General features: G+C 62.0%; 50 protein-coding genes (1 of these 50 running past the window's edge). 25 read left to right on the top strand and 25 right to left on the bottom strand.

The window, feature by feature from the left end; genetic code table 11:
- Positions 1–1,688, bottom strand: the 5' portion of a protein-coding gene (locus ACI2JX_RS24205; RefSeq protein ID WP_404691148.1) for an aminopeptidase P family protein. It extends 121 nt beyond the left edge of the window; the window shows 1,688 of its 1,809 coding nt (coding positions 1–1,688); the start codon lies at positions 1,686–1,688; its stop codon lies off the left edge, out of view.
- Positions 1,689–1,860: 172 nt separating this feature from the next.
- Between ACI2JX_RS24205 and ACI2JX_RS24200 the strand changes: the two genes are divergently transcribed.
- Both ACI2JX_RS24200 and ACI2JX_RS24195 read left to right on the top strand, forming a co-directional pair.
- On the top strand, positions 1,861–2,973 hold the full coding sequence (locus ACI2JX_RS24200; RefSeq protein WP_404691147.1) for a DUF3182 family protein: 1,113 nt from the start codon (positions 1,861–1,863) through the stop codon (positions 2,971–2,973).
- A complete protein-coding gene (locus tag ACI2JX_RS24195) occupies positions 2,957–3,727 on the top strand; it encodes an alpha/beta hydrolase family protein (RefSeq protein ID WP_404691146.1) in 771 nt (256 codons plus the stop codon). The genes ACI2JX_RS24200 and ACI2JX_RS24195 overlap by 17 nt, the downstream gene beginning before the upstream one ends.
- Here ACI2JX_RS24195 and ACI2JX_RS24190 read toward each other — a convergent pair.
- Complete coding sequence (locus ACI2JX_RS24190; RefSeq protein ID WP_264234908.1) at positions 3,706–4,086, bottom strand: antibiotic biosynthesis monooxygenase; 381 nt, start codon at positions 4,084–4,086, stop codon at positions 3,706–3,708. The two genes, ACI2JX_RS24195 and ACI2JX_RS24190, sit on opposite strands and share 22 nt — an antisense overlap.
- A gap of 86 nt (positions 4,087–4,172) precedes the next feature.
- Here ACI2JX_RS24190 and soxR point away from each other — a divergent pair, with 86 nt between their 5' ends.
- Both soxR and ACI2JX_RS24180 read left to right on the top strand, forming a co-directional pair.
- Positions 4,173–4,643 carry a redox-sensitive transcriptional activator SoxR gene (soxR, locus tag ACI2JX_RS24185; protein ID WP_264234909.1) on the top strand — a complete coding sequence of 157 codons (471 nt, stop codon included), beginning with the start codon at positions 4,173–4,175 and terminating at the stop codon, positions 4,641–4,643.
- A 33-nt stretch (positions 4,644–4,676) separates the two neighbouring features.
- Complete coding sequence (locus ACI2JX_RS24180; protein ID WP_264234910.1) at positions 4,677–5,234, top strand: cysteine hydrolase family protein; 558 nt, start codon at positions 4,677–4,679, stop codon at positions 5,232–5,234.
- A 3-nt stretch (positions 5,235–5,237) separates the two neighbouring features.
- Here the strand turns inward: ACI2JX_RS24180 and ACI2JX_RS24175 are convergent, their stop codons facing one another.
- Complete coding sequence (locus ACI2JX_RS24175; RefSeq protein WP_368972437.1) at positions 5,238–5,801, bottom strand: helix-turn-helix domain-containing protein; 564 nt, start codon at positions 5,799–5,801, stop codon at positions 5,238–5,240.
- A gap of 83 nt (positions 5,802–5,884) precedes the next feature.
- On the opposite strand from ACI2JX_RS24175, the gene ACI2JX_RS24170 reads away from it, so the two are divergent.
- The 7 genes from ACI2JX_RS24170 (at position 5,885) to ACI2JX_RS24140 (ending at position 13,063) form a co-directional block, all read left to right on the top strand.
- A complete protein-coding gene (locus ACI2JX_RS24170) occupies positions 5,885–6,844 on the top strand; it encodes a DMT family transporter (protein ID WP_264234912.1) in 960 nt (319 codons plus the stop codon).
- 149 nt (positions 6,845–6,993) lie between these two features.
- Complete coding sequence (locus tag ACI2JX_RS24165) at positions 6,994–9,924, top strand: monovalent cation/H+ antiporter subunit A (RefSeq protein WP_404691145.1); 2,931 nt, start codon at positions 6,994–6,996, stop codon at positions 9,922–9,924.
- Entirely contained in the window at positions 9,924–10,268 is a 345-nt protein-coding gene (locus tag ACI2JX_RS24160) for a Na+/H+ antiporter subunit C (RefSeq protein ID WP_186555774.1), read from the top strand. Before ACI2JX_RS24165 ends, ACI2JX_RS24160 begins: the two co-directional genes overlap by 1 nt.
- Complete coding sequence (locus ACI2JX_RS24155) at positions 10,265–11,941, top strand: monovalent cation/H+ antiporter subunit D (RefSeq protein ID WP_264234913.1); 1,677 nt, start codon at positions 10,265–10,267, stop codon at positions 11,939–11,941. Before ACI2JX_RS24160 ends, ACI2JX_RS24155 begins: the two co-directional genes overlap by 4 nt.
- The gene (locus ACI2JX_RS24150; protein WP_264234914.1) at positions 11,938–12,426 is read left to right on the top strand and encodes a Na+/H+ antiporter subunit E; all 489 of its coding nucleotides are present in this window, start codon (positions 11,938–11,940) and stop codon (positions 12,424–12,426) included. Before ACI2JX_RS24155 ends, ACI2JX_RS24150 begins: the two co-directional genes overlap by 4 nt.
- Positions 12,423–12,701: a K+/H+ antiporter subunit F gene (locus ACI2JX_RS24145; protein ID WP_186555771.1), complete on the top strand. Its 279-nt coding sequence runs from the start codon at positions 12,423–12,425 to the stop codon at positions 12,699–12,701. Before ACI2JX_RS24150 ends, ACI2JX_RS24145 begins: the two co-directional genes overlap by 4 nt.
- Positions 12,698–13,063 (top strand): Na+/H+ antiporter subunit G, encoded by a 366-nt coding sequence (locus ACI2JX_RS24140; RefSeq protein ID WP_264234915.1) that lies wholly within the window; start codon positions 12,698–12,700, stop codon positions 13,061–13,063. Before ACI2JX_RS24145 ends, ACI2JX_RS24140 begins: the two co-directional genes overlap by 4 nt.
- A gap of 22 nt (positions 13,064–13,085) precedes the next feature.
- Here the strand turns inward: ACI2JX_RS24140 and ACI2JX_RS24135 are convergent, their stop codons facing one another.
- Both ACI2JX_RS24135 and ACI2JX_RS24130 read right to left on the bottom strand, forming a co-directional pair.
- Positions 13,086–13,304: a hypothetical protein gene (locus ACI2JX_RS24135; RefSeq protein WP_404691144.1), complete on the bottom strand. Its 219-nt coding sequence runs from the start codon at positions 13,302–13,304 to the stop codon at positions 13,086–13,088.
- Complete coding sequence (locus tag ACI2JX_RS24130; protein WP_186555768.1) at positions 13,301–13,771, bottom strand: hypothetical protein; 471 nt, start codon at positions 13,769–13,771, stop codon at positions 13,301–13,303. Before ACI2JX_RS24130 ends, ACI2JX_RS24135 begins: the two co-directional genes overlap by 4 nt.
- Before the next feature lie 208 nt (positions 13,772–13,979).
- Here ACI2JX_RS24130 and ACI2JX_RS24125 point away from each other — a divergent pair, with 208 nt between their 5' ends.
- Positions 13,980–14,276: a hypothetical protein gene (locus tag ACI2JX_RS24125; protein ID WP_404691143.1), complete on the top strand. Its 297-nt coding sequence runs from the start codon at positions 13,980–13,982 to the stop codon at positions 14,274–14,276.
- 8 nt (positions 14,277–14,284) lie between these two features.
- On the opposite strand, the gene ACI2JX_RS24120 is transcribed toward ACI2JX_RS24125, so the two are convergent.
- From ACI2JX_RS24120 to ACI2JX_RS24090, 7 genes are all read right to left on the bottom strand, one after another.
- On the bottom strand, positions 14,285–14,479 hold the full coding sequence (locus ACI2JX_RS24120) for a hypothetical protein (RefSeq protein WP_264234917.1): 195 nt from the start codon (positions 14,477–14,479) through the stop codon (positions 14,285–14,287).
- A 118-nt stretch (positions 14,480–14,597) separates the two neighbouring features.
- Positions 14,598–15,824, bottom strand: a complete 1,227-nt coding sequence (locus tag ACI2JX_RS24115; RefSeq protein WP_404691149.1) for a methyl-accepting chemotaxis protein — start codon at positions 15,822–15,824, stop codon at positions 14,598–14,600.
- A 721-nt stretch (positions 15,825–16,545) separates the two neighbouring features.
- Positions 16,546–16,950: a TraR/DksA family transcriptional regulator gene (locus tag ACI2JX_RS24110; RefSeq protein WP_264234918.1), complete on the bottom strand. Its 405-nt coding sequence runs from the start codon at positions 16,948–16,950 to the stop codon at positions 16,546–16,548.
- A gap of 216 nt (positions 16,951–17,166) precedes the next feature.
- On the bottom strand, positions 17,167–18,831 hold the full coding sequence (locus tag ACI2JX_RS24105) for a NahK/ErcS family hybrid sensor histidine kinase/response regulator (RefSeq protein WP_264234919.1): 1,665 nt from the start codon (positions 18,829–18,831) through the stop codon (positions 17,167–17,169).
- The gene (gene ercA / locus ACI2JX_RS24100; RefSeq protein ID WP_404691142.1) at positions 18,815–19,978 is read right to left on the bottom strand and encodes an alcohol dehydrogenase-like regulatory protein ErcA; all 1,164 of its coding nucleotides are present in this window, start codon (positions 19,976–19,978) and stop codon (positions 18,815–18,817) included. The genes ACI2JX_RS24105 and ercA overlap by 17 nt, the downstream gene beginning before the upstream one ends.
- 108 nt (positions 19,979–20,086) lie before the next feature.
- Positions 20,087–20,158 (bottom strand): pyrroloquinoline quinone precursor peptide PqqA, encoded by a 72-nt coding sequence (gene pqqA, locus ACI2JX_RS24095; protein ID WP_009394664.1) that lies wholly within the window; start codon positions 20,156–20,158, stop codon positions 20,087–20,089.
- A gap of 104 nt (positions 20,159–20,262) precedes the next feature.
- Positions 20,263–21,783, bottom strand: a complete 1,521-nt coding sequence (locus tag ACI2JX_RS24090) for an aldehyde dehydrogenase family protein (RefSeq protein WP_404691141.1) — start codon at positions 21,781–21,783, stop codon at positions 20,263–20,265.
- Positions 21,784–21,970: 187 nt separating this feature from the next.
- On the opposite strand from ACI2JX_RS24090, the gene ACI2JX_RS24085 reads away from it, so the two are divergent.
- The gene (locus ACI2JX_RS24085) at positions 21,971–26,521 is read left to right on the top strand and encodes a hypothetical protein (RefSeq protein ID WP_404691140.1); all 4,551 of its coding nucleotides are present in this window, start codon (positions 21,971–21,973) and stop codon (positions 26,519–26,521) included.
- An 89-nt stretch (positions 26,522–26,610) separates the two neighbouring features.
- On the opposite strand, the gene ACI2JX_RS24080 is transcribed toward ACI2JX_RS24085, so the two are convergent.
- The 8 genes from ACI2JX_RS24080 to ACI2JX_RS24045 all read right to left on the bottom strand — a co-directional run bounded on the left by ACI2JX_RS24080 (position 26,611) and on the right by ACI2JX_RS24045 (position 38,878).
- A complete protein-coding gene (locus tag ACI2JX_RS24080) occupies positions 26,611–27,384 on the bottom strand; it encodes an enoyl-CoA hydratase (RefSeq protein WP_404691139.1) in 774 nt (257 codons plus the stop codon).
- A 13-nt stretch (positions 27,385–27,397) separates the two neighbouring features.
- On the bottom strand, positions 27,398–28,525 hold the full coding sequence (locus ACI2JX_RS24075) for an acyl-CoA dehydrogenase (protein ID WP_404691138.1): 1,128 nt from the start codon (positions 28,523–28,525) through the stop codon (positions 27,398–27,400).
- Between the two features lie 8 nt (positions 28,526–28,533).
- Complete coding sequence (locus ACI2JX_RS24070; protein ID WP_404691137.1) at positions 28,534–29,727, bottom strand: acetyl-CoA C-acyltransferase; 1,194 nt, start codon at positions 29,725–29,727, stop codon at positions 28,534–28,536.
- Positions 29,728–29,739: 12 nt separating this feature from the next.
- Positions 29,740–30,507, bottom strand: coding sequence for an SDR family NAD(P)-dependent oxidoreductase (locus tag ACI2JX_RS24065; protein WP_404691136.1), 768 nt, complete (start codon positions 30,505–30,507; stop codon positions 29,740–29,742).
- Positions 30,508–30,520: 13 nt separating this feature from the next.
- On the bottom strand, positions 30,521–32,167 hold the full coding sequence (locus tag ACI2JX_RS24060) for an acyl-CoA synthetase (RefSeq protein WP_264234927.1): 1,647 nt from the start codon (positions 32,165–32,167) through the stop codon (positions 30,521–30,523).
- Positions 32,168–32,295: 128 nt separating this feature from the next.
- Complete coding sequence (locus tag ACI2JX_RS24055) at positions 32,296–36,843, bottom strand: NEL-type E3 ubiquitin ligase domain-containing protein (protein WP_404691135.1); 4,548 nt, start codon at positions 36,841–36,843, stop codon at positions 32,296–32,298.
- Positions 36,844–36,919: 76 nt separating this feature from the next.
- Positions 36,920–37,945: an AraC family transcriptional regulator gene (locus tag ACI2JX_RS24050; RefSeq protein ID WP_264235132.1), complete on the bottom strand. Its 1,026-nt coding sequence runs from the start codon at positions 37,943–37,945 to the stop codon at positions 36,920–36,922.
- A 69-nt stretch (positions 37,946–38,014) separates the two neighbouring features.
- Entirely contained in the window at positions 38,015–38,878 is an 864-nt protein-coding gene (locus ACI2JX_RS24045) for a LysR substrate-binding domain-containing protein (RefSeq protein WP_264234929.1), read from the bottom strand.
- Positions 38,879–39,011: 133 nt separating this feature from the next.
- Between ACI2JX_RS24045 and ACI2JX_RS24040 the strand changes: the two genes are divergently transcribed.
- Together ACI2JX_RS24040 and phnX are read left to right on the top strand one after the other, a co-directional pair.
- Positions 39,012–40,118, top strand: coding sequence for a 2-aminoethylphosphonate--pyruvate transaminase (locus ACI2JX_RS24040; RefSeq protein ID WP_404691134.1), 1,107 nt, complete (start codon positions 39,012–39,014; stop codon positions 40,116–40,118).
- A 31-nt stretch (positions 40,119–40,149) separates the two neighbouring features.
- Complete coding sequence (phnX, locus tag ACI2JX_RS24035) at positions 40,150–40,977, top strand: phosphonoacetaldehyde hydrolase (RefSeq protein ID WP_404691133.1); 828 nt, start codon at positions 40,150–40,152, stop codon at positions 40,975–40,977.
- A gap of 114 nt (positions 40,978–41,091) precedes the next feature.
- Here phnX and ACI2JX_RS24030 read toward each other — a convergent pair whose 3' ends face one another.
- Positions 41,092–41,652, bottom strand: coding sequence for an NADPH-dependent FMN reductase (locus tag ACI2JX_RS24030; protein WP_186555750.1), 561 nt, complete (start codon positions 41,650–41,652; stop codon positions 41,092–41,094).
- Between the two features lie 157 nt (positions 41,653–41,809).
- Here ACI2JX_RS24030 and ACI2JX_RS24025 point away from each other — a divergent pair, with 157 nt between their 5' ends.
- Positions 41,810–42,028, top strand: coding sequence for a hypothetical protein (locus ACI2JX_RS24025; protein WP_186555749.1), 219 nt, complete (start codon positions 41,810–41,812; stop codon positions 42,026–42,028).
- On the opposite strand, the gene ACI2JX_RS24020 is transcribed toward ACI2JX_RS24025, so the two are convergent.
- The 4 genes from ACI2JX_RS24020 to ACI2JX_RS24005 form a co-directional block, all read right to left on the bottom strand.
- A complete protein-coding gene (locus tag ACI2JX_RS24020) occupies positions 42,012–44,273 on the bottom strand; it encodes an Orn/Lys/Arg decarboxylase N-terminal domain-containing protein (protein ID WP_404691132.1) in 2,262 nt (753 codons plus the stop codon). The two genes, ACI2JX_RS24025 and ACI2JX_RS24020, sit on opposite strands and share 17 nt — an antisense overlap.
- A gap of 312 nt (positions 44,274–44,585) precedes the next feature.
- Positions 44,586–45,329: a DNA polymerase III subunit epsilon gene (dnaQ, locus tag ACI2JX_RS24015; protein ID WP_264234933.1), complete on the bottom strand. Its 744-nt coding sequence runs from the start codon at positions 45,327–45,329 to the stop codon at positions 44,586–44,588.
- Between the two features lie 52 nt (positions 45,330–45,381).
- The gene (rnhA, locus tag ACI2JX_RS24010; protein WP_186555747.1) at positions 45,382–45,828 is read right to left on the bottom strand and encodes a ribonuclease HI; all 447 of its coding nucleotides are present in this window, start codon (positions 45,826–45,828) and stop codon (positions 45,382–45,384) included.
- 23 nt (positions 45,829–45,851) lie between these two features.
- Complete coding sequence (locus tag ACI2JX_RS24005) at positions 45,852–46,631, bottom strand: class I SAM-dependent methyltransferase (RefSeq protein ID WP_264234935.1); 780 nt, start codon at positions 46,629–46,631, stop codon at positions 45,852–45,854.
- Between the two features lie 85 nt (positions 46,632–46,716).
- On the opposite strand from ACI2JX_RS24005, the gene gloB reads away from it, so the two are divergent.
- The 9 genes from gloB to ACI2JX_RS23960 form a co-directional block, all read left to right on the top strand.
- Positions 46,717–47,496, top strand: a complete 780-nt coding sequence (gene gloB, locus ACI2JX_RS24000; protein WP_404691131.1) for a hydroxyacylglutathione hydrolase — start codon at positions 46,717–46,719, stop codon at positions 47,494–47,496.
- A gap of 100 nt (positions 47,497–47,596) precedes the next feature.
- The gene (locus ACI2JX_RS23995; protein WP_404691130.1) at positions 47,597–49,024 is read left to right on the top strand and encodes a transglycosylase SLT domain-containing protein; all 1,428 of its coding nucleotides are present in this window, start codon (positions 47,597–47,599) and stop codon (positions 49,022–49,024) included.
- 147 nt (positions 49,025–49,171) lie between these two features.
- Complete coding sequence (locus ACI2JX_RS23990) at positions 49,172–51,001, top strand: extracellular solute-binding protein (RefSeq protein ID WP_404691129.1); 1,830 nt, start codon at positions 49,172–49,174, stop codon at positions 50,999–51,001.
- Positions 50,998–52,848: an extracellular solute-binding protein gene (locus ACI2JX_RS23985; RefSeq protein WP_404691128.1), complete on the top strand. Its 1,851-nt coding sequence runs from the start codon at positions 50,998–51,000 to the stop codon at positions 52,846–52,848. The genes ACI2JX_RS23990 and ACI2JX_RS23985 overlap by 4 nt, the downstream gene beginning before the upstream one ends.
- A gap of 1 nt (position 52,849) precedes the next feature.
- Positions 52,850–53,923, top strand: coding sequence for a microcin C ABC transporter permease YejB (locus ACI2JX_RS23980; protein WP_186555742.1), 1,074 nt, complete (start codon positions 52,850–52,852; stop codon positions 53,921–53,923).
- 1 nt (position 53,924) lies between these two features.
- On the top strand, positions 53,925–54,944 hold the full coding sequence (locus tag ACI2JX_RS23975; RefSeq protein ID WP_186555741.1) for an ABC transporter permease: 1,020 nt from the start codon (positions 53,925–53,927) through the stop codon (positions 54,942–54,944).
- A 1-nt stretch (position 54,945) separates the two neighbouring features.
- Entirely contained in the window at positions 54,946–56,562 is a 1,617-nt protein-coding gene (locus tag ACI2JX_RS23970; protein WP_264234940.1) for an ABC transporter ATP-binding protein, read from the top strand.
- Positions 56,563–56,948: 386 nt separating this feature from the next.
- Positions 56,949–57,086 (top strand): hypothetical protein, encoded by a 138-nt coding sequence (locus ACI2JX_RS23965; protein ID WP_368973677.1) that lies wholly within the window; start codon positions 56,949–56,951, stop codon positions 57,084–57,086.
- A gap of 10 nt (positions 57,087–57,096) precedes the next feature.
- A partial coding sequence (locus tag ACI2JX_RS23960; protein WP_404691127.1) for a toxin VasX occupies positions 57,097–57,461 on the top strand: 365 nt, incomplete at its 3' end.

The following is a 57,461-nucleotide window of genomic DNA, read 5'->3' as shown; positions in this document are numbered from 1 at the left end:
ATCTCGGGCAGCAGGCAACGGCTATCGATTGGACACAGGGTCAAGGTTTCAAAGGCCAGGAAATCACCAAAGGCACTTTTGCCCACTTCGCGATTGACCACCAGGTTCTCGATCCGCACGCCCCACTCACCTGGCCGATAGGTCCCCGGCTCGATCGAGGTGATCATGCCCGCCTGCATAGCGGTTTGTGGCGTGGTCGCCGCCTGGTAGGCGATGACCTGCGGCCCCTCATGCACATTCATGAAATAGCCCACACCATGGCCAGTGCCATGACCGTAGTCGACCTGGTCAGCCCAAATCGGCGCGCGGGCTATGGCATCGAGCAGCGGCGAGAGGATGCCGCGCGGGAAGGTCGTTCGCGACAGCGCGATCATGCCCTTGAGCACCCGCGTACAATCCTGGCGCTGCTCAATAGTCGGACTGCCAATCGGCACCATCCGCGTAATGTCAGTGGTGCCCCCCAGATACTGGCCACCCGAATCGATCAGCAGCAAGCCATCACCTTCGATCAGCGCATGCGATTGCTCGGTGGCGCGGTAGTGCGGCATCGCCCCATTGCGATTGAACGCAGCGATGGTGGAGAAGCTCAATGAGACGAAGTCAGGTCGCCGGGCACGGGCGGCGGTCAGGCGCTCGTCGATGGTCAGTTCGGTAATGGGTTCCTTGCCCAGGGTCGCTTCGAACCAGGCGAAGAACTCGCACAGCGCAGCACCATCCTGCTCCATGGCCTTGCGGATATGCACCAGGTCCTGCTCGCCCTTGCGAGACTTGCTCAAGGTCGTCGGATTGACCCCTTCAAGCAATGACACCTGCGCATCGAGCTTATCCAGCAACCCGCAGGTAACTCGCGTCGGATCGACCAGCAGCCGGCTGCCCTTGCCGATAGCCGCCAGCGCCGCGCCGATCTGCTCATAGCCCAGCACTTCAATGCCGTCGACCGACAACACCTGACGCAGATGCGGATCAATCTTCTCCAGCCCGACGAACAACGTCGCCTGCTCCTGGCTGATCAAGGCGAAGGAGACGAACACCGGATTGTAGGAAACATCGCTACCGCGCAGGTTGAACAACCAGGCAATATCGTCAAGGGTGGCAATGAAGTGCCAGTGGGCGCCCTTATCCCGCATGGTCTGGCGCAGAGCCGCCAGCTTCTGCGCGCGATTGACCGTGGCATGCGGTGGCAAGTGCTGATAGACAGGATTGCCAGGCAGCGCCGGGCGATCCTCCCACACGTGCTCAAGCAGGTCCTTGTCGGTCTTGAGCTGCGCCCCTCGCGCTTGAAGGTTGTGCGCCAATTGGCGAGAAGCACTCAGCGCCAGTACCGCACCATCCACTGCCACGCAGCCTTGCTGCTTGATGTTTTCCCCTAGCCACTCCAACGCGCCAGGCCGGCCGGGCAGCATTTTCATCAGTTCGATACCACTGCCGGCGAGCTCGTTCTGCGCCTGCTCCCAATAGCGGCTGTCGACCCACAGCCCGGCGAAATCCGCCATTACTACCAGGGTCCCGACCGATCCATGAAAACCGGACAACCACTGGCGCCCTTGCCAATGGCCCGGCAGATATTCCGACAGATGCGGATCGGCAGAAGGCACCAGCAAGGCGTCCACCCCTTCCTTGGCCATGACCTCACGCAGGCGTGCGAGGCGCGCTGGCACGCTTTGCTGAATCGGGGACTGACTGTTCATGCGCACTCCTGCGATAACTTCTTCGACATTCAATGGCCTCGATAATGGAACAGCTGCCAGCTCGCCGCAATCGGCATGATGCCGTTATCACCGCCGCCGTCGATCAATCTTGCTGAACTTCGCCGCCGCTGCGGCTTCACATTTCATACACGCCCAGCGGACGAGATTGCCCATGCCCCGTTCTCCAGAACCGCACAGCGCCGTAGTACTGCTCGACACCCGCGAGCACACCCCTGAGCACGAGCACGCCACCCATTTGCAACTGGCCGCGCACCTGGCCAAGCTGCTGGGCATAGCCTGTGCACAGCCTGATCAGCCACCAACCGCAGCTGATCGCTACTACTACCTCCCTACCGAAACCCTGATCGATCCGCAGCGCTACCGCGGTATGGGTATCAACAGCGAGCAGGACCTGTTCGGCGGCATGGTCAGCCATCCTTATATAGCTACCAAGGCGATCTCCCATCCGTTGCCCGCCAATGGCAGCTTTCCACCGGGCTGGACCGACGCCTTCGCCCAGCAGGCCAGTGATGCGCTGCTCAAGGGTTACACCGTGTTCAGCAAGGACGACGCCCGGCGTGCGGCGCAGTTGCTGCTGCCTGAGGGGGCGGTGCGGATCAAGCCCGTGTTGGCAACCGCAGGTCGTGGCCAGGAAGTCATCGAACAGATCGATCAGCTGGAACCGTTATTGGCTGATATGGATGACCAGACACTGATCCTTTGCGGACTGGTCCTGGAGGAAAATCTCACTGATGTGCAAACCTTCAGCGTCGGCCAGGTGCGAGTGGCCGGCTTGACCTGCAGCTATCACGGCACCCAGCGCCTGACCCATGACCACCAAGGTATCGAGGTATACGGCGGATCGGATCTGCTGGTGGTACGGGGTGACTACCAGGCCCTGCTGCAATTGCCCCTGGAAGACCCGGTACGCTTGGCAGTCAATCAAGCCATGGCCTATGAAAAAGCCGCTGAGCAGCACTTCCCAGGCTTTCTTGCCTCGCGGCGCAATTACGACATCGCGCGCGGGCTGGATCCGCACAACCATATGCGCAGCGGTGTACTCGAACAATCCTGGCGACTAGGCGGCGCCAGCAGTGCCGAAGTGCTGGCCTTGCAGGCGTTCGCCGATGACCCGGCCCTGCAACGGGTGCACGCCTCGAGTCACGAAGTGTTCGGCACCACGACGCTGCCCGCAGACGCCACTCTCTTCTATCAGGGGAACGACAGTGAACTCGGACAATTCAGCAAATACGCACGGATCCGCGAGCATGGCCATTCAGAGTGAGACCGTCGAATTGCAGGTCCAAGGCGAAACCATCGCCGGAACCTTGGTCAGCCCTGGCAGCAAGATGCCAGGCATCCTGTTCGTCCACGGCTGGGGTGGCAGCCAGCAACGCGACCTGGCCCGGGCACGGCAGATCACAGGCTTAGGTTGCGTGTGCATGACCTTTGATTTGCGCGGCCATGAAAAAACCGAAAGCCAGCGCCTGACCGTCACCCGCGAGCAAAACCTGGATGACCTGTTGGCCGCCTATGATCGGCTGGTCAGTCATCCTGCAGTAGACCCTGGCGCAATTGCCATCATCGGCAGCAGTTACGGCGGCTACCTGGCGACCCTACTGACCTTGCAGCGGCCCGTGAAATGGCTGGCCATGCGCGTGCCGGCGCTGTACTGGGACGACGAGTTCAACATCCCCAAGCAGGCGCTCGACCGCCAGCGCCTGAGTGCCTACCGCCAACGCAGCCTCGGCCCGGCCGACAACCGTGCCCTGGCCGCCTGTGCGGAATTTGCCGGCGATGTGCTGTTGGTTGAGTCCGAGCAGGACGACTATGTCCCACACAGCACCTTGATGAGCTACCGCTCAGCATTCGTCAGCGCCCACTCCCTGACTCATCGCACTGTCGATGGCGCCGACCATGCGTTGTCCAGTGAGGAAAGCCAAAAGGCCTACAGCGCGATCCTCGCCGCGTGGATCAGCGAAATGGTCATCGGCGCGCGCCTGGACCGCTACCCGCATTACGCGCCCTGGTACGCCTGAGGTTCGCCGACTTCGCAGTGCAAGCCGCCATCGACGCCGCGCACCAGACTGCGCAAGGTCTGATAAGCCGCGAAATTCACCCCCTTGGCCTGATGCTGGCAGAGCAGGTCAAGGAACGGCTCCTCGACAAAGCACGCGGTGGCCGCAGCCCATTCATAACGCGATTGCCATTGCAGGTATTGCAGCACCCGGCTGCCATCGTCGCTGGCCTGGATACTCACGCCCAGCAGGCCTTCGCAGCGCGAGGCCAGCTGCTCACTGCGCAGCACCAACGCTTGAGCCAGTGCCGCTTGACGCGCCGCTGGCACTTCGTATTCGATCATCTGGGTGAACCACAGGGCATTAGGGTTTGCCGTCATGGGCTGTCTCCTTGTAGCGGATACTTGCAGCAATGATGGCCGGCAGGGTAAAACCTCCAGTTAACTCAAGGTCAAGGACTATTTTCATGCCGAGCAAATCGCCCAACAGCGAAGAACGCCTGCTCAGCGTCGGCCAGCTCGCCAGTCGTAGCGGAGTAGCGGTCACTGCCCTGCACTTCTACGAAACCAAAGGCTTGATCCATAGCACTCGTAATGCGGGCAATCAGCGCCGCTATCCACGGGCGATGCTGCGGCGGGTGGCGGTGATCAAGATGGCCCAGCGCTTGGGCATCCCGCTGGCCGACATCGCCCAGGCCTTGGCCAGCCTGCCACAAGACCACACCCCCAGCGCCGAAGACTGGCAGCGACTGTCTGCACGCTGGCGCCAAGACCTGACCCAGCGCATCGAAGCGTTGACCCTGCTGCGCGACCAGCTCGATGGCTGCATTGGTTGCGGCTGCATGTCACTCAAGGAGTGCCCGCTGCGCAATCACCATGATCGTATGGCCGAGGAAGGCCCCGGTCCTCACCTGCCGGTGGCAAACGACTACGCTTGACTGACATTCGCCAAGACCCCACAGGAGGCAGCAATGAGCAACCAGGCTTTGATCATCATCGATATCCAGAACGATTACTTCGCCGGGGGCAAATGGACCTTGGAAGGCGCCGATGCGGCAGCTGACAATGCCGCCCGGCTGCTGGCCGCCGCCCGCGAGCGCGGTGACCTGGTGGTGCATGTACGCCATGAGTTCGAATCTGCCGACGCACCGTTTTTCACTCCCGCATCGGAAGGGGCGCAGATTCATCACAAAGTGACCCCAGTCGAGGGCGAGCCGGTGGTACTCAAGCACCAGGTAAATGCTTTTCGCGATACCAACCTCAAGACCGTGTTGGATCAACATGGTATCGACAAACTGACCATTGTCGGCAGCATGAGCCACATGTGTATCGACGCCGCCACCCGCGCTGCGGCTGATTTCGGCTACCAAGTCTCAGTCGCCCACGATGCCTGCGCCACCCTGCCCCTGGACTTCACCGACCAGCAAGTGCCTGCGGCGCAGGTCCACGCAGCGGCGATGGCCGCCTTGGCATTTGCCTATGCTGAGGTCGAAAGCACCGACAAGCTGCTGGACAGCTATCAGCGCTAGACCTCAGATCACCACATTGCGCACGAAGCGCACAGGTAAGTCACCTTCGTTGCGGTAGGCATAGGTGCAGTCGCTGGGAAAGACATGGAAGTCACCCGCGCCAAGTACGTGGACCTGCCCTTCGATGATCAAGGTCAGACAGCCCTCGGCGACGTAGATCTGCTCGCTCCAGCCCTGGGCGTCGGCTTCGCTGGCGTAGCATTCGCCTGGGGCCAAGGTCCATTCCCACAGTTCGACCTCGCGCCGGGCCGGGCTGGTGCCGAGCAACACGGCTTTGCTACCGGCATGCTCGCCGGCCCAGGCCAACTCGTCGATTCGGCTTGGGTCGCGCTTGTCCGGGGCCTGGATCAAGGTGCTGAAGGCCACCCCAAGGGCTTCGGCGATCAGGTCCAAGGTGGTCAGGCTGACGTTCTTTTCACCCGCCTCGATAGCCACCAGCATCCGCCGACTGACCCCGGAACGCTCAGCCAAGGCGGCCTGGCTCAAGCTAGCGGCAGCGCGCAGTTGACGAACATTCTGACTGACATGCTGTAACACCGAGGCTCGGTGCGCAGAATTTTTGTGCACTATATTGCTCACTCATCTAGGTTGCGCAGTATACTGCCCACTTTGCGGCGATTGTGCGCCGCCTCCGCCGAGTGTGCAAGACCATGAGCCAAGCCCCCGACAGCCCAAAGACCTCCGTTTCCTTGCGCCTGAGTAAAGCCGAGTTGGTGCTGGTGTTCATCACCATGCTGTGGGGTGGCACCTTCCTGATCGTGCACAACGTCATGACCGTCAGCGGGCCGATGTTCTTCGTCGGCCTGCGTTTTGCTGCGGCCGCCTTGTTCGTTGGCCTGGTCTCGGCGCGCGCACTGTCAGGGCTGACCTTCACCGAGCTCAAGGCCGGGGTGCTGATCGGGGTGACAATCATGCTCGGCTACGGTTTGCAGACCATGGGCCTGCAGAGCATCAGCAGCAGTCAATCGGCGTTCATCACGGCCCTTTACGTGCCGTTCGTGCCGCTGCTGCAATGGCTGGTGCTGGGCCGTCGCCCTGGACTGATGCCAAGCATTGGCATCTGCCTGGCCTTTATCGGGCTGATGCTGCTCGCCGGCCCCACCGGTGGCAGCTTGCACTTTAGCGAAGGCGAACTGGTAACGCTGGTCAGCGCGGTAGCGATTGCCGGTGAAATCATCCTGATCAGTCGTTACGCCGGCCAAGTCGACGTGCGCCGGGTCACCGTGGTGCAACTGGCTACCGCCTCGGCCTTGTCGTTCCTGATGATCGTGCCAACCCAAGAACAACTGCCGGACTTCTCCTGGCTGTTGCTGAGCAGCGCGCTTGGCCTGGGCCTGATGAGCGCGATCATCCAGGTGGCCATGAACTGGGCACAGAAATCGGTTTCGCCCACCCGGGCGACCCTGATCTATGCAGGTGAGCCGGTCTGGGCTGGGGTAGTCGGACGCATTGCCGGCGAGCGGCTGCCAGGCGTTGCGCTGCTGGGTGGCCTGCTAATTGTGGTCGCGGTTATCGTCAGTGAGTTGAAAGTACGCCGTACGCGCGACACCGAGCAACAGCAAGCCGAAGACCTGCACCATGCTCAAGGCGAACGCGAAACAAGACAATAAAGCGGCAAACAGCAGCTATGCTTTGAAAAAAACTGTTATAAAAAAACAGCGTGTCACACCCCTTTTGTATGATTCTGCGACAGCTTGCGTGTTGGTGATCACCCTCCCGGCACGTATCATCCTTGGAAACTTCTCCAGATTAGGTCGCTATGTCATTGATAGTGCTATTGCTTCTGCCGTTCCTGGGCAGTTGCCTGGCAGCCGTCCTGCCGCACAATGCGCGAAATGCCGAGTCCATTCTCGCCGGGCTTGTGGCGTTGGTCGGCACCGTCCAGGTGGCACTGATGTACCCGCAAATCGCCAACGGCGGGGTTATTCGCGAAGAATTTCTCTGGTTGCCTAGCCTGGGCTTGAACCTGGTGCTGCGCATGGACGGCTTTGCCTGGCTGTTCTCGCTGTTGGTACTGGGCATCGGCACGCTGGTGTCACTGTACGCCCGCTACTACATGTCGCCGCAAGATCCGGTACCGCGTTTCTTCGCGTTTTTCCTGGCCTTCATGGGCGCAATGCTCGGCCTGGTGATCTCTGGCAATCTAATCCAGCTGGTGTTCTTCTGGGAGCTGACCAGCCTGTTCTCGTTCTTGCTTATCGGCTACTGGCACCACCGCGCCGACGCCCGCCGCGGCGCCTACATGGCGTTGATGGTCACCGGCGCGGGCGGGCTATGCCTGTTGGTGGGGGCCCTGCTGCTTGGCCATGTAGTCGGCAGCTATGACCTGGACAAGGTCCTCGCCTCCGGCGAGGCGGTACGGCAGCACGCCCTGTATCCGGTGTTGCTGCCGCTGATCCTGATTGGCGCGCTGAGCAAAAGTGCGCAGTTCCCCTTCCAGTTCTGGCTGCCACATGCTATGGCAGCACCCACCCCGGTATCGGCCTATCTGCACTCGGCCACCATGGTCAAGGCCGGGGTATTCCTATTGGCCCGGCTGTGGCCGACCCTGGCGGGTAGCGAAGAATGGTTCTGGATCGTCGGCGGCGCTGGGGCGATCACCCTGGTGCTGGGCGCCTTCGCCGCGATGTTTCAGAACGACCTCAAAGGTTTGCTGGCCTACTCGACCATCAGCCACCTGGGCCTGATTACCCTGCTATTGGGTTTGAACAGCCCACTGGCCGCAGTCGCCGCCGTGTTCCATATCCTCAACCACGCCACTTTCAAGGCGTCGCTGTTCATGGCGGCCGGGATCATCGACCACGAGAGCGGCACCCGTGACATTCGTCGCCTCAGCGGGCTGATCCGGCTGGTGCCGTACACCGCCACCCTGGCCATGGTCGCCAGCGCCTCGATGGCAGGCGTACCGCTGATGAACGGCTTCCTGTCCAAGGAAATGTTCTTCGCCGAAACCGTGTTCATCAGTTCCACCGCCTGGGTCGAGGCCGCCCTGCCGGTGATCGCCACCCTGGCCGGCACCTTCAGCGTCGCCTATGCGCTGCGCTTCACCGTCGATGTGTTTTTTGGCCCAACTGCGCAAGACCTGCCGCATACCCCGCACGAACCTCCGCGCTGGATGCGCGCGCCAGTCGAACTGCTGGTGCTGACATGCCTGGTGGTGGGCATCTTTCCCGCTCAATCGGTTGGCCCGCTGCTCGCTGCGGCGGCGTTGCCAGTGGTCGGCGGTACCTTGCCGGAATACAGCCTGGCGATCTGGCATGGCTGGAATGCACCGCTGATCATGAGCCTGATCGCCATGTGCGGCGGTGTGGTGCTCTACCTGCTACTGCGCAAGCAACTGCGTCGGGGCCGCTTCCCTTATCCGCCGCTGATCGAGCGCTTCAATGGCAAGCGTCTGTTCGAGCACGGTTTGGTGCGCCTGATGTTGCTGGCGCGCCGCGTTGAAGGGGTACTCACTACCCGCCGCCTGCAAAAACAACTGTTCATGCTGGTACTGGCGGCGTTTATCGCTGGCCTCATGCCAGTGCTGTATACCGGCCTAACCTGGGGTGATCGACCGAAAATCCCAGGCTCCGGGGTGTTCGTCGCGCTTTGGCTGATTGCCATTGCCTGCGCCATCGGCGCCGCCTGGCAAGCCAAGTACCACCGTCTGGCTGCGCTGATCATGGTCAGCGTCTGCGGCCTGATGACCTGCATCACCTTTGTCTGGTTCTCCGCACCTGACCTGGCCCTGACCCAACTGGCGGTTGAAGTGGTCACCACCGTGCTGATCCTGCTCGGCCTGCGCTGGCTACCGCGCCGGATCGAAGGGGTTTCGCCGCTTCCTGGCAGCCAGGAGCGCGCGCGCCTGCGGCGCCTGCGTGACTTGCTGCTGGCGGTGCTGGTGGGTGGTGGCATGGCGCTGCTGTCCTACGCCATGCTGACCCGGCCAACGCCCAACGATATTTCCTCGTTCTACCTCAGCCGCGCCCTGCCGCAAGGCGGCGGCACCAATGTGGTCAATGTGATGCTGGTGGACTTCCGCGGTTTCGACACCCTCGGCGAGATCACCGTACTGGTCGCCGTGGCCTTGACCGTATTCGCCCTGCTGCGCCGCTTCCGCCCGCCGAAAGAGAGCATGCAGTTGCCTGCCCAGCAACGCCAATTGGCGCCGGACGTGGTCACCGACCTGATCAACCCGCGGCATGCCACCGATACCGCCTTGGGCTTCATGATGGTCCCGGCTGCGCTGGTGCGCCTGCTGCTGCCAATCGCGCTGTTGGTGTCGATGTACCTGTTCATGCGCGGTCACAACCAACCGGGAGGCGGCTTCGTCGCCGGCCTGGTGATGTCGGTGGCGTTCATCCTGCAGTACATGGTCGCCGGCACCCAATGGGTCGAGGCGCAGATGAGCCTGCGACCGCTGCGCTGGATGGGCACCGGCCTGCTTTGCGCGACCCTGACCGGTGCCGGCGCGATGCTGCTGGGCTACCCGTTCCTGACCACCCATACCGCCCACCTGCACCTGCCGTTGCTGGGTGATGTGCACGTGGCCAGCGCGCTGTTCTTCGACATCGGCGTATACACCGTGGTGGTGGGTTCGACCCTGCTGATCCTGACCGCACTGGCGCACCAATCGGTCCGCGCCTATCGCCCCAGCAGCCCGCAGAGAACCAACCCACAGCAATCCAGCCAAGCAGGAGCCGCCTGATGGAAGAAGTCATAGCAGTAGCCATCGGTGTCCTGGCCGCCTCCGGCGTCTGGCTGATCCTGCGCCCACGGACCTATCAGGTGATCATGGGCCTGTGCCTGCTCTCCTATGGGGTCAACCTGTTCATCTTCAGCATGGGCAGCCTGTTCATCGGTAAGGAGCCGATCATCAAGGACGGCGTACCGCAAGACCTACTCAACTACACCGACCCGCTGCCCCAGGCGCTGGTGCTCACCGCGATCGTCATCAGCTTTGCCATGACTGCACTGTTCCTGGTAGTGCTGCTGGCCTCGCGCGGCCTGACCGGCACCGACCACGTCGATGGCCGGGAGCGTGACGAATGAGCTGGATGAATCAACTGATCATCGCGCCGATCCTGCTACCGCTGGTGACCGCCTCGCTAATGCTGCTGCTCGGTGAAAAACGCCGGCGCCTCAAGGGCCATCTGAACCTGCTGTCGAGCATCATTGGCCTGGCGATTGCCATCACCCTGCTCACCTGGGTGCGCACTCAAGGTCAGGCCGAATCGATCGGCGTGTACCTGCCCGGCAACTGGCCGGCGCCCTTTGGCATCGTACTGGTAGTCGATCATTTATCGGCGCTGATGCTGACCCTCACCGGCATCGTCGGAGTCAGCGCCCTGCTGTTCGCCCGCGCCCGTTGGGATGGCGCTGGGGCTAGCTTCCATGCGCTGTTCCAGATCCAGTTGATGGGCTTGTACGGGGCCTTCCTGACCGCCGACCTGTTCAACCTGTTCGTGTTCTTTGAAGTGTTGCTGGCGGCCTCTTACGGCTTGCTGCTGCACGGCTCGGGGCGCGCGCGGGTCAAGGCAGGGCTGCATTACATCGCGATCAACCTGTTCGCTTCCTCGCTGTTTCTGGTCGGCGCAGCCATGCTGTATGGGGTCACCGGCACGCTGAACATGGCCGACCTGGCGTTGAAGATCCCGCTGGTGCCGGAGGCTGACCGGGGCCTGCTGCATGCGGGCGCGGCGATCCTGGCGATGGCGTTCCTGGCCAAGGCCGGTATCTGGCCGCTGAACTTCTGGCTGGTGCCGGCCTATGCCTCGGCCAGCGCGCCGGTGGCGGCGCTGTTCGCGATCATGACCAAGGTTGGCCTGTACGCAGTGCTGCGCCTATGGACGTTGCTGTTTTCCGGCCAGGCCGGTGCTTCGGCGCACTTTGGTGGGCAATGGCTGATCTACGGCGGCCTGGCGACCCTGGCAGTGGCGGCAGTGTGCATTCTCGCTGCCCAGCGCCTGGAGCGCATGGCGGCACTGAGCATTCTGGTTTCGGCCGGCACGCTGATGGCCGCAGTGGGCTTTGGCCAGCCGATCCTCACCGGCAGCGCGCTGTTCTACTTGGTCAGCTCGACCCTGGCACTGTGCGCGCTGTTCTTGCTGGCCGAGCTGGTCGAACGTTCGCGCTCGGCCAATGAAGTACCGCTGGATGATGACGAAGGCATGCCTTCGCCGTTGGAGTCGCTACACCCGCCCAAGGGCATCAACCTGGACGACGAGCAGAAGGCGGTGATCGGCCAGATCATCCCCTGGACCATGGCCTTCCTCGGCTTGAGTTTCATTGCCTGCGCCTTGCTGATCATTGGCATGCCGCCGCTGTCTGGCTTTATTGGCAAGCTGGGCCTGATCAGCGCGCTGTTCAATCCGCTCGGCCTGGGCACCGCCCCCGAGCAGCCGTTGTCCGCCGCTGGCTGGACGCTGGTAACGCTGTTGATCCTGTCGGGCATGGCCTCGCTGATTGCCTTCGGCCGTGTCGGCATCCAGCGCTTCTGGAAGCCTGAAGAGCGCCCTTCGCCACTGCTGCGACGCTATGAGTGCCTGCCGATCGTGATCCTGCTCGGCTTGTGCATCATCTTGAGCTTCAGGGCCGAGCCACTGCTGCGTTACACCCAGGATACCGCCGCGAGCTTGCAAGCGCCTGATGCCTATATCGATGCGGTGATGGCTACCCGGCCGGTCCCAGGCCCTACCACCTTTGACGTACAGGTGCAGCCATGAGCCGAGTCTTCCCCGCACCGCTGCTGTCCGTTGCGCTATTCGTTCTGTGGTTGCTGCTGAACCTGTCACTGAGCCCTGGCAATCTGCTGCTGGGCGCTCTGCTGGGCATTCTTGCGCCGATCCTGATGGCGCCGCTGCGCCCTCAGCACGCACACGTGCACCGGCCGTGGGTGATCGCCAAGCTGATCGGCCGCGTAGGCCTGGATGTGATCATTTCGAACCTGCTCGTAGCGCGTAGCGTGCTGCGTGTCGGCAGCCGTCCGCCACGCTCGGCGTTCGTCCACATTCCCTTGGCCTTGCGCGATGCCCACGGCCTGGCGGCCTTATCGATGATCACCACGGTGGTGCCCGGTACCGTCTGGTCGGAGCTGGCGCTGGACCGCAGTGTCCTGCTGCTGCATGTGTTCGACCTGGACGACGAAGCGGACTTCATCGACCACTTCAAGCACACCTATGAACGCCCGCTGATGGAGATTTTCGAATGACAGGCCTGCTCGCCAACGCCATTCTCGCCAGCTTGTTCATCTTCGCCATCGCCATGGCCCTGGCGCTGGTCAGGTTGTTTCGCGGGCCGTCCGCCCAGGACCGAGTGCTGGCGCTGGACTACCTGTACATCTTGGCCATGCTGATGATGCTGGTGCTGGGCATTCGCTACGCCAGTGATACCTATTTCGAAGGCGCACTCCTGATCGCCCTGTTCGGCTTCGTCGGCTCCTTCGCCCTGGCCAAATTTCTCTTGCGCGGTGAGGTGATCGAATGACCGAAGCCCTTGAACTGCCATTTTGGCTAGAGCTGGTCACTGCCGCCCTGTTGCTGACCGCCAGCCTGTTCGCCCTGATCGGTGCCCTGGGGCTGGTGCGCATGAAAGACTACTTCCAACGCATGCACCCGCCTGCGCTGGCATCGACCATCGGCGCCTGGTGCGTTAGCCTGGCGTCGATTGTGTACTTCTCATGGGTCAAGCAGGGGCCGGTGCTGCATGCCTGGCTGATTCCAATCTTGCTGTCGATCACCGTGCCGGTGACCACACTGCTGCTCGCCAGAGCGGCCTTGTTTCGCAAGCGCATGTCGGGGGAATCGGTGCCAGAAGAAGTCAGCAGCGGCCGCGATCGCGGCAACTGAACTGGCCTCAGCTACGCACCCACTAGCCTGGATCCTGGCTCAGCCTCTCTAGCTCACGTCGCACCATCGCGGCATACGGTGCGGGGTTGAGCCGGTACAGCTCACCCGCCACCCAGCCTAACCAGGCACCGCCCAGCTCATCTTTGCGCGCCAACAGTTGCTCGGCTTGCGCCGTAGCGCGGGCTTGATGCTGACTGTGAAACTGCGCCCGTCCAGCAGGCGGCGGGCCTTCAGTGCTCACTCGCTGGCCTTGAACGTAGTGAGTTCGCCCTTGCGCCATTTGGCGACTTTGCCGGTCACCGCCTTGAGCATCTTGCCCAGGCCTTCCTGCACTTGCTGCTGCGCGGCGAACACCAGCATTACCCCGTGACCGTTGCGGAACACGATGCCATCACCTTCCGGGACCGAGACAAAGGCATAGTCGCCCTGGCCATAGACATTGAGCTTGATTTCACGAAAACGCAGTTCCAGCTTGCCACCCTCACGACTGGGCAGTACTGCCGCGCGAAAGTGATCACCAACCTTGAGTTCCAGCCGGGGCTTGTCATCGACCACCAGAGCGCTTTCAGTGTCGATCTCAGCCATGTACAGGCCTTCAGGACTTTGCTCGGTGACATAGACAAACCGCCCTTGGAACAGCTTGACCAACTTGGCCCGCAAATCACCCAAGGCAAACAATGCGTGGGTATCGAGTGTACTGACTGCCAATGAAGAGTTCCTCAAACCGGTTACATGCGCACCCCTTCGGAACCCCGGAGCGGCGCGGTCATTTCTAAACGATGCTTAAAAGATTATTAAAACCATGCACGATGGGTCTGTGAACATTGGCGATACGTCGCGCAGGAATTATTACTCCAGCTCGCCAGCCAAAGCGTCACAACCTGATAACGGCAGTTTTCCCCATTAGGGAAGCGTAATGTCTGACAACAGCAATGCCAAAAAAGATGCAATAGATAACAGCAGGCCCCCACAGAATGGGCCTCAGCATTCATCAGCGCATTACAAGGGACGAAATATGCACGAAAACACCGAAATCCGTCGAGAGGTGAAGGAAATTTCTTACCTCTATCGGGACAAAAAAGAGCCGCGTTTCGTGGTAATCCCGGCCGGTATCGCCTTCTTTCATGTTACCGAAAGCTCGACTGGGCGAGTCAAGGGCTTCAGACGGCGTCACCAGGATGCCTGTGAACTGGCTCGCCATCTTGAGCGATGAGGCAACCCTCAGGCTGCCTGCCCCTTGGCTAACTGAGCCATCCAGGCGGCCTGGCACTCGAGCGCTTCGCCGCGACTGGCGAACGCCGTACCACGCCGCTCGCCATTGACCAACACCACCCAACACACCCTGCGCCCCATGGCCTTGAAGGTAGCAGGCACCCCGGAGCCGATCATTACGGCAACATCGACTCGGCTATTCATAATCCCCTCCGGAATTTAATTAGCAACCTAACGATGTAGCTATGATACGCCCGCGCCGAGCTCAATTAAAGCGCTCGCCCGTACTGCTGTTTTGCGTCAACGGCAATAAACCCCGGGATCAATCGAGCCCAGGTTCGGGCCGATAACCCAAGCGCAGGCCACCCCAATGCCGGCCTTTGGCGAACACCGGTACCGACAGATCGTGCATCAGCTCACCAGTATCACGGCTGTAGGTCTGCAATAGCAGGCGCTGCTGATGGCTGCCGCAGCGTATGCCAGTGCGGTCATCGAACAGCCGTTTGCTGCGATTGTGCGCGGTGTCATGGGCCTCATCACCGGTCAGCGGCAGGCTGAACGCCGCATTGTGGGTGGGCACGTAACCTTCTGGGGTGCAGGCGATGGCATAGATCATGCCCTCGTGTTGGCTCAGCAGCGGCTCCTGGATGCCTGGCAGCACGCTGTCGGTGTATTGGTCAAAACGCGTGTTGAAACGCGGTGGGCGCATGCCAGGGATAGGCTGATAGCGGCGATCGAACAAATCTTCCAGGCTGATGACACCTTGTTCGATATCATGTTCGAAGCGCTCGCCGATCGCCTGTGCGCCCCGCATCGCCAGCTCGAAAATGCGCTGGTGATAGTCATCCAGGCCAACCTCGGCCAGGCGTTCGCTGAGCGCTTCGGCCTGGCTCTCCATCTGCACCGCGGCCTGGGCCAGGCGCTGGGTCTGCTGGTCGCTGAGCTCAAGGTCGGCGCGCACCTGCCCCACCGCTTGAAACAAGTTGTCCAGTTGCACTTGGTTGACTGCGGTACCCTCGGCGATCTCACCCACTTGGTGCTCCACCCTAGCGGCGAGCTGGGCAATCTGGGTCAGTTGCTCACCGGTATCTTCGACCTGCTCAAGGCCGCTACTCAGATCACCGGCCAAACTGCGGATCTGCTCGACCACCTGGGCGGTACGTGCCTGAATGTCAGCCACCATCTCTCCCACTTCGCCGGTAGCAGCCGCAGTACGCCCCGCCAGCCCGCGCACTTCGTCGGCGACGACCGCGAAGCCACGCCCATGCTCACCCGCACGAGCGGCCTCGATCGCGGCGTTGAGCGCCAGCAAGTTGGTCTGGCTGGCGATGGCCTGAATCACCAGGGTGACCCGGGCGATATCTTCGCTACGCTGATGCAGCGCTTCGATCAACTCGCGGCTGGCGGTTGCGCGGGTGCTGAGCTGATGCATGCGCTGGATCGAGTCGGCCAGTACCTCGCGACCCGCAGCGCTGCTGACATGCGCAGTACGTGCGGCGTCCAGGGCTTGCTGGCTGAGCTGGGCGGTGGCCTTCTCGGTGCCGATCATGATCTGCGCACTGTCGACGATTCGCGAGGCGGCGCCCAACTGCGACTGCAAGCGCGTGGCCAGCTGCTGTACCGAAAACGCCATGGCAGCGGCGGACAGCGCGTTATGCGTGGTATTGCGCGCCAAGCTCTGGGTCAGATCGTGGGGCATCGGTAATTGCTGTTCGGCGACATTGGCAGCCAATGGCTTGCGGCGCCAGAGCGGGACCCACAGCACCAACAACGCCAAGGGTAATGCCAGATAGAACGGCAGTTGAGCAAAGGCCATCGCGGCCAGCACAACGCCCAGCGCCAGGCCTTGCAACAGGGCGACGGTGACAGGGAATCGGCCAGGTGTCGGCTGGAGCGATTGGCTGGTGGGCAGAGATCCTTCTCGCATCATCTTCGGGGTCATCCGTGCGTCGTTATTATGCGGACATTAAACGCCACTATTAGGCCATTATCCATGGCTCTTTAGGAGGTAAGGGCTAGGGGTTGACGCAGGACAAGCTTATGGATGGCTCAGGATGCAGCGCTGCGCCGAAGATGGCGCCGCTAGCGCGGCGCTTCGCGGGCAAGCCCGCTCCTACCGAGACCGCGTGGTTTGGTGAGTCAGCGCAGTGCCTGTGGGAGCGGGCTTGCCCGCGCATGGGCCGGCAGCTACGACGCAAAGGCCATGGGCGGGCAAGAAAACGCAAAAAGCCCCAGGGATCGCTCCGTGGGGCCATGCGACAAACGCTGGATCAGATCTGGCGCTGGTGGCGGCCGATCTGCTCGTGGCGCTCTTGGGCTTCGATGCAGTACTTGGTGGTCGGGCTGATCAGCAAGCGCTGCAGGCCAATTGGCTCGCCGCTGTCTTCGCACCAGCCAAAGCTGTCGTCACCAATTCGGCCCAGGGCCATCTCCAGCTGCGGCAGCAAGCGCTGGTCGCGCTCGATGCCGTTGACCAGCCAGTGACGCTCTTCCTCGACCGATGCCACGTCAGCTGGGTCCGAAGGGGTATCCAGGCTTTCAATGGTAATGCGGCTCTGCTCGATGCGCTCGTGGGTATCTACCTTCATCGCTTGCAGCAGCTGGGCAAAGAACTCCAGCTGTTCAGCGTTCATGTAGTCATCGGCCGACATGGCCAGCAACTGTTCCTTGGTCATCGATTTCTCTATGAAAAAATGTGCATTTGGGCGATTCAAATGTCGCCCACGCCAGTGCGAGGGCAACGGAATTCTTCAAGCGCCAACCGGCACTCTTTTACAGGGGGCGGCAGTCTAAGGCGACACGTCGCACGGGGCAACAGGGATTGGGCCGCAATTGTCCGAAATGACGCGGAATCCGCCCATCGGCCAGATATCTCCTACTTATGGCCAGCCCTACCCTAACAATTGACTCAAGACCGCACGCAATTTGCCCGGTTTGACCGGTTTGTTCAGCAGGGGTGCCTTGAGCCGCTGCATGGCGCGCCGACTTTGCTCGCTGCGATCGGCGGTGATCATCACCGCAGGGATGGCGCAGGCGAAGTGCGACCTCAAGTCGCGGACCACATCGCAGCCGGTCAGGCCATGGTCAAGGTGAAAGTCCGCCAGCACCAGTTCTGGAGGGCGATCCTGCAACACCTGCAACGATTCGTCCAGATCCCCCGCAGTAACCACCTCGCATCCCCACTGGGCGAGCAGCGCAGCCATGCTCTGGCGGATGCTCAACTCATTGTCCAGCACCAGCAGGCGCCGCCCCGGCAGCGGGTCGCCGACACTGGCCTGGGGCAGGGACACGCTGCCCTGGGCGGGCTGCTCATTGGATAACGGCACTTCAATACTGAACACCGAGCCGCGCCCAGGCCATGAACGTACATCGATGCGGCAATCGAGGATCCGCGCTATGCGCTCGACGATCGCCAAGCCCAAACCCACGCCTTTGCGGTCGACAGCACGGCCGACATCGAGCTGGTTGAACTCCAGGAAGATCGATTGCAGCCGGTCCGCAGCGATACCCCGACCACTGTCCCAGACCTCGATGCGCAGCCGCTCACCGCGCTGGCGCCAGCCCATCAGCACCCGACCGTGCTCGGTATAACGGCAGGCATTGCTCAAGAAGTTACGCAGGATGCGCGTCAGCAGGCGCATATCGGTACGCACCACACGCTGGCCACCCCGCACCCGCAAGGCCAGCCCTGCCGCCTCGGCCACCGACTGGAATTCCGAATCCAGGGGCAGCAGCAGATCGTCCAGGCGGTAGAAGTCCAGGTCAGGCTTGATCGCCGCCTGATCCAGGCGGGAGATGTCGAGCAGGTCGGTGAGCAGGTCTTCGGCGCCTTCCAGCGCCTGGTGGGCCCGCTCGACGAGCACCCCTTCTGCCTGGGCCAAAGGCCGCTCGCGCAGGGTCGAGATCAGCAGCCGGGCAGCGTTGAGCGGTTGCAGCAGGTCATGACTGGCGGCGGCCAGGTACTTGTCCTTGCTCAGGTTGGCCGCTTGCGCAGCGTCGCGGGCCTCGATCAGCTCGTTGGTGCGTTCGGCGACCCGCAGCTCAAGCTGGTCGTTGAGTTGCTGTAAATGGACCTGGGCCTGCTTGCGCTCGGTGATATCTGCGACAAACCCCTCAACCACCCCCACCTCATCCGGACGCAACAGCAGGTTCATCAACACGTCGATGCTGCTGCCGTCACGCCGGCGCAAGCGGGTCTCATAGCCCAGCAGGGCATGCTCGCGCTGCAGCACCTGGACAATTTCCTGCAACTCATCAGTGCCACGGTCGAATAACAGGCTGGCCAGGTCGCTGCGCGAGAACAGCAGCGCCTGCGGCTGATCGAAGCCGAGCATGCGCGCCAAGGCAGGATTAGCCGCCCGCATGCCTTGCTCCAGGCTGGCCTGAAAGATCCCATGTACCGCGTGCTCGAACAGCCACTTGTAGCGATTGCGCTCTGCCTCCAACTCTTCCAGACGCACCGCCAGTTCCGGGTAATGGCTCTTGCGCACGGTGTGGTTGGACAACCCCAGCAGCCCAGCCAGGGCGTCGGCGCTGGGCTCAGAGGGCCTCGCCATACACCACCTCGACATCACGCAGGCTGGAGTTGCGCGGGTTGGTGAGGATGCACGGGTCATCCATGGCGTGACGCGACAGGAACGGGATATCGCTGCTACCCACCCCGTGCAAGCCAAGCGTTTCATGGAAGCCCACCGAATGCTTGAGGGCGATCAGATGCTCGACCAAGCGCTTGCGTACCTGCTCATGGTTCAGGCCACGGCAATCGATACCCAAGGTTTCGGCGATCACCTTGAAGCGATCTGGCGCGGCGCTGTAGTTGAACGCCACCACATGCTCGACCAGCACCGCATTGCACAGCCCATGCGGCAGATCGAGAAAGCCGCCCAGGCTATGCGACATCGCATGCACCGCACCGAGGATGGCATTGGAAAACGCCAGGCCCGCCTGCATGCTGCCCAGCATGACTTTTTCGCGCAGGGCGATATCGTCGGGGCTGGCGATCATCTGCACCAGGTTGCCATTGATCAGGCGCATCGCCTCCAGCGCATGCGGGTCGGTCAGCGGCCCGTGACCGGTAGAGACGAATGCCTCGATGGCATGTACCAGGGCATCGATGCCGGTGCAGGCAGACAGAAACGGATCCATGCTCAAGGTGGTTTCGGGGTCGATCAGCGACACATCCGGCACCACCGCCTTGCTGACGATGGAAAACTTCATCCGCTCTTGCTGGTTGGAAATGATCACGAACTGCGAAACATCGGCAGAGGTGCCCGCCGTGGTGGGGATCAGGATCAGCGGCGGGCTCGGCACGCGAATGGTGTCGACCCCTTCGAACTCAAGAATGTGCCGGCCGTGGGCGACCACGATGCCAATACCCTTGGCGCAGTCCATCGGGCTGCCGCCGCCCACGGCGACGATCACATCGCACTGTTCGCTGCGGTAACGCTCGGCGCCGCCCATCACTTCTTCGACCCGCGGATTGGGCGAGACGTCGGTGTACAGGCAGTAGTCGATGCCCTGCCCTTGCAGGCTGGCTTCGATATCGGCGACCCATCCGGCAGCCACCACACCCGGGTCGCTGACCAGCAGCACCTTGCGCGCACCGAACGTGCGGGCGTAGTTGGCGACATGATGCCTGCAACCGGCACCAAAGATGATTTCGGGGGAAACGAACTTGCGCAACTGGCTCAGATTCGGGCTCATGCAACGCCTATTGTTCTTGTCGTGGTGTTCCTGAGCCTAAAGCATCCAGCAGGGTTTGTAATCAAGGTGAGCGCCGGCCGCCGCACACAGCGACCGGCGCCTGGAGGATCAACGGTTGGCGAAGTACATGGTCACTTCGAAACCGATACGCAGATCAGTGAACGCGGGCTTTTTCCACATAGGTTCATCCTCTTCTGGCACCACGAGATTGCGGTGCGTTTATTGATACACCGTTTCCGGTGCACTGCCATTGCTACTTTAGGACCGGTTACTACCCATACCGATCAAAAAAAGCCCAGGGGATTGACGTCGTAACTGACCAGCAGGTTCTTGGTCTGCTGGTAGTGATCGAGCATCATCTTGTGGGTTTCGCGGCCTACGCCGGATTTCTTGTAGCCGCCGAAAGCGGCGTGGGCCGGATACAGATGGTAGCAGTTGGTCCACACTCGGCCAGCCTTGATCCCCCGCCCCATGCGATAGGCGCGGTTGATGTCGCGGGTCCACACCCCGGCCCCGAGGCCAAACTCGGTATCGTTGGCAATCGCCAGCGCCTCGGCCTCATCCTTGAAGGTGGTGATACTGACCACCGGACCGAAGATTTCCTCCTGGAACACGCGCATCTGGTTGTTACCCTTGAGCAGGGTCGGCTGGATGTAATAACCGCTGGCAAGCTCACCCTCAAGTCGCTCGGCCTGGCCGCCAGCCAGCAGTTCAGCGCCCTCCTGCTCGGCAATCTCAAGGTAGGAGAGAATCTTGTCGAACTGCTGCTCGGAGGCCTGGGCGCCGACCATGGTCGCGGTGTCCAGCGGGTTGCCGCGCTTGATCTGTTTGATCTTTTCCAACACCACCTGAATGAATTGCGGATAGATCGACTCCTGCACCAGCGCCCGCGACGGACAGGTACACACCTCGCCCTGGTTGAAGAACGCCAGCACCAGCCCTTCGGCGGCCTTGTCGATGAAGGCAGGTTCGGCTTGCAGGATGTCCTCGAAGAAGATGTTCGGCGACTTGCCGCCCAACTCCACAGTGGAGGGAATGATGTTTTCGGCTGCGCACTTCATGATGTGCGAGCCTACCGGGGTGGAGCCGGTAAAGGCGATCTTGGCGATGCGTTTGCTGGTGGCCAGCGCCTCGCCCGCTTCACGACCGAAGCCATGGACGATGTTGAATACACCGGCAGGCAGCAGATCGCCGACCAGTTCGGCCAGCAGGGTGATCGATTGCGGGGTCTGCTCGGCCGGCTTGAGCACTACGCAGTTACCCGCAGCCAAGGCCGGTGCAAGCTTCCAGGCGGCCATCAGCAGCGGGAAGTTCCACGGGATGATCTGCCCAACCACCCCCAACGGTTCATGGAAGTGATAAGCCACAGTGCCGTCATTGATCTCGGCAGCACCACCTTCCTGGGCGCGGATGCAGCCGGCGAAGTAACGAAAGTGATCGGCCGCCAGCGGCACATCGGCATTGAGCGTCTCGCGGATGGCCTTGCCGTTATCCCAGGTTTCAGTGATCGCCAGCTTTTCAAGGTTGGCCTCGATGCGGTCGGCGATCTTCAGCAAGATCAGCGAGCGCTCCTGCACCGAGGTTCGGCCCCAGGCATCGGCAGCGGCGTGGGCGGCATCCAGTGCACGCTCGATATCAGCGGCGCCGGAACGGGGGAACTCGGCGATCGGCTGGCCATTGACCGGTGATGAATTGGTGAAGTATTCACCGGCAACCGGCGCAACGAACTCACCGCCGATGTAGTTGCCATAGCGCAATCTGAACTGAACGAGGGCACCGGGGGTGCCGGGTGCGGCGTAGATCATGGGAAGAGCCTCGGCTGGACTGGGCCTGTCGCGCTGACAGGCGGTGTCTGGATTCTAGGGACGCCGGCCGCGCCGACGAATCAGCCGATGGGCGCACTTGACTGGTTCCTTGGTATCAACCGGTTAACACCCATCAACTCGGGCTCAAAGGCTTGATGCAGGTCCATCAACAACGGCTGGAACCCTCATGGATCTGCATCAACGCCTTGCCCGATACAGCGCTCTGGAGTGCCAGGTCGCCAAACGCTTCAGTTCTCGTCCGACGCTGCTGGAAGTCGCCACCGGCATACTTCGCCAGCAGTGGTCTGCGCAGCGGATAAGCAACCGCTATGATCCGCTGTTCATCTACCTGGTCAGCCGCGAATCAGCCGACCTTACCTGGATACGCCCACTGCCCCAGGTGGTAGTGGAGCGTTTCTGTCTGCGCCGCACCCTGAACCTGATTGAGGGTGAAGACAGTCTTTCAATGCGCGAAGATGGTGACCCCAGCGGCAAGGTATACGTCGATCTGCACAAGGTCGAAACACTGATCAACGCCTGTGCGCCGTTCTTGCTTGATATCTACAAACAGGCCCTGGTCAGCTACTGGAGCCAGTTTGACCGCAGCGGGCAAACGCCCTGGGGCTGGTACGCCAACCATCTGCAAGAGCAACTCAAGCTGGCCATCGATTCAAGCCAGCCAGACAACGCCCAGTCATCTTTCGCCAACAGCCTCGCCCGCCTGGTGCAGCGCTATCCAGACCCCGCCCAACGAAATCTGCGGCCCAATGCCCGAAACCTGAGCGTGTCGAACCTGCAACTGGACTTCTCGAAAGCTGGTTTCATAGATGTGGACATGGCCAGCGCCGTGCTGATCGAACACCCTGGCCAAAGCCCAGAACGTAACGTTCACCTGCTGTACACCTTGGGGGGAATCCTCTACCCATTCGCTTCGCGCCAAGCACTGCTCAGCGCCATATCCAGGCAATGGCCTGCGCAAGCGGCAGACCTGCCACGCCACGTATCTATCGAACCGTCGCTGGGACAGGTGTTCGAGGTCCAGGCCAGCACCCTGTTCAATCAGCAACTCAACCTGATCGATCAGCTAGCTCCGCGCTATCGCACTCGCCAGGACGCCCTCACCCTTGCGCTGGACCTTGATCGGCTGACGGCCATGCTCGACCTGTGTAGCGCCAGTGAAGCCGAACAACGGCAAGGCTTGATCAGCCAACTGCCGGACTGGTTGCGCGACGCCCAGGCCCAACCGTTGGTACGCTATAGCACCCTGCTGTTGAACGTGGCACAGGCTTACAAGGATGCCAACGGCCAGTTTTGGCTCGACGACGTCGCCACTGCCGAACAATTCGCCAACCAGGCGTTGGCGGCGCGCTTTGCCCTTGATCACCCTGGCCAGCCGCTGGATCCCATGCAGGTGCGGGTCATCAATCACCAGGCCGTTGCCGCCGCCAGCCCCGCACAGGGTGCGCCATTCGTCGCAGGAGAAGTGCGCAGCGTAGAGCTTTCCCTGGCCCAGTTGGCCATCGGCAATCTGGGCTTGCTCAAGCCCGGTCGGGTCGAGCTACTGTCCAGCACCGACCAGGCACTGCCGAGCTGGATGAACGAAGCCTATGTACGCACCCTCATCACCCAGCTCGACATCGCAACCCGCTACCCGCAGATGCTCACCGCGAAGTTGCTCGATGACCCGTCCCAGCGCCAACACCGCCAACGCCTGCTAGCCAATCAACTGCGCTCACAGTTGCCAACCCTGGCCTTGGAATTGCACCTGCGCGGCGAGGACATCGGGGTCGATGCCGCAGACCACATCGCCCAGGTCTTCAGCCCAGTGCCGGTCGAGGAGGCGCTACGCTGGGTACTCAGGCCGCTCGCCTTCATCAAGTCGCCAGGGGCAGCCCCCGATCATCCGCTCAATACCTGGTTGATCGAACCCCTGCGCCCCGGCCATACACCTTGCCTGCTGTATCGCCCGCTGCATCGGCAATCGCTGTTGGCGTTTAGCGACCGTATGGCCTTGTTCGTGGCCATCAGCACCCCCGGCCCACTGCAAGATGACCTGTTGCAGCGGCTGCCGGCCGTTGATCGCAAGGTATACGCCCATGGCGGGTTCGTTGAACCGCACCTGTTCTACCCACTGGATGACACCAGCGCCATACCCTTCGGCGCCCCGCCCCCGGTGGAGCTGGCCACCGACGCCCCCGCAAGTGACCCGGCTCAGGCCTTGTATCAAGGCTGTGTCGAGGAATCCATCCAGCGTTTTCGCGAACACTCCGCTACCAGTGCCCAGACGCGCTGGAACAGTTGGAAAGAGCTCAGTTGGCTGCTATTCAACACCTTGCTGCCACTGGCCGGTGAAACCCTGGGCAGGGTAGCCTGGCTGGCTCAGATGGAAGTGGCCCTGGCCGAGTACGTTGACCTCGAGCCGCAAACCGCCCCTGGCGAGCAGCGCCTGGCATTGGTCAATCTGCTGCTCAATGTCGCGATGCTATTGTTTTCCCATTCGATGTTCCGCATGCGTCTGGAGCTGGATGAACCTGCTCAGCCGGTCGAGGTCCAGCCCCTGCAACCCGATCAGCCGCTTGCCCAGGAGCAGCCCTCGACGCTGCCTGCCATGTTGGATTTGCGCTGGGCACAGGCGCAACCTGCGCTGTCAGCCACCCAACGCTCGGCGCTGGCGAAGTTGCAGTCGACACTCAGCTACCATGAACTGGGCAGCGCCATCCCCCATGGCCCTCTATGGGGCCTCTACCTGCATCAGGACAGCCTCTGGGCGGTCGTGGAAGGCAAGGTCTACCCGGTTATGCTCGATCCTCAACAGAACCAGGTACGCATCGCCGCGCAGACACCTGAACAGACCTATGGCCCCTGGTTGAGGCGCGACGAATCCGGGCGCTGGCAGTTGGATCTGAGCTTGCGCCTGCGCGGCGGCATGCCATTGGACGAACGACTGCGCCAACGTCAACAGCGGCTGGCCGAGCAGTGCAGACCACTCGATGTCCAGCTCGATGAAGAAATGGCTGCCAGTACACTGTGGGAACAAAAGCTCAAGGTCGTCACCAACCTGGCCAATAGCACCAGCGAACAGAGCGTACTCAATAGCTGCCTGATCTCCGCCAGGACAGTTTCGTCAGCCTGGTCCGAACATGTGCATCACGCCGACGCCCGTAATGCCATTATGCCGTTGGCCGATTATGCGACCGTGCGCGCCCACGGCCTGCACCAAGACAGCCTGTGCTTGCAACTGATCGAGCTGATTTTGTGCAAGCTGTGGAAGCCCAAGCGCGAGCAGCTATTGGCACTGGCCCGGCGCCAGGGAACCGGAGCTGTGCTCAGCCCTGCCGAGCTGGCCAACGCAACCGACCGGCTCAACGAAATGGCGCCGTTGCTGGAGCAAAGGATCAGCAACATCGATGCGCTCAAAGCGCGCCAATTGGAGCTGGGCAAGATGGCCAGCCGCACGCGCTCCGATATTGCCCATGCACATCGCCAGGCATGCTGGGTCGATGCCGGGCCCGAGAAAGCCCTGATACTGCGCTTCATGAAACTGGAATCATTGGTCAACCGAGTGATTCTGGTGCATGGCGTGACTGACGACGCCGCCGCTTTCTGGCTGGAGCGCTGCTGGACCAACATCCAACTGGGCATCGGCCAGCGCATCAAGCTGTTCGAACACGATGACCTGAGCGAAGAGGTGCAGGTTCGCCTGCTACGCAGCATCCACGAGCAATTCAACGCCGCCAAGCGCCAGTTAGGCAACCTCATGCCACTGTACGAGCAAACGCCCGCGGCGTTAGAGACCCTGACGCGGTTGGATCAGGCGCTGGACTCCGTCATCGGCAGGGTGACCCAAGACCTGGGCGAACTGCCCAACTATCCTCCAGTCAAGACCCTCGCCCAGCTGCGACGCAATTTGCCCGGGCTGATCGAGACCAGCGAGCATGGTCTGCTTCTGGGAGAGCCGAGCGCCAATGACAGTAACATCGTGCAAATTGCCGGCCCCGACGGGCAGAGTCCGGCGCAAACCTACCGTCTCGATCAAGGCGCCTGGCGTGAGGTTGCAGCGACGGCAGCAGCGCCTTCGCGCAACCGCCAAGCGCTGGCGCAGCTGCTTGGCGAGAGCACCCGCTTGATGGATCGTGCCCGTGCAGAGGTACAAAGGCTTGGCGCCTACAGCGCTAGTAGCTACTTACCGATCGAGCTCGAAGAGTTAGTCCATCATCAGCGCGACAAACTGCGGGCTCAGGTTAGCGCCATCGAACAGCGCCTGACCGAGCACAATCAGGTCGATGAAGCTGGCGACGGTGAGAGTGCAGCCCAGATGATCCAGGCGCTCGACACCCTTGCCAGGCACTTCGATGAGCAAGCCATCACCCTGCGAACTCGCGCCGCGCTTGCCCAGCGCCCTCGCATGGCCGAAGTGCAGTATCTGATCGACAACCATCAGGTGACCGTCAGCCCCATCGGGACACGCACTCGCCTGGCCAAGGTCAAAGGCAGGCCAGACGACTACCTCGATGAGTACGCCATCAATTACCAGGGGCGCCCCCTGTGGTTCGCGCATTTTCACTATGCTGCCAACAACACCGCCAGAGCGCAGTTCACCGTAGGTCATCTGAAAACAGCGGCGCAGCGCCATAGCGCCGGCCAGCAGGCCAACGACCCCGTGACCGGCAGGCCGGTTGCGGTGTATCGCGCGCCAATAACCGCAGCTGCCGCGCAGCGTTACTTCTTTTCGACTTAAACCTTGACCGGATCCGGCTACGGCCAGTCCTCGCCCGGCCCCCCGACCAGGAGACGGGGGGCGCTGGCCGACCGTGCGTGTGCGCGACATCAGCGATCTTTAAACTGCGCCTCGCGCTTGGCAACGAAGGCCGCCATGCCTTCCTTCTGGTCTTCGGTGGCAAAGGCTGCATGGAACACCCGGCGCTCGAAGCGCACACCCTCGCTCAAGGTCACTTCGAAGGCGCGATTGACGCTTTCCTTGACCATCATGCTGACCGGGATCGATTTGCTGGCGATGGTCGCGGCCACCTTCAAGGCTTCCTCCAGCAGTTCTGCCTGCGGTACCACACGTGCTACCAGGCCAGCGCGCTCGGCCTCTTCGGCGCCCATCAGGCGACCAGTCAGGCACAACTCCATGGCCTTGGCCTTGCCCACCGCACGGGTCAGGCGCTGGGTGCCGCCCATACCCGGCAATACGCCAAGATTGACTTCCGGCTGACCGAACTTGGCGTTGTCAGCGGCCAGGATGAAATCGCACATCATCGCCAGTTCGCAGCCGCCGCCCAAGGCAAAGCCAGACACCGCAGCGATGATCGGCTTGCGCCGATTGGCGATGCGGTCGGCGTCGCTGAACAGGTCATCGACGTAGATCTGCGGGTAAGTCAGATCGGCCATTTCCTTGATGTCGGCGCCAGCGGCGAAGGCCTTGGCCGAGCCGGTCAGTACCACACAGCCGATGTTCGGATCCTTCTCCAACTGGTCCAGCGCCTGGTTGATCTCTCTGACGATCTGCGCGTTCAGTGCATTCAACGCCTGCGGCCGGTTGAGGGTAATCAGGCCGACTTTGCCACGGATGTCCAACAGGATGGTTTCAAAAGACATGCAGGCTGCTCCTTCAAAGATTGCGCGCAATGACCATGCGCTGAATGTCGCTGGTGCCTTCGTAGATCTGGCAAACCCGCACATCGCGGTAGATGCGCTCCAGCGGGAAGTCGCTCAGATAGCCATAACCGCCCAGGGTCTGCAAGGCATCCGAACAGACCTTTTCGGCCATTTCCGAGGCAAACAGCTTAGCCATCGAGGCTTCTACCAGCGCTGGGCGCCCCGCGTCGCGCAAGGCCGCAGCGTGCAGCACCATCTGCCGGGCGACAGCAATGCGCGTGGCCATGTCGGCCAGGCGGAAGGCCACCGCCTGGTGCTCGATCAATTTTTTGCCGAAGCTCTGGCGCTCGTTGGCGTAATCACGCGCCACCTCGAATGCGGCGCGGGCCATGCCGACCGATTGCGAGGCGATACCGATGCGACCACCCTCCAGGTTGGCCAGGGCGATCTTGTAGCCCTCCCCCTCCTCGCCCAGGCGATTGGCCAACGGCACGCGCACATCATCGAAGACGATCTGGCAGGTATCGGAGGCGTGCTGGCCAAGTTTGTCCTCGACCCGCGCCACCTGATAACCGGGTGAATCGGTGGGCACGATGAATGCGCTGATGCCACGCTTTCCCGCCTCAGGATCGGTAACGGCGAAGACGATCACTATTCCGGCGTTCTGCCCGGAGGTGATGAACTGCTTGCTGCCGTTGAGCACGTAGTGCTCGCCATCGCGCCGCGCCCGCGTCTTCAGGCTGCTGGCGTCGGAGCCGGCCTGCGGCTCGGTGAGGGCGAATGCACCGAGCATCGCGCCACTGGCCAGCGGCGCGAGGAACTGCTGCTTTTGCTGCTCTGTGCCAAATTTGAGAATCGGCACGCAGCCCACCGAGTTGTGCACACTCATGATGGTCGAGCAGGCGCCGTCGCCCGCAGCGATCTCTTCCAGGGCCATGGCGTAGGCCACATAGCCGGTATCGCTGCCACCATATTGCTCAGGCACCAGCATGCCAAACAGACCCAACCCGGCCATCTCGTCAATCGCCTCGCGGGGAAAGCGATGTTCCTTGTCCCATTGTGCGGCGAAAGGCTTCAGCCGCTCCTGGGCAAAATCACGCACCGCATCGGCAATCTGTTGTTGTTCGTCAGTGACCAGCATGTTTCACCTCAATACAGGCATTCGACCGCGATGGCGGTCGCTTCACCGCCGCCGATGCAGATCGCCGCGACACCACGGCGCAGGTTGTTCTGGCGCAACGCCGACAGCAGGGTGACCAGGATACGCGCACCAGACGCGCCAATCGGGTGGCCCAGGGCGCAGGCGCCGCCATGGATGTTGACCTTGGCGTGCGGCAGGTCCAGGTGCTTCATGGCCGCCAGGGTGACCACGGCGAAGGCTTCGTTGATCTCGAACAGATCGACCTCGGACAGGGCCCAGCCGGTGCGTTTGATCAGCTTGTCGATGGCGCCGATTGGCGCGGTGGGGAACAGCGCCGGGGTGTCGGCAAAGGCCGCATGGCCATGGATCACCGCCAGCGGCTTGAGGCCACGTTGTTCAGCTTGAGAGCGGCGCATCAGCACCAATGCTGCGGCGCCATCGGAAATCGAACTGGAGTTGGCCGCAGTGACCGTACCGCCTTCGCGGAACGCCGGACGCAGTTGCGCGATTTTGTCCAGGCGCGCCTTGGGCGGCTGCTCGTCATCACTGACCAAACGTTTTTCCTTGCCCTCGGTGACCTCCACCGGAACGATCTCAGCGGTAAAGCGACCGTTCTTGATCGCCTCTTGAGCGCGGGTCAGCGACTCGATGGCGAAGGCATCCTGCGCTTGCCGGCTGAACCCACCACTTTGCGCGCAATCCTCGGCGAAGGTGCCCATCAGCCGGCCTTTGTCGTAGGCGTCTTCCAGGCCATCCAGGAACATGTGGTCGATGATCTTTCCGTGCCCCATGCGATAGCCACCGCGGGCCTTGTCCAGCAGGTACGGGGCATTGCTCATGCTTTCCATGCCGCCAGCGACCACCACCTCGGCGCTGCCTGCCAGCAGCAGGTCATGGGCCATGATCGCCGCCTGCATGCCTGAGCCGCACATCTTGTTCAAGGTGGTGCAGGTGGTGCCTTTATCCAGGCCTGCGCCCAGTGCCGCCTGGCGCGCCGGCGCCTGGCCGAGGCCTGCCGGCAGCACGCAACCGAACAACACCTGCTCGACGCTGGCGGCATCGATGCCTGCGCGCTCGACAGCGGCCCGAATCGCCGCAGCACCCAGCTGTGGCGCGCTCAGGCTTTTCAGATCGCCCTGCAGGCCGCCCATGGGCGTGCGCACGGCACTGACGATAACAATCGGATCGTTGGCGAGGGTCATGAGCAATTCTCCTTACTTGGCAGCCATGCGCAGGGCACCGTCGAGGCGGATCACCTCGCCGTTGAGCATGCTGTTTTCAATGATGTGGCGAGCTAGCGCGGCGTATTCGTCAGCTCGACCCAGGCGTGGCGGGAACGGCACCCCGGCGGCCAGCGAGTCGCGTACTTCCTGGGTCATGCCGGCCATCATCGGGGTTTCGAAGATGCCCGGGGCGATGGTCATCACGCGGATGCCAAAGCGCGCCAACTCGCGCGCCGCTGGCAGGGTCAGGCTGGCGATGGCGCCCTTGGAGGCGGCGTAGGCAGCCTGGCCGATCTGGCCGTCGTAGGCGGCAATCGAAGCGGTGTTGATGATCACCCCGCGCTCGCCATCTTCACCCGCCTCGCTCTCGGCCATGGCCGCAGCGGCCAGGCGCAGCAGGTTAAAACTGCCGATCAGGTTGACGTTGATCACCTTGGCGAAGCTGTCCAGGCCATGCGGCCCGTGCTTGCCGAGAACCTTTTCAGCGCCGACGATACCGGCGCAGTTGATCAGCCCGTGGAGGCTGCCAAAGGCGCTGACGGCAGCGTCCACCGCAGCCTTGGCGGCCTGTTCGTCGCTGATGTCGGCGACCGCGTAGCGCGCCTGCTCACCCAGCGCCTGGGCCTTGGCCGCTACCGCTTCGGCGTTGAGATCGACCAGCATTACCTTGGCGCCGGCTTCGATCAGCATCTGTGCGGTCGCCGCGCCCAGCCCGGAAGCTGCGCCGCTGACGATGAAGTGTTTGTTGGCAATGTGCATGATGAGGTTTCCTTCAGGCGCTGGCGGTTGCTGCCAGGGCTGCTTGTTGTTTGGCGATTTCCTGGTTGCGCAGGATGAAGCGTTGCAGCTTGCCGCTCGGGGTCTTGGGCAGCTCGCTGACGAATTCGATTTCACGCGGGTAGGCATGGGCATACAAGCGCTGGCGCACGTGCTGGCGCAGGGTCTCTTCCAGTTCAGGGCTACCCTGCACGCCGCTGGCCAGCACCACGAAAGCCTTGATCAGCTCGGTGCGCTCCGGGTCGGGCTTACCAACCACTGCGGCCTCGACCACTGCCGGGTGTTCGATCAGCGCGCTTTCGACATCGAACGGACCAACCCGATAACCGGACGTGGTGATGACATCGTCACTGCGCCCGACGAAGCTGATACTGCCGTCAGTATTGAGCTCGACCGTGTCGCCACTGAGGTAGTACTTACCGACGAAACTTTTGGTCGGCAAGCCGTGGTAGCCACCGAACCAGCACAACGGCGATTGCTCGCGGTCCACCGCAAGGATGCCGGGGACACCGGCAGGCAGTTCGTTGTTGTGCTCATCAAGCACGACGATGCGATGGCCGGGAATGGCAAAACCTGCCGAGCCCAGGTGCACCGGATGGGCCAGGCCATGGTGGTTGCATAGGACCATACCCAGTTCGGTCTGCCCGTAGTGATCGTGAATGGTCACGTCGAGCTCATCGGCAAACCAGCGGATAACCTCGGGGTTGAGCGGCTCGCCAGCACTGCTGACCACCCGCAGACGACCCTTGATCGGCGCGGAGAACTCGCGCCCAGCGGCGATCAGCAAGCGATAGGCGGTGGGCGAACCTGCCAGGTTGGTGATGCCAAGTTTGTTGATGATCCGCGCACAGCTCTCGACGCTGAACGGCCCATCATAGAAGGTGGTGGCGTGGCCCAGCGCCAGCGGCCCGGTGACCGCGTAATACAGGCCATAAGCCCAGCCTGGGTCGGCCAGGTTCCAGAAGTTATCCTCAGGGCGCAGCTCGATGGCATCACGCATGTAGCCTTGGAAGGCAACGATGGCGCGCAGCGGCACCTCCAGCGGCTTGGCCGGGCCAGTGGTGCCGGAAGTGAACATCAACAGAAACGGATCATCGCCACGACGCAGCACCGGCGCGCATTCAGGCTCGGCCGACGCCAGCAGTTGCTGGAAATCAGCATCGCCGGCACGCGCATTGACGCTGATGATCGAAGGGCAGTCAGCCACCTCATCGAGTTTGGCCCGGTTGTTGGCATCGGTGATGACCACCTTGGCCTGCGACTGCTCCAGTCGGTGCTCGATCGCCTTTGGCCCGAAAGCGGTGAATAGCGGCTGATAGACCGCGCCCAGGCGCCAGGTGGCCAGAATCGTGATCAGCAGCTCAGGGGTGCGTGGCATCAGCCCTGCGACCCGGTCACCGGCAATGACGCCCTTGGCCTTGAGCACGTTGGCAAAACGCGCAGCCTGCGCCTGCAGCTGCTCGAAACTAAAGCGCTGGCCATTGCCATCACGATCTTCGTAGATGAGGGCAAGGGAGTTGCTGCCGGTGTGTCGATCACAGCATTCGACACAGGCATTGAGGGCGTTCAGATTGCCGTGCAAGGCCGCCTCTGCGGCTTTGGCGTGTTCGAACGAACGGACGGCCTCGGCGTAATCGCGCATCGTCAGACTCCTGGTTTCTTATTGTTGGAGTAGCACAATCGGTTTGACGATGTTGTCGCCGCACGCCGTTCGCGGCAATGGCCAAACCGCTCAATCGGGATGAGCGGTTTGGCCGCTATGACGCAGGTTCAATCGGCTGGATGCCAGCTACGCATGACCTCGCGGGTCAGTTTCAAAATCAGGTCAGCCTCGGCCTGTTTGAACGCCTTGGCGATTTCATCACTGCGTTTGAGCAGCTCACCTTCCGGTAAACCTTGCAGTGCCTCTTGCTGAATCCAGAATGGCTGCGCGACCTGCTCAAACTGCACTGCGTATTCGCGGCGCAGGTAATCGATCCAAAAATCCCGTTGGCTGATGTAGCTAACCAAATCATTGGTGGCTGACGCCCATCTCACCTGTGCGGCGGCGTTGCTTAGCTGCTGCTGAGTCACTCCGGCAATCTGCCCGAACTGCATCGTGCGCGGCTGGCCCGGTAGGTTCAAGGTACGGGCCAGACCAATGCGATAAGCCAAGCTGACTTCAATTTCATCCACCCGCTCACGCCCTCGCGTGGCGGCGTCTTGCTCTGACAAGCCAGTATTACGCAGCCTATCGGTTTCCATGGTGATGCGCCGTTCGATGTCCAAACGGGCAATACGCTCGACTTCGTCCAGCCGGAACAGACCACGCGCCAACTCCAGCAACGATAGCTGTTCACTCGCCGAGCTCGCCTGGGCCACCAGCATGCGAATCTCTAATCTGCTGAAACACGAGATCAAGCGATCCACACACCCCCGCGCGGCGGCCAACTCAAATACTTCGGCGCGTAACACGCTGTTATCGCTGATCGCCGCCAGCAAAGCCCACACGCGCCGACTCAGGTCCTGACGGGCATGCTGAAAATCGCTGGTATCAGTCAATAAATCGAGCAGGCGGAAGAACTCTTCACTGTTGGCCTCTGCATGCAGGGCATCCCAGCGTGCTTCGCACGCTGGGCGCTGGGCCTCTTGCAAGGATGCAAGCCATGTCTGCCTGACTTGCGAAGGCTCAACAGCGGCAGGCTGCACTATCTGTGGCGCAGGCTCAGGGGCATACAGGCGCTGGCGAACATCGACCGCCAGCGGGTTGTCGCGCAGCTCCAAGGCTTGTCGGGTTTGCGCAGAGGCAGTGAGCAAAGTTTCCGGCACCTGAGCGATCTGGTTATCACGAAGATCGGCCAACTCCAGCATCCCACACCATTCCAACCCCTCGGGTACACTTTGCAGACCCGTCTGGCGCAAGCTGAGTTCGCGCAGACGTGATAGCTGCCGAAACCGCAGACTGATTGCACCCAGTGGATTGAAACTCAGGTCCAAGGTTTGCAGCCTATACAGCTCACGAACGGTATCGGCAGACGCCTGGGTCATGCGAATCCGATTGCGCGCCATGCGCAGCTCCACCAGGCTGGTCAGCTGCGCGATATCATCAGGGATGCCAGTTAGCGCGTTACTGTTCAGATTGAGCCATCGCAGACGAGAGAAGCAACGCAAGAATCCACTGGGAATGGCCTGAAGATTCAACCCCACCATAGTCAGGTCGGTCACGTGGCCATAGTCGGTATCGGCCGGCAAGGTCGGGAGGCTTGCGATATCCAACCCAATCAGGCTCAGGCGAACACCGGCCAATTGCCCGGAGCTGTAGAGCAACCGTTGCCCCTGAAGCTGCCAACTACGGCGTAATTCAGTCGCAACGTGTCGGCGTCGCGTGTACCGAGTGGTCGCACGCTCTTGCTGCACCCACTCCACCAGCGATTGGTCAAGCTGGCGGTACTGCTGGAACTGCTGAGCCATGTTGAGATAGGCGGTCTCAGGATTCTCCAACAGCAGTGCCACGAAGCGATCAAGGTCACGGTCGTTGAAGCTCGGATAAAGTGCACGCGCAGAGCGCATGAGCAGACGCCGCGAAGGATGCCCACCCTGGCCGCGACCACTGAGCAAATACCCAAGCCGCCCATCGGCCAGTCGCTGCATAGGGCTGTGCCATGGTTTGATCTTTGCCATCCCTACCAACTGCGCAAGCGCCGGATTCCCCGAGGGCAGCCAGCTGCGCAGATCATTGATGATGCGCTCACGGGCCGTGGCCCCCTGCCAGTGCAGGCGCGTGCAATCAGCAGCGGACAGAAGCGCAGCCAACGCCTCTGGCAAGCCTTCGGGCTCACTCAATTCCAGTGGGTGTTTAAATCCATCCCGGTTGTAGCAGAGAAAACGCCCTGCGCGTCGCACCAAAATCGCACTGACCTTCTGCGGGTCGTTGTCCGGATACAATCTGGCCAGTAACGGTCCGGTATCGGATTTGTCGCGCAATTCCAGATCTTCTGGCCCGGTCAAGGCGCCATACTGACGCAACAGAGCGAACGCCAGTTGTACAGTCCCTGGTTGATAGCTGGCGTCCAGGTACAAGCCTTCACGCATGCGCGTCAGTTGCGCCAACTGCAAGTGCGCACGCGCCTGCTCGGCAACCGCCAGAGGGATGCGGTTTTGCGTGAGCATGCTCTGGCGCTGCTCATCGGTGGCAAGCTTGAGCACGTCCAGTGCGTAGGCGCTTGGTAATCCTTTGAAATGTTTCTGGATCAGGCTCAGCAGCGGGTCTTGTGGCAGGTACTTGACGCTGAAATGCTCGAACAGTCGCTCGCCAAGCTCAGCAGCATTGTCGAGAAAATCAGCCTTCTGCTCCTCGACCGACAACGCATCGAGCTTCAAATAGTCGCTGCACCAGCCAAACAGCTCCAGGTCATAATCTTGGCCGTCGGCCAACTGCTTGAAGAACGCATGGACTCGTGCATCCACGGCAAACCGCTCCAGGGTATCGCGCAGAGCCACCGGCATTGGCCGGTTTTCTACCAATAACCCGCGCAAGTAGTCTTGATCGACATCGGCGACTTTCAAAATGTGCTCGACACGTGCTGCCGACAAGCTAGCGGCGGGCGGCCATAGCCGCCCCAGCAACAAACCTTCACCCTGCCAGGCAAGCGGTTGCTCGCTCGTCAAGCGCCAGCATCGCTCGCCGTTGAACTCAAGCAAAGGCCCAAAACTGGCCTCACCTTGGGGATGGACTAACTGCCAAGCACTGCGCCTGGGCACAGGCCTGACCCTATAGTAGGTATCACCATTTCGCCACCAATGGCCTGTTTGATTGGCCAGCAGGCCGTTCTCGAGTGCCATCAGGTCGTCGGGCGGAGCAAGGACGGCATACGGGCGTAGATCGCCCGACCACAGTCGCGGCTGACCCGCGTCGTTCTCTATCGGCAGCAGTTGGTCAACCACAGCGCTGCGCTTGAAGGCCCGCGCAACCAACGTCGCGCCGCCCGCCACGGCAGCCGCCACCACCACGGTCTCGGCAACCCCGAGCAAGTGCTCGATAGCTTCGTGCTGATGGCCTTGGCTCCAGTCCCAAGCACCTTCACAGACCTGTGACACGCTCTGCCCAACCAAGTCGGCAGCCAGCAGTGCACCGACAACCGGGACGAAAAAGCCGGCTAGGTTGAGTAGGTTCACGCCGACCGTTTGCAAGTTGCGCAACTGGTCGGCGCTGGCACGGGCATTGATCTGCGCGGTCGGTACCGCAAGAAAACGCGCATTGTCTCGGATGCGTTGCACCTGTTGCTCGGCCAAGGTATGGAACAGCGGGTCGTGGATTACCTGGCAGGAAGCCGTAGCATCCGTCTGTGGATCCTTTAGACGAAGCTGCAACAACCCCAAGAAGCTTGCCCGCTCCGATAGACCAATTCGTCGACTGAAGCGCTGTTGGTAACCCTCTTCACGCAGCAGTGTGCCAAGAGTCAGGCTAGCTTCACGCCAAGAGGTGAAGGCCCGCAGCGATTGCTGGCGATCCCCAGGTAAGTACAGGACCACCCCCTCCACGCTGATCTGCGGCACACGTCCTGGAATGGGCACGATCCCTTGCCGCTCGAACGCAAGAGCCCCTTCGACACGACAGTCCAACACTTTCAGGGCTCCGGCATGCACCCGGTCGCTTTGCGCATGGGTGGCAGGTTGCCCGTTGACTACCCGACGTAGCATATCGATGTCGGCTGAAGACAACTGCTTCTTCAAGAACGCAACCTCGATTGCCAACGCCAGTTGCAGGCGTTTGTCCTCGCTCAGCGCAGTGAGTAAGCCTGGGGTGAAGACCGTATTCAGATGCTGCTGGTACTGCCCACCGAGATCTACTGTCCGACAAAGATTGACCAACTCCGTGCTGTCGTTGGTCAGCACCTGTTCCGCCTCGCCGGTCGAGCTATCGGCCGGATAAACCAGGGCAGTCTGCTCAAAAAACGCTTCATCCTGTTTGAAATTCTGCAGAAAGACCTGCACAGCTGGCGTATGCACGAAATACGAGCGGTACTGCTGCGGCCCGGTTGCATCCGCGCGCAGATGACGCCGCTCCTCACGCCACTGGGCCTTGTCGAAGTCGACCGACAGCGATAAGGAGGAAGAACGCAAAGCCTGCTGTAATAGCGGCTTGGCGAAGCTGTTCGGGGGCTGCAGCGCGGCTAATGCCGAGTGAACCTGTTGTTGGCTGCGCACATGATTGTCAAAGCTGCTGCGCAGTGCCTGAAACTGATTGAAGCTGGCCTTTTTGAGCCAATCGGGCAGTGTATGGACGATGAATGCATCAGTTGCCCGTTGAAATTGGGTATCGGTGTTGTTCTGTTCCATGATCAGCACTGTTCGGTTGATGAACCACCTAGAGTGCGATGCTTCAACAGCCTCGATCAGCGGGAAAGCACACCGCCTAGGGCAGCTCGTCCCCACGGCTATGGACCAGGCTCCGATAGTGCCCTGGGTTGCAGCCGAACCACTTGCGAAACGCCTTGTAGAACGAACTGCTATCAGCGAAGCCAAGACGCTCGGCAATGTCCCCCAGGCTCGGCTCGGCCTGGGCTAGCCAAGCGATCGCCAGCTCTCGACGCACGCTGTCTTTGAGGCCCTGATAAGTCTGCCCCTCTTCGGCCAATCGCCGGCGCAAAGTAGCGCTGGACAGACACAAGTGCCGGGCCAGACTACCGGCGTCTGGCCATTGCGTCGGATCCAGGCCTAGCAGGTCAGCGCGGATACGCCTGGCCAGGCTGGCCGGATCGCGATATTTGACCAGGATATTGCCCGGTGCCTCGGCCAGGAAACGCTGTAGCTCCTGCGCCGAGCGCTTGATGGGCAGGTCCAGGCAATCGCCGGTAATGATCATGCGTGTACGTGGCCGATCAAATTGCAGGTTTTCCGAAAACATTACTCGATAATCATCGCAAAACGGCGGCTCGGCGCAGCGCAGGTCGACTGCCAGGATCGCAATGCGCCGCCCGGCCAGCCAACAGGCCACGCCGTGCACGATCATCCAGAAGGTGAAATAGGTAAATGCCCGGCGCGGCTGCTCGCACGGTTCATTGATCACGATCTCGGCCAGGCTCTGCTGGCGTACCAGGCTCGGTTGCAAGTCGTCGAGCATCAACGAAAGAAAGCCCAGGGCAATCTCCAGCCCCGCCCCCAGGCTCGGTTGGGCCATCGCCGCGCGGGTCATGAAAGCCAGGCTGCCATTAGGCAAACCGCGCCGGTCCATGGCGAAGAACTCATCGTTGCAGCGCCGCGCCAGCAGCCGCCAGAGTCGTGCGTAAGCATTGGCAGAGACCCGCGCCTCTGCCTGCTCCAACTGCGCTGGATCGATGCCAGCGCGCAGCAGCACACCGGTGTCGGGCTGGCCCGCCGGGCAGGTCTGCAATAGCGCTTCGCGCACCAGTTGCATGGAGATGGTGTCTTTCTCGCTCATCGGCCGTCCAGCGCGAGGTTGCTCGGAGTCGGCCATCTTAGGCCGCTGCGCGGTATTCGTCAGCATGGCTCAAAGATCTGTGGCCAGCCCCAGGAAGGCCTGGATCAAGCGCAGCTCGCGGCGCCGTTCCAGGCAACCGATCATATGCCGGTTGACCAGGCCCGCCCCGCTGATCGGCCGCGCCACCACCCGTGGGTCGTGCGCCACTTCAACCGACGAGACGATGCCAATGCCAAGCTCGGCGGCGACCGCCTCGGTGACCGCCTCGCGGCTGTCCAGTTCGAGCAACACCCGCGGGCTGACCTCGGCCTCGCGACAGGCCTGGTCGAAGGTGCGCCGGGTGATCGAGCTGGGTTCGCGCAGCACCATGATCTGCCGATCGAGATCGGCCAAGGGCAGCTCACCCTGATCGTCGGCCCACGGGTGACCGACCGGCAACAGCGCGCACAGGCGTGAGTCTCCCAAACTTTGCAAGTACAAGCCCTTGCGCGGCTCGACCTCGGTCAGTACCGCCACGTCGGCATGCTCCGAAAGCAGCGCTGCCAAGGTTTCCTGGGCATTGCCCAGGCGCAGGTTGACAGTGATACCAGGGTAGCGGGCACGCAGCTGGGCGAGCATCGGCATCACCCGGTGCGGCCCATCGGCGGCAACCTCCAACCGTCCGGTCAGCAACTGGCGATTGGCTTCGAGCATCGCCTGCGCCTCTTCCGCCAGGCCGAACATGGCCCGGGTGATGGCTGCCAGGCGCGTGCCCTCTTCGGTCAGCTCGACCCGGCGCGCGGTCCGTCGCAGCAAGGTGATCTGGTAATGCTCTTCCAGCGCTTTGACGTGCCCGGTCACTGCCGGCTGGCTGATGAACAAGCGGGCGGCGGCGCGGGTGAAACTGCCTTCGCGGGCGACGGCATCGAAAGCGCGAAGCTGGAACAGGTTCATATTTATCGGCCTGACTTATGGCTGGCATAACGACAAACAATTTGATTGATGACAAAGCCAATTGCAACCTAGCACCCGTAGTTTCAGCACCCACTTATTCGCTGACCACCCGCCGCTTGCGAGGAACTCCGGTATGAGCAACGCCCCTATCCTGCTGACCCCCGGCCCACTGACCACCTCCGCCCGTACCCGCCAAGCCATGCTGGTGGACTGGGGTTCGTGGGATCGCGACTTCAATCAACTGACTGCCAGTGTCTGCGAGCAGCTCCTGGCAATCCTTGACGCCAGCGCCAGCCACCACTGCGTGCCGCTGCAAGGCAGCGGCACCTTCGCCGTGGAAGCCGCCATCGGCACCCTGGTGCCGCGTGACGGCAAGGTCCTGGTGCTGATCAATGGCGCCTATGGCCAGCGCCTGGCCAAGATCTGCAACGTGCTGGGGCGCAACTTCAGCACCTTCGAGACCGCCGAAGACCAACCGACCACCGCCGAAGACGTCGACCGCCTGCTGGCAGCCGATCCGGCCGTGACCCATGTGGCACTGATCCACTGCGAGACCAGCACCGGCATCCTCAACCCGCTGCCCGAGATCGCACAAGTCGTGAAACGCCACGGCAAGCGCTTGATCATCGACGCCATGAGTTCCTTCGGCGCGCTGCCGATCGATGCTCGCCAGGTGCCGTTCGAAGCGCTGATCGCCGCCTCCGGCAAGTGCCTGGAAGGCGTACCGGGAATGGGCTTCGTGTTCGCCGAGAAGAGCGCCCTGGCTGACGCCGAAGGCAACGCCCATTCGCTGGCCATGGACCTCTACGACCAGCACAGCTACATGGCCAAGACTGGCCAATGGCGCTTCACCCCACCGACTCACGTGGTCGCCGCCCTGCACGAAGCCTTGCAGCAATACAACGAAGAAGGCGGCCTGCCGGCGCGTCATCAGCGCTACTCGGGCAACTGCCAGACCCTGCTCGAGGGCATGGCGGCGATCGGCCTGAAAAGCTTCCTGCCGGCTGAAATCCAGGCGCCGATCATCGTCACCTTCCACGCCCCCAACGACCCGCGCTACCAGTTCAAGGACTTCTATGAGCGGGTCAAGGCCAAGGGTTTCATCCTCTACCCGGGCAAGCTGACCCAGGTCGAAACCTTCCGCGTCGGTTGCATCGGCGTGGTTGGCGCAGATGGCATGCAGGCCGCCGTCGATGCTGTGGCGCAAGTGCTGCGGGAAATGGAAGTGCTGGACATCTGACTTTGCCTCTACCTTTGAAGGATTACTGGACATGAACTACAGCAACCCTACCCGCCTGCAAGCCGCCATCCTTGACTGGGCTGGCACCGTGGTCGACTTTGGCTCCTTCGCGCCAACCCAGATCTTCGTCGAGGCCTTTGCCGAATTCGATGTCGAGGTGTCCATCGAAGAAGCCCGTGGCCCGATGGGCATGGGCAAGTGGGACCACATCCGCACCCTGTGCGACCAGCCGGCGATTGCCGAGCGCTATCGCAACGTGTTTGGCCGCACGCCGACAGATGATGATGTCACAGCTATCTACAACCGCTTCATGCCGCTGCAGATCGAGAAGATCGCCGTGCACTCGGCGCTGATCCCAGGGGCGCTAGAGACCCTGACCGGGCTGCGCCAGGATGGCCTGAAGATCGGCTCGTGCTCGGGTTATCCGAAAGTGGTGATGGACAAGGTGGTGGAGCTGGCCAAGCAAAACGGCTATATCGCCGACCACGTGGTGGCCACCGATGAGACCCCCAACGGCCGCCCCTGGCCGGCCCAGGCCCTGACCAACGTGATCGCGCTGGGCATCGATGATGTGGCGGCGTGCGTAAAAGTCGACGACACCGTGCCGGGGATTCTCGAAGGTCGCCGCGCCGGCATGTGGACCGTGGCGCTGGTGTGCTCGGGCAATGCCCTGGGGCTGACCTGGGAAGGCTACCAGGCGCTTGGTGCCGAGAAGCTCGAAAGTGAGCGCAAGCGTATTCATGCGCTGTTTGAAGGCTCGCGCCCGCACTACCTGATCGACACCATCAATGACTTGCCAGAGGTGATTGCCGACATCAACCGACGCTTGGCCAAGGGTGATATGCCGCAGGCATTTTGATCATGTGCCGTCAGTTCTGACGCTATCGCGGGGCAAGCCGGCTCCCACGCCACGCCTCAGGCATGAGGTAATTGGCGTGGGAGCGGGCTTGCCCCGCGATAACAGATCAACGACTCACACGGCCCGATTGAGTTTCACCCAGGCAGCAAACTTATCGATAAACGCCTGCAAGAATGGCCGAGTCTTGTCATTGAGCTTGCCAGACTCTTCGAACAAGCTCGCCGCCCCACCGATATACGCCTCGGGCATCTGCATGCACGGCATATCGAGAAACACCAGCGACTGACGCACCGCATGGTTGGCGCCAAACCCGCCAATCGCCCCCGGCGAGACGCTCACCACCGCCGTTGGCTTCCCCCCCCAGGCACTTTGGCCATACGGCCGGGAGCCCACGTCAATGGCGTTTTTAAGGCAACCCGGCACCGAGCGGTTGTACTCCGGGGTGACGAACAGCACCGCATCGCTACGGCGGATCTCGTCGCGAAAGCGCTTCCACGCATCCGGCGCGCCGCTGGCCTCGACATCCTCGTTGTACAGGGGCAGGTCGCCGATCTCGACGATTTTCAGGGCAAGGCTGGAGGACGCCAGCTCACTCAAGGCCCGGGCCACCTTGCGGTTGTAGGATTCCTTGCGCAAGCTGCCGACCACGACTGCTACCGAAAACACCTGGCTCATGGCGATTTACACCCTCTGCTGGCTGATGGACCTAGTAGTTATAGATGACCGTTCCTCGGCGCCGAGGTTTTTTTCCTCTTGATAGAAAACTTCCCAAGGGTTTCACTGGTCTATGTCTGCAGACATTTCCTACATTTTTCAGAGGTTTCCCCCCAAAATGGCAGCAGTACTGGTCGGCCAATTCCACGCCCGTGACGCCGAAGGCCGTATCTACCCCGTCCATGAGTTCCAGGAGTCGACCCTCCAGGCCGATGGCAGCGTGCTTGGCGCGCCGATCAGCAGCTATCGCCTGGCCATCGGTGACCGGGTCAACCACTTGGGTGAGGACCGTTTCGAACTGGCGCAAAGCGGCGTGGAAATCATCCGCATTCCTTGACGCAGTCGACCGTGTAGATGCGCCCTTGGCCACTGTCTTCGCTTTGCAAACCGTGCACATCGGCGACAAAACCAGGGAAGCCCTGGTCGAACGCGCGGGCGAAGGCCAGGTAATCGAGGATCGAGCGCGTCGTTTCGGTGAAGCGCTCCCCTGGCATGATCAACGGGATACCAGGCGGATAGGGCACCAGCATCACCGCCGAGATCCGCCCTAGCAACGCCTCGACCGGCACTGCCTCGACCGCCGCGCGCACCAGATGGTCATAGGCCAGCGCCGGGGTGATGGCCACCTCCGGCAAACGGGTAAACAGGCGCTTGAGCTGCTTGGCCGTGGCATTGCTGCGATAACACTCGTGCAACTGGCCGCACAGATCACGTAGGCCCAACCCCTGGTAACGCATCGGCGCCTGCGCCACCACGCTCGGCAGGCTGACGCTCAAGGGGCTGTTCGCGTCATAGTGGCGCTTGAACTCCAGCAGCTCGGTTAGCAAAGTGCTCCATTTGCCCTTGGTGATGCCCATCGAGAACAGCACCAGAAAGCTATATAGCCCGGTCTTTTCCACCACCAGCCCACGCTCCCAGAGAAACTTGCTCACCACCGCCGCCGGAATGCCATGCGCACCCAGCGCGCCGCCAGCCGTCAGCCCCGGCATGACCAGGGTAACTTTGAGCGGATCGAGCAACACATAGTCCTGCTCCACCTCGCCAAAGCCATGCCAGGGCGCACCGGGCTGCAACAGCCAGTCCTGGGCGGTAATGTGCTGGATGCCCTCGGCACGCTCCGGCTGCCAGATGCTGAACCACCAGTCATTGGCAGCGATGTGCTCGCGCAGGTTGGCCAGGGCGCGGCGAAAGCTCAGTGCCTCGTCGAACATCTCCTGCAACAGCGAACGTCCAGCAGGGCCTTCCATCATCGCCGAGGCGACGTCCAGCGAGGCCAGGATGCTGTACTGCGGCGAGGTTGAGATGTGCATCATGAACGCTTCATTGAAGCGGTCGCGGTCGAGCTGGCGCGTGGCGCCGTCCTGCACATGAATCATCGACGCCTGGCTGAAGGCGGCCAACAACTTGTGGGTCGAATGCGTGCTGAACAGCAGCGGGCTGTCGGCACTGCGCGGCGTGCCCATGGCGTAACGGCCGGCAAAAAACTCATGAAAGGCGGCATAGGCGAACCAGGCTTCGTCAAAATGCAGCACTTCGACGCTATTACCCAACGCCTGCTTGATCATCCCGGCGTGATAGCACAGCCCGTCGTAGGTCGAGTTGGTTACCACTGCCAGCTTGATCCGCGCCGGTCGGCCTGTGGCCAGCGGGTTGGCGGCGATCTTGGCCTGGATCGACGCAGCGCTGAACTCACTCAACGGAATCGGCCCGATGATGCCCAACTCATTGCGCTCGGGGCACAGGTAAATGGGAATGGCGCCGGTCATGATGATCGCGTGCACCACGGACTTGTGGCAGTTGCGGTCGACGAGCACCAGGTCGTCACGGCCGACCATCGAATGCCAGACGATCTTGTTGGCCGTCGAGGTGCCGTTGATCACGAAGAAGGTGTGATCGGCGCCAAAATTGCGCGCAGCGCGTGCTTCAGCCTCGGCCAAGGGGCCGGTGTGATCGAGCAAGGATCCCAACTCGGGCACCGATACCGACAGGTCCGAACGCAGCGTGTTCTCGCCGAAGAACTGGTGGAATGCCTGCCCCACCGGGCTTTTGCGATAAGCCACCCCGCCGCCGTGGCCGGGGGTGTGCCAGGAATAGTTCGATTGCGCGGTGTGCTGCACCAATGCCTTGAAAAACGGCGGCAGCAGGCCATCGAGGTAGTTGTGCGCAGCCCGCGCGACCTGGCGGGCGAGAAACGGCACGGTGTCTTCGAACAGGTAAAGAATGCCACGCAACTGGTTGAGCTCGCTCATCGCCTCGGCGGGGGCGTTCTCCAGGGTGACCTGTTCGCCGAGGGCGAAGATCGGCAGGTTTGGCGCGCGCAGACGCGCCAGGCTGATCAGCTCGGCCATGTTCTGCAACAGATGAGTGTTGTCGCCGACCCCTTCAGCGGCGATCAGCATGCAGGCCAAGCCATGATGGGTAGCGGCGACCAGGCGCGCTTCGGCGTGGTCGGCGGCGGCCAGGATGGTGAAGCCGTCCTGGGCCAATTCAGCAGCGATGGCACGCACGCGCTCACCGGCGACGCTGTCAGCCTTGATCGCCCGGTGAACGATCAGGATCGGGAACTGCAGGTCCTTGTACATGGGCAACCACCACCTGGGCAGAACTGCTGGGTTCTTTCAGGGTAGAAGCTGGTTGCTCAGGCTGCGACGTTTAGTATTTGTGCTGTCAGCCCCGGCCTCTTCGCGGGCAAGCCCGCTCCCACAGGGAGCGTAGCGTTCTTAAGCCGAGAGCCTGGAGCGGGCTCGCCCGCGAAGAGGCCAGCCCTGGCACCACAAAGGCAGACCTGCACATAGCATTCCCCAGACAGGCCCAACATTTACAGGACAACACAAAACCCTGTGGGAGCGGGCTTGCCCGCGAAGAGGCCAGCCCTGACACCCCGCAGGGCTCGATCAACCTTCGGTCAGGCTCTGCCACAAAGCCGGCCCACCCGCCGACTTGGCCACTGCTGCCAGACGCTCGGCATGCGCTTCCAACTCTTCAGCCGAGGCCATGATGATCCGCCCAGGCTGGCGTCCGACGATACGGCGAATCTCACTGCCAGTGCTGTTGCTACCCTCTTCACCGTCAGCGCCATGCCCAGCCAGCGACAGGCTGGTCTGCCCGCCGGTCATCGCCAGGTAAACGTCCGCCAACAACTCGGAGTCGAGCAAGGCGCCGTGCAGTTCACGGCCGGAGTTGTCGATGCCGTAGCGTTTGCACAAGGCATCAAGGCTATTGCGCTGGCCCGGATGGCGCGCACGCGCCAGCATCAGGGTGTCGAGAATGCCGCAGTGCTTGGAGATGTCTGCGCGGTCGTGCTGACCGAGCATGGCGAACTCGTTGTTGATGAAGCCAACGTCGAACGCCGCGTTATGGATGACCAGCTGGGCACCCTGGATAAACTCGAAGAACTCCTCGGCCACGTCGGCAAAACGTGGTTTGCCAACCAAGAATGCATCAGTGATGCCGTGCACACCAATCGCGCCTTCGTCACTCTCGCGGTCGGGCTGCAGATAGACGTGGAAGTGCCGCCCGGTCAGGCGCCGGCCCATGACTTCGACACAACCGATCTCGATGATCCGATGCCCCTCACTGACCGGCATGCCGGTCGTTTCGGTATCGAGGACGACGAATCTGCTGTTCTGCTGCTCCACGCGGGTGGCTCCAACTGGTACTTCGAGGGAAAGCCGGCGATTGTACCCCAGCTCAGCGCTTGGCGCGTACCTCGTCGACGCCGCGATTGGCCAACTGGTCAGCGCGTTCGTTGCCAGGGTGGCCGATATGCCCGCGCACCCATTTCCAGGTGACCTTGTGTCGGTTGACCTGCTCGTCGAGCTCGCGCCACAAGTCAGCGTTTTTCACCGGTTCCTTGGCCGCGGTCTTCCAACCGCGCTTCTTCCAGTTGGCCATCCACTCGTTGATGCCCTTCATCACGTACTGCGAGTCGGTGGTCAGCACCACCTCGCATTCACGCTTGAGCGCCCGCAGGCCCTCGATCGCCGCCATTAGTTCCATGCGATTGTTGGTGGTCTCGAGCTCACCGCCCCACAATTCCTTCTCGACGCCCTTGTAGACCATCAGCACCCCCCAGCCACCCGGGCCAGGGTTGCCCTTGCAGGCGCCATCGGTGTAGATCTCGATGCTATCGCTCATGTACTGCCTTAACTCGCTATGGATTATCGACCGGGATGGCGCTCCCGCTGGCTAGTTGCCTCGCGGTTGACCTTGGCCAGCGGTAACGGCAGCAACTTACCCATTGGCTCGCGCCGCTCCAGACGCAGCGGCCGCAGGCCGACCACCATCTTGCGCGCCACCAGCAGGTAGACCCCGCCGCCAGAGGTTTGCCAACCGCCGGCCATCCGCTCCCAACCGGCCAGGCGTTGTTGCCAGGCCGGCGAGGCCAGCGGCGGACGATAGCAGCCGAAGCGGCGTTTCTCCAGCGCAAAGCCGAGCAGGTTGAGCCAGTCGCCGACCCGCGACGGCGAGATGCAACGCGCCTTGCGCAGCGCCCCATGGCTGAAGAAATGACGCATGCCCCAGCTGCTCCACGGGTTGATGCCCACGATCAGCAAATGGCCACCCGGGCGCACAGCGCTGGCCGCCTCTCGCAGCAGGCCATGCGGCGACAGGCTGAAGTCCAGGCCATGCTGCAGCACCACCACATCGGCTGCGTGCTCGGAGAGCGGCCAGGCCTGTTCTTCGCAGACGATCTCGACCCCCGGCAGCGGCGCGCCAAGGCGCACGTTGCGGTGCACCTGTGGAGCACTGGGCGGGGTTTCGGCGCAGGGGCCGTAATGCACCAGGTAGCCGCCGAAGAAGCGCGCCAGTTCGTCTTCGAGCAGCTTTTCTTCCTCGCGCAACATCAACTGCCCAAGAGGGCCCTGGAACCAGTCGCGGGCCAGGCTGATCAGTTCGATCCATTCAGGATCGGCCTGGGCAAAGGCTTGGTCGGTCATTGCGTTTTCCCTCCAAGGTTCTCCCGCCGCGCCATCGCGGCTAAGATGCCCTCATGTCCCACGCCAGATGATTCGGATCCGCACCATGATACAGATCGATGCCCTACCCGCTTTCTCCGACAACTACATCTGGTTGTTACAGGATACTGCCAAACGCCAGTGCGCGGTGGTCGATCCCGGTGACGCCGCGCCGGTGCTGGCCTGGCTCAAGGCCAACCCCACCTGGGCGCTGACCGACATCCTGGTCACTCATCACCATCACGATCACGTCGGCGGCGTCGAACACCTCAAGCAGGTGACAGGTGCGCGCGTTTGCGGCCCGGCTGCCGAAACCATCCCCGGCCGCGACCTGGCCCTGCAAGACAATGCCCAGGTTACCGCGCTGGGCCTGAGTTTCCAGGTCATGGCGATGCCCGGCCATACCTTGGGACACATCGCCTATTTCACCGCGCAGACGCCCACCCCCCTGTTGTTCAGTGGCGACACCCTGTTCGCGGCCGGCTGTGGTCGCTTGTTCGAGGGCACCCCTGAGCAAATGCACCACTCCCTTGAGCGGCTGGCCGCCTTGCCCGCGGAAACCCAGGTGTACTGCGCCCACGAATACACCTTGAGCAACCTGCGCTTTGCCAAGGCTGTAGAACCAGAAAACCCGCACGTTGTCGCACGCTTTGCCGAGGTTAGCCGCCTGCGTGAGCAAGATCGCATCACTCTGCCATCAACGATCGGTTTGGAACGCTTGACCAACCCCTTCCTGCGTACCGCTGAAACATCCGTTAAACAAAAAGCAGACGAATGGAAGGGTCTTTCAAACGTAGGCCAAGCCGCTGTTTTTGCTGCCTTGAGGTCTTGGAAAGACCGCTTTTGATAACCTCAAGATATATCGCAATCGGTCCCCAAAGGTTGACCGGGCGGGAAGCGGTTCCTAGAATCGCCGAAATTTTTTGCCCGGATACCCGTCCCAGCCGATGTCTTCTCGTAGCCGCAGAACCTCGCAATCCGTCGCTTTGACGCGCCTCGCACAGATCAGTGCGCTGGCCCTGGCCGCCACTTTGGTGGGCTGCCAGAGCACCCGTCAGGTTGACGAATCCGAAAGCGTTCGCGCGCACAACTACCAGGCTCGGATCAAGCACAAACCGGCGCCGCTGATGGTCAAGCCCAAGGAGCAAGCACCCCAGGATGTCTGGGAGCGCATGCGCCAGGGCTTTGCCCTGCAAGACAGCATCGACGTCAACCCTCGCATCGAACAGCAGCGCCTGTGGTTCGCCAGCAACCCACGATTCGTCGAAACCGCCGGCGAGCGCGGCAGCCTGTACCTGCATTACATCGTCGAGCGCCTGGAAGAACGCGACATGCCGCTTGAGCTGGCGCTGCTGCCGGCGATTGAAAGCGCCTACAACCCGATGGCCTACTCGCGGGCCCACGCCGCTGGCATGTGGCAGTTCATCCCGTCCACCGGGCGCCACTTCAACCTGCGTCAAACCAATTTCTACGATGGCCGCCGCGACATCACCGCGTCGACCAATGCTGCGCTGGAATACCTCACCCGCCTGCACGACATGTTCAACGGCGACTGGCTGTTGGCGCTGGCCGCCTACAATGCTGGCGAAGGCACTGTCAGCCGGGCGATCGAGCGTAACGAAAAGCTTGGCCTGCCGACCGATTACTGGAACCTGCCGCTGCCGCAGGAAACCCGCGACTACGTGCCCAAGCTGCTGGCGCTGTCGCAGGTGGTGTCGACGCCTGAGTCCTACGGCGTCAACCTCAACCCGATCGCCAACGAGCCCTACTTCGAGGCCGTGGCTATCAACGACCGCCTGGACCTGTCCAAGGTCGCCGCCTTAGCCAACATGGATGAAGACGAGCTGATTCAGCTCAACCCCGCGTTCAAGAAGCGCATGACGGTCGATGGTCCCAAGCAGTTGCTGGTGCCTACCGCCAAGGCGCAGTTGCTATCGGCCAGCCTGTCCAACCTCAACCCCGAGCAGTTGGTCAGCCTGCAACCGCGCAAAGCGGTGTTCGAGGCAGCGGTGGCTGAAGCCAAGGCGCCTGCAGCGCGTAGCTACCGGGTCAAGCGCGGGGACAACCTGGGCAGCATTGCCAAGGCCAATCGGGTTTCGGTCAAGGACATCCAGCGTTGGAACCGGCTTTCGGGCAACCGCCTGAAAGCTGGCCAGGTTCTGGCCCTGCGCGGCGGTAATGCACCTTCGGCTGCCGGCAACCGGGTTGCGTCGTCCAAGCAGCGCTCGACCCAGTACAAAGTACGCAAGGGCGACTCGCTGTACCTGGTGGCCAAGCGCTTCAATGTCGAGATGCAGCACCTCAAGCGCTGGAATCCGCGTAGTGGCCATGCGCTCAAACCCGGCCAGACCCTGACTGTCTACCTGGGCCATTGATGGAATTGGGGCTGCCTTGCAGCCCCACGTTAGCAACACCGCCAAATAGCGCTGTGCCCTCCCCGCTCCCAGCACTCTTTTTCCAACCCCGCCAAGCTGTTACTGTAGCCCGACCAAAGCCCAAAGCCCTCTGGATCGGATGCCGACTTGATACGTCCCCTCCTGCTGTCATTCAGCCTGGCCTTGAGCTTTCCCGCAGGCGCGATGGTGAGCGAAAGCCACGGTTACGCGCAGTTCGGCACGCTCAAATACCCAGCCACCTTCACCCACTTCGACTGGGTCAATCCGCAAGCGCCCAAGGGCGGTACCTTGCGGGCCATGGCATTTGGCACCTTCGACACGCTCAACCCATACACCTTCAAAGGCTCAAGCCCGGTCACCACGCCAAACTTCCTGCAGTACGGCATCAACGAGCTCAACGAGACGCTGATGGTCGGCACCGGCATGTACGACCCGTCTGGCGACGAACCCACCTCCAGCTACGGCCTGATCGCCCGCTCGGTCGAGTACAGCGAGGACCGCAGCTGGGTGGTGTTCAACCTGCGCCCCGAAGCACGCTTCCACGATGGCAAACCGATCACCTCGGCGGACGTGGCGTTCTCCTACCGCACGCTGCTCAAGGACGGCCACCCGCTGTACCGCACCAACCTGCAGGAAGTGCAACGGGTCGATATCCTCGGGCCGTTGCGCATCCGCTTCGTGTTCAAGCGCGCTGGCAACCCTCTGCTGATCCTACGCCTGGGCGAAATGCCGGTGTTGCCCAAGCACTACTGGCAAAAGCGCGACTTCAAGGCCACCACCTTCGAGCCACCGCTGGGCAGCGGGCCGTATCGCATTACTGAAGTGCAGCCAGGCCGGCGCCTGGTGTTCACGCGGGTCAAGGATTACTGGGGCAAGGATCTGCCGGTCAACCGCGGCAAGTACAACTTCAACCGCGTCGAATACGAGTTCTATCGCGACGCCACTGTCGCCTTCGAGGCGTTCAAGGCCGGTGAGTTCGACATCTACATCGAGCACCAGGCCAAGAACTGGGCCAACGGCTACAACTTCCCCGCGGTGCGCCGCGGTGAAGTGATCAAGGCGCAGATCCCGCATCGCATCCCGACCCAGACCCAAGGCCTGTTCATGAACAGCCGCCGGGCGACCTTCAGCGACCCGCTGGTGCGCCAGGCGCTGGGCCTGATGCTCGACTTCGAGTGGACCAACCGCGCCCTGTTCAGCAGCGCCTATCGCCGCTCGACCAGCTACTACCCCAACAGCGAGTTTGCCGCCACCGGCCTGCCGACCGGCAAGGAGTGGCTGCTGCTGGCGCCGTTTCGCGCGCAACTGCCGGCAAAGCTCTACACCGAGCCGTACAAGGTCAGCCACACCAACGGCAGCGGCGTCAGCCGGCAAACCCTGCGCCAGGCCCTGGCGCTGTTCGCCCAGGCGGGCTGGAAGCTCGATGGCCAGCGCCTGGTAGACGCCAAGGGCAAGCAGCTACGCATCGAGCTGTTGCTGGTCAACCCCAACCTTGAACGGATCCTGCAACCTTATGTCGAAAATCTGGCGAGCATCGGCATCGATGCGCGCTTGCGCACCGTGGACCGCGCCCAGTACAAACAACGGCTGGACCAGTTCGACTTCGACATGATTCTGATGACCCTGAACCAGACCTTGAGCCCCGGCCTTGAGCAGTGGCTGTACTTTCATTCCAGCCAAGCCTCGACCAAGGGCAGCAAGAACTATGCTGGGGTCAAGGACCCGGTGGTCGACCACCTGCTCGACACCCTGCTCGCCGCCCGTACCCGCGACGACCAGGTCGCCGCTGCGCGCGCCCTGGACCGGGTACTGTCGTGGCACTACTACATGATTCCCAACTGGTATCTCGACAATCACCGCTTGGCCTACCGCAACCGGTTCGCCTTCGTCACCACACCGCCCTACACCCTGGGCTTGAACAGCTGGTGGCTCAAGACTTCGGAGAAAGCCAAATGATGCCGACCCACAGCCTACGCCGCCTGGCTGGCAGCTTGCTGCTTGCCTGCCTGAGCGTGACGGCAATGGCCGCGCCGCAACACGCCCTGACCTTGTACGATGAGCCGCCCAAGTACCCGGCGAGCTTCAAGCACTTCGACTTCGTCAACCCCGACGCGCCCAAGGGCGGCACCTTCCGCCAATCCAGCTTCGGCGGTTTCGACAGCCTCAACCCATTCATCAACAAGGGCGTGCCTGCAGAAAACATCGGCAGCATCTACGACACCCTGATGCGCCAAAGCCTGGATGAGCCCTTCACCGAGTACGGCCTGGTGGCCGGCAAGATCGAAAAGGCCCCAGACAATAGCTGGGTGCGCTTCTACCTGCGCTCCGAAGCGCGCTTTCACGACGGCCAGCCGATGCGCGCCGACGACGTGGTATGGACCTTCAACACCCTGGTCAGCAAAGGCGCGCCGCTGTACCGCGTGTACTACGGCGACGTCGCCGAAGCCGTGGCAGAGAACCCGCTGACTGTACTGTTCAAGTTCAAGCACAAGAACAACCGCGAGCTGCCGCTGATTCTCGGCCAACTGCCGGTACTGCCCATGCACTGGTACGCCGAGCGCGACTTCACCCGAGGCAACCTGGAAATCCCGCTGGGCAGCGGGCCGTACAAGATCGCCCAGGTCAAGGCCGGACGCTCGGTACGCTACGAGCGGGTCCGGGACTATTGGGCCAAAGACCTGCCGATCAACCGCGGCTTCTACAACTTCGACGCCATGACCTTCGACTATTACCGCGACAACACCGTCGCCCTCGAAGCGCTCAAGGCCGGCCAGTTCGACTACATGCTGGAAATGACCGCGAAGAACTGGGCCACCGCCTACAACGTGCCAGCGGTGCGCGAAGGCCGGCTGATCAAGGAAGAGCTGCTCAACGGCAACCCGGTCGGCATGCAGGGCTTTGTCTTCAACCTGCGCCGCCCGGTATTCCAGGACATTCGCGTACGCCAGGCGCTGAGCCTGATGCTCGATTACGAGTGGACCAACAAGCAGCTGTTCAACGGTGCCTACACCCGCACCGGCAGCTACTTCGAAAACTCGGAAATGGCCGCCAAGGGCCTGCCCTCGCCGGCCGAGCTGAAGATCCTCGAACCACTGCGCGGCAAGATCCCCGAGCAAGCCTTTAGCGAAGCCTTCCACAACCCAGTCACCGACGGCAGCGGCATGATCCGCGAGCAACAGCGCAAGGCTTACAAGCTGCTGCAAGACGCCGGCTGGAAGATCGTCAACGACAAGATGGTCGACACCCAAGGCAAACCGGTGAGCATCGAGTTCCTGGTCGCGCAGACCGAGTTCGAGCGCGTGCTGCTGCCGTTCAAGCGCAACCTGGCCGACCTGGGCATCGAGCTGAGCATTCGCCGCGTCGAAGTCCCGCAGTACATCAACCGCCTGCGCTCGCGCGATTTCGACATGATCGTCAGCGGCTTCCCGCAGTCCAGCTCGCCAGGCAACGAACAGCGCGAGTTCTGGTCCAGCGGCGCCGCCGACAACCCCGGCAGCCGCAACTTCATCGGCCTGCGCGACCCGGCCATCGACCAACTGGTCGAAGCCTTGATCAACGCCGACTCCCGTCAGAGCCTGATCGACCACGCCCGCGCCCTCGACCGGGTACTGCTGTGGGGCTACTACGTAATCCCCAACTGGCACATCAAGACCTGGCGCGTGGCCTACTGGAACCACATCGGCCACCCCAAGGTATCGCCCAAGTATGACGTTGGCATCGACACCTGGTGGATCAAACCCGACGTCACCCCGGCAGTGACCACGCAGCCGGCAGACGCCGAACAACCCGGCGAGGCGAACTGACATGCTCGCCTACATCCTGCGTCGTTTGCTGCTGATCATCCCAACCCTGCTGGGCATCCTGGTGATCAACTTCATCATCGTCCAGGCCGCCCCCGGCGGCCCAGTCGAGCAGATGATCGCCAAGCTCGAAGGCTTCGACGGCGCCACCAGCCGCATCGCCGGCGGCGGCGCCGAAGTCTCGGTGGCCGGCTCCAACTACCGTGGCGCGCAAGGCCTGGACCCGGCGCTGATCGCCGAGATCGAGCGCATGTACGGCTTTGACAAATCGCCGCCCGAGCGGCTGTGGATCATGATCAAGAACTACGCCCAGCTCGACTTTGGCGACAGCTTCTTCCGCGATGCCAAGGTCATCGACCTGATCGCCGAGAAGATGCCGGTGTCGATCTCGCTCGGGCTATGGAGCACGCTGATCATGTACCTGGTGTCGATCCCCCTGGGGATCGCCAAAGCGGTACGCCACGGCAGCCACTTCGACGTCTGGACCAGCTCGGCGATCGTCGTCGGCTACGCCATCCCGGCGTTCCTGTTCGCCATCCTGCTGATCGTGTTGTTCGCCGGCGGCAGCTACTTCGACTGGTTCCCGCTACGCGGGCTGACCTCGAACAACTTCGAGGAGCTGTCGACCACCGGCAAGGTGCTCGACTACTTCTGGCACCTGGTGCTGCCGATCACCGCGCTGGTGATCGGTAACTTCGCCACCATGACCCTGCTGACCAAGAACAGCTTCCTCGACGAAATCAACAAGCAGTACGTGGTCACCGCCAAGGCCAAGGGCCTGAGCCGACCACGGGTGCTGTACGGGCACGTGTTCCGCAACGCCATGCTGCTGGTGATCGCCGGCTTCCCCTCGGCGTTCATCGGCATTTTCTTCACCGGCTCCCTGCTGATCGAGGTGATCTTCTCGCTCGACGGCCTGGGCCTGATGAGTTTCGAAGCGGCGATCAATCGCGACTACCCGGTGGTCTTCGGCACCCTGTTCATCTTCACCCTGCTCGGGCTGGTGGTGAAACTGATCGGCGACCTGACCTACACCCTGGTCGATCCGCGCATCGACTTCGCCAGCCGGGAGCACTGACATGGCCCTGTCCCCCCTCAATCGCCGGCGCTTCGAGCGCTTCAAGGCCAACCGCCGTGGATGGTGGTCGTTGTGGTTGTTCATCATCCTGTTCGGCCTGAGCCTGGGCGCCGAGCTGATCGCCAACGACAAACCGATTGCCGTGCGCTACGACGGTGAATGGTACTTCCCGGCATTCAAACGCTATCCAGAGACCACCTTCGGCGGCGAATTCCCACTCGAGGCCAACTACAAGAGCCCGTACATCCGCGAGCTGCTGGAGAAAAAAGACAGCTGGGTGCTGTGGGCGCCGATCCCGTTCAGCTACCAGAGCATCAACTACGACCTCAAGGTCCCGGCGCCCGCCCCGCCCTCGGCGGACAACTGGCTAGGCACCGACGACCAGGGCCGCGATGTGCTGTCGCGGGTCATCTATGGCTTTCGCGTATCGGTGCTGTTCGCCCTGACCCTGACCGTGCTCAGCTCGATCGTCGGCGTCATCGCTGGCGCCTTGCAAGGCTTCTACGGCGGCTGGGTGGATCTGGCTGGCCAGCGCTTTCTGGAGATCTGGTCTGGCCTGCCGGTGCTGTACCTGCTGATCATCCTCGCCAGCTTCGTGCAGCCCAACTTCTGGTGGCTGCTGGGGATCATGCTGCTGTTCTCCTGGATGAGCCTGGTCGATGTGGTGCGCGCCGAGTTCCTGCGTGGGCGCAACCTCGAATACGTGCGCGCCGCCCGCGCCTTGGGCATGCGCAACGGCGCGATCATGTACCGGCACATCCTGCCCAACGCGATGATCTCGACCATGACCTTCATGCCGTTCATTCTCACCGGCGCGATCGGCACCCTGACCGCGCTGGACTTCCTCGGCTTCGGCCTGCCCGCCGGCTCGCCCTCGCTGGGCGAGCTGGTCGCCCAGGGCAAGTCCAACCTGCAAGCGCCGTGGTTGGGCATCAGCGCCTTCGCCGTACTGGCGCTGATGCTCAGCCTGCTGGTATTCATCGGCGAGTCCGCCCGCGATGCCTTCGACCCGAGGAAATGACATGAGTGAACACAACCTGATCGAAGTCCGTGATCTTGCGGTCGAGTTCCTCAGCGGTGACCAGGTCAACCGCGTGGTCGACGGCATCAGCTTCGACATCCGCAAAGGCGAGACCCTGGCCCTGGTCGGCGAAAGCGGCTCGGGCAAGTCGGTGACGGCCCACTCGATCCTGCGCCTTTTGCCCTACCCGCTTGCCCGCCACCCCAGCGGCAGCATCCGCTATGGCGACAAAGACCTGCTGCAGCTGGGCGAAAAGCCCATGCAGCGCATTCGCGGCAACCGCATTGCGATGATTTTCCAAGAACCAATGACCTCGCTGAACCCGCTGCACAGCATCGAAAAGCAGATCAACGAGATCCTCCTGCTGCACAAAGGCCTGACCGGCAAGCAAGCCACCGCGCGCACCCTGGAGCTGCTTGAGCTGGTCGGCATCCCCGAACCGCGCAAGCGCCTCAAGGCCCTGCCCCACGAGCTGTCTGGCGGCCAGCGCCAGCGGGTGATGATTGCCATGGCCCTGGCCAACGAGCCGGAGCTGCTGATTGCCGATGAACCGACCACTGCGCTCGACGTCACGGTGCAGTTGAAGATCCTCGACCTGCTCAAGGAGCTGCAAGCACGCTTGGGCATGGCCCTGCTGCTGATCAGCCACGACCTCAACCTGGTGCGGCGCATCGCCCATCGGGTGTGCGTGATGCAGCGCGGCAAGATCGTCGAACAGGCCGAGTGCGCCACCCTGTTCAGCGCCCCGCAGCATCCCTACACGCAGATGCTGATCAACGCCGAACCCAGCGGCCAGCCCGCGCAAAACCCGGTGGGCGCGCCGCTGCTCGAAGTCGATGACCTGCGCGTGTGGTTCCCGATCAAGAAAGGCTTGCTGCGGCGCACCGTCGATCATGTCAAAGCGGTCGATGGCATCAACTTCAGCCTGCCCCAGGGGCAGACCCTGGGCATCGTCGGCGAGAGTGGCTCGGGCAAGTCGACCCTGGGCCTGGCGATCTTGCGCTTGATCTCAAGCCAAGGCAGCATCCGCTTCCACGGGCAGAACCTGGAAAGCCTTAATCAGCAAGAAGTGCGACCGCTGCGGCGGGAAATGCAGGTGGTGTTCCAAGACCCGTTCGGCAGCCTCAGCCCACGTATGTGCGTGGCGGATATCGTTGGCGAAGGCTTGCGGATTCACCGCATTGGCACGGCTGAGGAGCAAGAGGCGGCGATCATCGCGGCGTTGCAGGAAGTGGGGCTCGATCCAAGCACTCGACACCGCTATCCGCATGAGTTTTCCGGCGGGCAGCGGCAGCGGATTGCCATTGCCCGGGCGTTGGTACTCAAGCCGGCGTTGATTCTGCTCGATGAGCCGACCTCGGCACTGGATCGGACCGTGCAGCGACAGGTGGTGGAGCTTTTGCGCTCGCTGCAGCTTAAGTACAACCTGACTTATCTGTTCATCAGCCATGACTTGGCGGTGGTCAAGGCGTTGAGCCACCAGTTGATGGTGATCAAGCATGGGCAGGTGGTGGAGCAAGGGGATGCGCAGGCGATATTTCATGCGCCGCAGCATGCGTATACCCGGCAGTTGTTGGAGGCGGCATTTTTGCAGCCCAATGCCGAAGCGGCTATCTGAAATCCCAAGGGCCATATCGTGCCCCGTGCGCGACGCAATGCCGCGCCTGCGACCTACCCAGATAGGCGACAAACTTCCAACAAGCGGTGAAGACCTTCGCCGGCTGAACAGCCGGCGCACCTGCAATCAATCCCTCTTGCGCATCAATAACGCCTCCGTCCCTTTAGCGCAGCAAGCCGATACTTACTACCTCCAAAGATCGCTAGAAGAGAAACTTCCTACACGATTTTAGGAAGTCAAAAATATCACTGAGAAATGCTTCTTCGTTAGTGTCGGGGCTTGCCCCATCAGCAGCTCATTGAGATGCGTTAGATGTGTTCGCTGTTAGCGCATCTTCCCTCAAACCTGCCCGATGGAGAGCCGCCCACAGCAGACAAGGACTTCTCATGCCCCGCCAATCTGATCTGCATTACTGTCGTTTGAGTGCGATTGTTGAATTCGGCCAGCTCAATGCACAAGCCCGTGCAAATCCCCGCCTGCTCGCCGACGCCCTGGCCCAGGCGAACATTCAATCGCTGCAGTAAGGACGCTCAGATGATCGCATGGCAAGACTTCCTCGAGCTCAACCGCAAATCCTGCGAAGAACTCAGCGAGCAGTTCGACCTCGGCCCCGCCGTCAGTTGCACCCGCACCTTCACCATCCTGCCGCTGCGCTACGCCGTGGTTGGCGGCAACCCCGGCCAGCGCAAGCGCTTGCCCGATCTGGCCGAACACCTGCGCCAGCCCCAGCAGGTCGCCGCACTCAAGCATGCGGCCTACGCCATACGCCCTTTGCGCGAAGGGTTTCTGTACGTGATGGAACAACGCACCAGCACTGGCCGCGCTACCCTGCACCGGCCCTATCGGATTGCCGCCAACGGCTCGTTGTCACTCACCGAGCCCGACGCGCCCTGGGAGCC

Origin of the sequence: Pseudomonas sp. NPDC088890 (assembly GCF_044900155.1) — a bacterium.
Taxonomy (GTDB): domain Bacteria; phylum Pseudomonadota; class Gammaproteobacteria; order Pseudomonadales; family Pseudomonadaceae; genus Aquipseudomonas; species Aquipseudomonas urmiensis.
This window is presented reverse-complemented; position numbering and strand designations above follow the sequence as displayed.

Bases quoted from the DNA above. Each gene is read 5' to 3' on its own strand.
- ACI2JX_RS24200 (WP_404691147.1), top strand. From the start codon at position 1,861: ATGCCCCGTTCTCCAGAACCGCACAGCGCCGTAGTACTGCTCGACACC.
- ACI2JX_RS24195 (WP_404691146.1), top strand. From the start codon at position 2,957: ATGGCCATTCAGAGTGAGACCGTCGAATTGCAGGTCCAAGGCGAAACC.
- ACI2JX_RS24190 (WP_264234908.1), bottom strand. From the start codon at position 4,086: ATGACGGCAAACCCTAATGCCCTGTGGTTCACCCAGATGATCGAATAC.
- soxR (WP_264234909.1), top strand. From the start codon at position 4,173: ATGCCGAGCAAATCGCCCAACAGCGAAGAACGCCTGCTCAGCGTCGGC.
- ACI2JX_RS24180 (WP_264234910.1), top strand. From the start codon at position 4,677: ATGAGCAACCAGGCTTTGATCATCATCGATATCCAGAACGATTACTTC.
- ACI2JX_RS24170 (WP_264234912.1), top strand. From the start codon at position 5,885: ATGAGCCAAGCCCCCGACAGCCCAAAGACCTCCGTTTCCTTGCGCCTG.
- ACI2JX_RS24165 (WP_404691145.1), top strand. From the start codon at position 6,994: ATGTCATTGATAGTGCTATTGCTTCTGCCGTTCCTGGGCAGTTGCCTG.
- ACI2JX_RS24160 (WP_186555774.1), top strand. From the start codon at position 9,924: ATGGAAGAAGTCATAGCAGTAGCCATCGGTGTCCTGGCCGCCTCCGGC.
- ACI2JX_RS24155 (WP_264234913.1), top strand. From the start codon at position 10,265: ATGAGCTGGATGAATCAACTGATCATCGCGCCGATCCTGCTACCGCTG.
- ACI2JX_RS24150 (WP_264234914.1), top strand. From the start codon at position 11,938: ATGAGCCGAGTCTTCCCCGCACCGCTGCTGTCCGTTGCGCTATTCGTT.
- ACI2JX_RS24145 (WP_186555771.1), top strand. From the start codon at position 12,423: ATGACAGGCCTGCTCGCCAACGCCATTCTCGCCAGCTTGTTCATCTTC.
- ACI2JX_RS24140 (WP_264234915.1), top strand. From the start codon at position 12,698: ATGACCGAAGCCCTTGAACTGCCATTTTGGCTAGAGCTGGTCACTGCC.
- ACI2JX_RS24125 (WP_404691143.1), top strand. From the start codon at position 13,980: ATGTCTGACAACAGCAATGCCAAAAAAGATGCAATAGATAACAGCAGG.
- ACI2JX_RS24120 (WP_264234917.1), bottom strand. From the start codon at position 14,479: ATGAATAGCCGAGTCGATGTTGCCGTAATGATCGGCTCCGGGGTGCCT.
- ACI2JX_RS24115 (WP_404691149.1), bottom strand. From the start codon at position 15,824: ATGATCGGCACCGAGAAGGCCACCGCCCAGCTCAGCCAGCAAGCCCTG.
- ACI2JX_RS24110 (WP_264234918.1), bottom strand. From the start codon at position 16,950: ATGACCAAGGAACAGTTGCTGGCCATGTCGGCCGATGACTACATGAAC.
- ACI2JX_RS24105 (WP_264234919.1), bottom strand. From the start codon at position 18,831: ATGGCGAGGCCCTCTGAGCCCAGCGCCGACGCCCTGGCTGGGCTGCTG.
- ercA (WP_404691142.1), bottom strand. From the start codon at position 19,978: ATGAGCCCGAATCTGAGCCAGTTGCGCAAGTTCGTTTCCCCCGAAATC.
- ACI2JX_RS24090 (WP_404691141.1), bottom strand. From the start codon at position 21,783: ATGATCTACGCCGCACCCGGCACCCCCGGTGCCCTCGTTCAGTTCAGA.
- ACI2JX_RS24085 (WP_404691140.1), top strand. From the start codon at position 21,971: ATGGATCTGCATCAACGCCTTGCCCGATACAGCGCTCTGGAGTGCCAG.
- ACI2JX_RS24080 (WP_404691139.1), bottom strand. From the start codon at position 27,384: ATGTCTTTTGAAACCATCCTGTTGGACATCCGTGGCAAAGTCGGCCTG.
- ACI2JX_RS24075 (WP_404691138.1), bottom strand. From the start codon at position 28,525: ATGCTGGTCACTGACGAACAACAACAGATTGCCGATGCGGTGCGTGAT.
- ACI2JX_RS24070 (WP_404691137.1), bottom strand. From the start codon at position 29,727: ATGACCCTCGCCAACGATCCGATTGTTATCGTCAGTGCCGTGCGCACG.
- ACI2JX_RS24065 (WP_404691136.1), bottom strand. From the start codon at position 30,507: ATGCACATTGCCAACAAACACTTCATCGTCAGCGGCGCAGCTTCCGGG.
- ACI2JX_RS24060 (WP_264234927.1), bottom strand. From the start codon at position 32,167: ATGCGCGATTACGCCGAGGCCGTCCGTTCGTTCGAACACGCCAAAGCC.
- ACI2JX_RS24055 (WP_404691135.1), bottom strand. From the start codon at position 36,843: ATGGAACAGAACAACACCGATACCCAATTTCAACGGGCAACTGATGCA.
- ACI2JX_RS24050 (WP_264235132.1), bottom strand. From the start codon at position 37,945: ATGAGCGAGAAAGACACCATCTCCATGCAACTGGTGCGCGAAGCGCTA.
- ACI2JX_RS24045 (WP_264234929.1), bottom strand. From the start codon at position 38,878: ATGAACCTGTTCCAGCTTCGCGCTTTCGATGCCGTCGCCCGCGAAGGC.
- ACI2JX_RS24040 (WP_404691134.1), top strand. From the start codon at position 39,012: ATGAGCAACGCCCCTATCCTGCTGACCCCCGGCCCACTGACCACCTCC.
- phnX (WP_404691133.1), top strand. From the start codon at position 40,150: ATGAACTACAGCAACCCTACCCGCCTGCAAGCCGCCATCCTTGACTGG.
- ACI2JX_RS24030 (WP_186555750.1), bottom strand. From the start codon at position 41,652: ATGAGCCAGGTGTTTTCGGTAGCAGTCGTGGTCGGCAGCTTGCGCAAG.
- ACI2JX_RS24025 (WP_186555749.1), top strand. From the start codon at position 41,810: ATGGCAGCAGTACTGGTCGGCCAATTCCACGCCCGTGACGCCGAAGGC.
- ACI2JX_RS24020 (WP_404691132.1), bottom strand. From the start codon at position 44,273: ATGTACAAGGACCTGCAGTTCCCGATCCTGATCGTTCACCGGGCGATC.
- rnhA (WP_186555747.1), bottom strand. From the start codon at position 45,828: ATGAGCGATAGCATCGAGATCTACACCGATGGCGCCTGCAAGGGCAAC.
- ACI2JX_RS24005 (WP_264234935.1), bottom strand. From the start codon at position 46,631: ATGACCGACCAAGCCTTTGCCCAGGCCGATCCTGAATGGATCGAACTG.
- gloB (WP_404691131.1), top strand. From the start codon at position 46,717: ATGATACAGATCGATGCCCTACCCGCTTTCTCCGACAACTACATCTGG.
- ACI2JX_RS23995 (WP_404691130.1), top strand. From the start codon at position 47,597: ATGTCTTCTCGTAGCCGCAGAACCTCGCAATCCGTCGCTTTGACGCGC.
- ACI2JX_RS23985 (WP_404691128.1), top strand. From the start codon at position 50,998: ATGATGCCGACCCACAGCCTACGCCGCCTGGCTGGCAGCTTGCTGCTT.
- ACI2JX_RS23980 (WP_186555742.1), top strand. From the start codon at position 52,850: ATGCTCGCCTACATCCTGCGTCGTTTGCTGCTGATCATCCCAACCCTG.
- ACI2JX_RS23975 (WP_186555741.1), top strand. From the start codon at position 53,925: ATGGCCCTGTCCCCCCTCAATCGCCGGCGCTTCGAGCGCTTCAAGGCC.
- ACI2JX_RS23970 (WP_264234940.1), top strand. From the start codon at position 54,946: ATGAGTGAACACAACCTGATCGAAGTCCGTGATCTTGCGGTCGAGTTC.
- ACI2JX_RS23965 (WP_368973677.1), top strand. From the start codon at position 56,949: ATGCCCCGCCAATCTGATCTGCATTACTGTCGTTTGAGTGCGATTGTT.